Here is a 55,315-nt window from a genome sequence, read left to right as displayed (position 1 = left end):
CGTCAGGGTGCCCGAACGGCTGACGATGCCGATGCGGCCCTTGCGATGGATGTGACCGGGCATGATGCCGATCTTGATTTCGTCGGGGGTGATCAGACCCGGGCAGTTCGGGCCCAGCAGCAGGGTCTTGCTGCCCTTGGCCTTCATGCGGTTCTTGACTTCCAGCATGTCACGGACCGGGATGCCTTCGGTAATGCAGATCACCAGATCCAGTTCGGCCTCGACGGCTTCCCAGATGGCGGCGGCGGCGCCGGCCGGCGGCACGTAAATGACGGAAACGGTCGCGCCGGTGTCAGCCTTGGCGTCTTTCACGGAGGCGAAAATCGGCACGCCTTCGAAGTCTTCACCGGCCTTCTTGGGGTTCACGCCGGCCACGAAGGCGGCTTTGCCGTTCGCGTACTCACGGCACATGCGGGTGTGGAACTGGCCCGTCTTACCCGTGATGCCCTGGGTGATGACCTTGGTGTCCTTGTTGATCAGAATCGACATTTGTGAATCCTTGGATTTTCTTTGTACCGCCAGGCCGCCCCGAGGTGGAAAGCGCCCCCGTGGGGGACGGCAAGCCGAAGGGCGCGGCGTGGGGGCATATTTACTTGACGGCGGCTACGACGCGGGTGGCGGCTTCAGCCATCGTGTCGGCGCTGATGATCGGCAGACCGGAGTCAGCCAGCATCTTCTTGCCGAGTTCTTCGTTGGTGCCCTTCATGCGGACGACCAGCGGCACGTTCAGGTTGACGGCCTTGCAAGCGGCGATCACGCCTTCGGCGATGACGTCGCAGCGCATGATGCCGCCGAAGATGTTGACCAGGATGGCCTTCACGCTCTTGTTCGCGAGCATGATCTTGAAGGCTTCCGTGACCTTCTCGGCCGTGGCGCCGCCGCCGACGTCCAGGAAGTTGGCCGGCTCGCCGCCGAACAGCTTGATGGTGTCCATGGTGGCCATGGCCAGGCCGGCGCCGTTCACCAGGCAGCCGATGTTGCCGTCGAGCTGGATATAGGCCAGGTCGAACTTGCTGGCTTCGATTTCGGCGGGATCTTCTTCGTCCAGGTCACGATAGGCGACGATTTCCGGATGACGGAAGAGCGCGTTGGAGTCGAAGTTGAACTTGGCGTCCAGGGCGATGATGTTGCCCTTGCTGTCGCGGTTCAGCGGGTTGATTTCGACCAGCGAGGCATCGGTTTCCATGTAGCAGCGATACAGCTTCTGGAACACGTCCACGGCCTGGGCGGTGGAGTCGGCGGGCAGGCCGATCGCGTTGGCGATCTTGGTGGCTTGCTCGGCCGACAGGCCGGTCAGCGGATCGATGTACTCGGTGATGATCTTCTCGGGAGCGGAGTGCGCCACTTCCTCGATGTCCATGCCGCCTTCGCTGGAAGCGATGAAAGCGACCTTCTGGGTGGCGCGGTCGGTGACCAGCGACACGTAGTATTCCTTCTGGATGTCGGCGCCGTCTTCAATGTACAGGCGGCGGACCTTCTGGCCTTCCGGGCCGGTCTGGTGCGTGACCAGCTGCATGCCCAGGATTTCCGAGGCCAGCTTGCGCACGTCGTCCAGCGAGCGGGCCAGCTTCACGCCGCCGCCCTTGCCGCGGCCGCCCGCGTGGATTTGTGCCTTGACGACCCAAACCGGTCCACCCAGCTTTTCAGCGGCAGCCACGGCCTCGTCGACGGAAAGAGCGGGAATCCCGCGCGGCACGGGGACGCCAAATTGCTTCAGCAGTTCCTTGCCTTGATACTCGTGGATTTTCATGTGTTACCTGTCAGGACGTATGAGAAAAAGAAGGTGAATCGGAGGACGAATCGGCCGATGCCTCAGCGCTACCCCCGGTGTACCACTTGGGATAGTGCTCAGCCACCACCGGGCCGCGGGTGCTCAGCGCATGGCAGCCGTCCAATTGGAATGGACGCCGGTTCGGGTTGTTTTCCTGCCGCCGGCGATTGGCCATGGTCTGGACCGCCGCGGTGGGAAGCACCTGCGACAGCTCGGTCATGTGCGTACAGCCCTCCACGTGCCCGAACCGCTCTTTGACCTGCCGGCGGAACCCTTTGAGCAGGTTCATTCCGATCAGATCAGTGTAAGCCGGTTCGATGGCCATGCAATGCTCGCCATAAGGAGCGGCGTCATAGACGGCCTGCGCCGCCACGATCGAGAAATTCTCGTCGATGGTGATGCGCAGATGCATGTGATGGATAGGTTGTCCGGCCTTGAACATCTCGCCGTCGCGCTTGGGAAAATCGTACGCCTTGACGTCGATCAGCTCGGCTTCCAGGTCCCAGAGCCCGTCTTCGCGCGCATACGACTGCACGCGTATGGAACGCGTGTGCAATGGTTGGCGAGGATAGTCCGGCGGTGGCAAGGGCATGCTGGGGGCCTGCGGGGCGAAGATGCCTGCGCATGGTGCGCGGCAACAAAACCTTCAAAGTATAGCGCAGGCAGCTCTCGATCAAGCGCCTTGTCCGCCGCCTGACGCATCGCCGCAGGGCCCGGCCCGCACGCGGGAAAATATGGGGCCATAGCTGGAAAACCCCATGATCCCGCCCCCGCCCAGTCTGGCCCCGCCGCCACGCCGGAACTACCGCTGCGTCCAGGGAGTGGCCGGACTGCCTATCCAGGCCTGGCCCGCCGGGATGGCCTCGCCCTTGAGCACCAGCGTCAACGGACCGAGACGCGCGCCCGGCTCGACCCGGGTGTCGTAGAGAATGGTGCTGCGCGGCCCCACATTGACGGCTGCGCCGATGCGGACCATGCCGATCTTCATGACCCGGTCTTCGAACAGGTGGGTTTGCGGCCCGGACCAGGCGTGCAGCACCGCGTCGTCGCCGACCGACACGCAGTCGTATTCGGTGATGTCGGTGGTGTCCATGAAGACGCGCTTGCCGATACGCGCGCCCATGCAGCGCAGGGCCAGCGGCAGCCACGGCGTCGCCCGCAGGAAGTTGAAGAAGTTGGGAACTGCGATGGATTCGTACAGGCTGGTGACCGCTTCGCTCTTCCACACGAACGGCGTCCACATGGGCTCGGCACGAGGCTTGTAGCGTCCGATCAGCGCCCATTTCAACGCCACCAGGAACAGAAAGGCCCCCACGCCGTACAGCACGCCGGCCAGCATCAGCTCGTCAAAGGCGGAGATAAACCCTTCGCGCGCGGCCATGGGGATGACCCTCATCACGGTCAGGTAACCCACGGCGATCACCACGGCCAGGGGCAGGATCATCCGCAGGCCTTCGACACTGCCCCGCAGGACCTTGCGGCCCAGGCTGGGCCGGAACGTCAGATGCGCCGGAAAACCAGCCGTCTGCTCACGCGCGGGCAGCGCCAGCGGTGGATTGCCTAGCCAGGTCTGCCCGCTGGCCATGCGGGCATTGGCAGGCGCGCGGCTCTGCACGCCGATCAGCACGTCATCGGGCAACACCGATCCGTCGGGCACGTAGGCGCCGTTGCCGACGAAACTGCGGTTGCCGATGACAGTGGGACGCATCGTCATCCAGCCGCCGTCGATTTCCTCGTCGCCCAGCATCACGCCGTCGGCGATGAAGCTGTCGCGCCCCAGGGTCAACATGTCCGGCACCACGCCCATGGCGGTGGAGATTTCCGTCCCGCGCCCCACTTTCGCGCCCAGCAGCCGGTACCAGTTGCCGGCGTAGATCGACGCGTACAGGCCATGCAGCACGCTGAGGCTGGACTCCTGGATCTGGTTGGTGAGCCAGCGCCGCAGATAGATCTGCCCATAGACCGGCCACCGCCCGCTGGCCAGCCGGGGCAAGAGCGTCCAGCGCAGCAGCGCGGACACGAGCACGGTCAGGAGCAGCAGCAAGGCGCTGGCGGGCAAGGCCAGCAGCAAGTAGCTCAGGAACGCTTCAGGCCAGGGCACTCGCGCGCCCATCAGATCCAGCCAACGCGCATCGATCCAGTCGATCAGCACAAAGCTCGGGAACACGGGCATGAAGAACAAGGCGGCGATGAGCGTGCCCCCGCCCGCGTAGGCCACGCAGTCCAGCCGGCTCCAGATTCCCTGGCGCCGGGGCCGCGGCGGCAACTCGGGCGCACGGGCCTGCGGATCATGCCGCGCCGGGGCCCCGCTCCAGATCTGGCCTGCGGGAACCCGGGCGCCCTGCGGCAGCGAAGACAGTCCGTCCAGGCGAGCGCCCTCGCCCATTGCCACATCGCCCTGCAGTACCGAATACGAGCCGATGTAGGCGTTGTCCGCCAGCGTGATCGGCGCAACGGACCACTCTCCGCCACGCACCGAAAAGTTCTCCAGGTTCACCGCGGCGCCAATGCTGACGCCGTTCCCCACCGACAGCAGGTCTGGCGCGCGCACGGAGACGCGGCTGATGGAAGCGTCGCGGCCTATGCGCGCCCCCAGCGCCCGCAAGTACCAGACCTGCAAAGGCGATCCGGCCAGCAAATGCGCAGGCGGAATGTCCATCACCCTGTCAACCAGCCACCAGCGATAAAACAACCAGCCGTAAAGGGGGTAACGCCCGGGCTTGAGCCTGCCCAGGATGCCCCATTTGCAGGCGACGGCCACTCCGAAGCTCAGCAGATTGCAGGCCAGGTAGCTGGCGATGGACAGGACCACCGCGCGCCAGACCGAATCGCCCTCATCGCCGGTCCAATAGTGATAAGTGAAGAACGGCGTCAGCCAGATCAGCATTCGCACGCCGATCAGCAGCGGCAAGGCCGCCAGCTGCGCGAGCCCGCAGCTCCAGCGGCGCCATTCGGGCGCCGCCGCCGGATCGCGGTCGGTGCCGGGGACGCCCACAGACTCCGCCGCCATCGCCAGCGCGTCCAGCCGGGCCGCCAGCGCGCCCAGCCCGGGATGCTGATAAAGCTCGTGCATGGTCAGGGCGGAGAACTGCGGATGCTTGCGCAGCGACGACACCAGGCGCGCGGCCAACAGCGAATGGCCGCCCAGGTCGCGGAAAAAGTCGCTGGCCAGCCGCAGCGGCTGCCCCGGGAACAACGGCCTCAACGCTTCGAACAAGGCGTGCTCGCCCGGCGTAGCGGGTTCGTCATCCTCTACGCAAGGTTCGGACACGGCATCGAGCTCGCGTGCCTTCAGCGCCTTGCGGTCGATCTTGCCGGAGGTCAGCCGGGGAACATCGGCCACCAGCTCGAAGCGGGCCGGGATCATGTAGGCGGGCAAGTCCGCGCTCAACGCGGCGCGCAGGGCGTGCGAGTCCAGCCTCGCCTCGCCCTCGGGCTTGAGGAAAGCCACCAACTGCTCGATTCCCGCCAGATCGCGCAGGACTACCGCCGCGGCGCCCACGCCGGGCAAGCGATACAAGGCAGCCTCGATTTCCCCGAGCTCGACGCGGAATCCACGCACCTTCACCTGATCGTCGCTGCGGCCCAGGCAATGGATCTGCCCATGCTCATCAATGCGGGCCAAGTCTCCGCTGCGATACATGCGGGTGTCGTGATCCCCCGAAGGCCGCGGATTGGCCAGGAACTTCTCGGCAGTCAGTTCGGGCCTGCCCAGATAACCGCCAGCCACACCGGGACCGGTGATGCACAGCTCTCCGACCTGCCCCTGCGGCAGCACCGCGCCGTCTTCGCCGCGCACCAGCATGCCGTAGTTGGGCAGCGGCGTGCCTATGGTCACAGGCTGGCCGGGCAACAGTTCGGCCAGGCTCGCGGACACCGTCGTTTCTGTGGGACCGTAGGTGTTGAACAAGCGCCGGCCGGGCGTGGCCCAGCGCGGCACCAGGAAATCCGGACAGACCTCGCCGCCCAGGTTCACGATGCGCAGCCCGGGCACATCATGCGCAAACAACGCAAGCAAGGTTGGCACCGCGTGCAGCACGGTGACTCCTTCGCGCACCAGGGCGTCCGGCAAGCCTTCCGGATCCGTGGTCAGCATCTTGGGCGCGACCCACAACGACGCGCCGACCAGATAGCTGATCCAGATCTCTTCGAACGACATGTCGAAGGCCACCGAAAAGCCCTGGTAGACCTTGTCTTCCTGGCGCACGCCCAGCACTTCGTTCTCGCTGCGCAGGAAATGGCAAATGCTGGCGTGGCTGATGGGCACGCCCTTGGGCTTGCCGGTGGAGCCGGAGGTATAGATGACATAGGCGGGATGCTCGGGCAACAGCCCTTCGCGCCTGCGCAACACACCTTCCACGCGTTCCGACAACGCCCAGGTCGTCCAGGTTTGCATGCCGTCCAGCCTGACCTCCGCGCCCGCGATGAGGCCGCTCGCGCCTGCGTCCTGCAGGCAGGCCAGCATGCGGTCTGGTGGAGTGTCGGATTCGAACGGCAGCCACGCCGCCCCAGCCTTGGCGATGGCCGCCTGCATCACGAGCAGGTCGGCTCCGCGCGGCAGGCACAGGCCCACAATATGCCCGGGCCGCACACCGGCCGCGATCAGGTGATGCGCGGCCAGGTCGGCGCGGTGTCCGAGCATGTCATAAGTGAGGGTGTGATCCAGCCAATGAATGGCGACGGCGGCGGGACGCCGGCGGATCGTGGCTTCCAGAATATCGGGCAACGTCTCTGCACGCAGCAGGTCCGGCCGATAGAGGCCTTGGAGAATCATAGGAACGGCAAGGATCCAGCAATGGGATTTTTGCGTATTGACCCATGCCGCAAGATTTCGTTCAAGCAGGATTGAAAAAAAAGCCCGTTCCGCCTCCCATGTTGTGGCTTGCAGTCATCAGGCCGGCTCAGGCCGACTGGCGCAAAGCCCGGGCAGCCTGCACCATGCCGATCAGCGCGGCTTCGGTTTCAGGCCAGGCCCGCGTCTTCAGGCCGCAGTCAGGATTGACCCACAAACGCTCCTTGGGCAGCCGGGCAGCGGCCTTTTCCATCAGGCCAACCATCCACTCCACTTCAGGCACGTTGGGCGAATGGATGTCGTACACGCCAGGGCCGATATCGTTCGGGTAACGGAAGTCCTCGAACGCCTTGAGCAGATCCATGTTGGAACGCGACGTCTCGATCGTAATCACGTCGGCGTCCATGGCGGCGATGGATTCGATGATGTCATTGAACTCCGAATAGCACATATGCGTGTGGATCTGCGTCTCGTCGCGCACGCCGGCGGTCGACAGGCGGAAGCAATCCACGGCCCAGTCCAGGTACGCCTGCCATTCAGCGCGACGCAGCGGCAAGCCTTCGCGGATGGCAGGCTCATCGATCTGGATGACGCTGATGCCCGCAGCCTCCAGGTCCACCACTTCGTCACGCAGCGCCAGCGCCAACTGGCGGCAGGTCTGCTCGCGCGGCTGATCATCGCGCACGAACGACCATTGCAGGATGGTGACCGGGCCAGTCAGCATGCCCTTGACCGGCTTGTCGGTCAGAGACTGCGCATAGGACGACCAACCGACGGTCATCGGCGCGGGGCGGGCAACGTCGCCAAAAATGATGGGCGGCTTGACGCAACGCGAACCGTAGCTCTGCACCCAACCATTCTTGGTAAAGGCAAAGCCGGCCAGCAATTCGCCAAAGTATTCCACCATGTCGTTGCGTTCGGGTTCGCCGTGCACCAGTACGTCCAGCCCAACCTTTTCCTGGAAGCGGATGACTTCCTCGATTTCCTTGCGGATGGCGGTCTCGTAGGCGGAGTCCGTCAACGCGCCTGATTTCCAGTCGCGACGCAAGGCCCGTATCTCGGCGGTCTGGGGGAACGACCCGATCGTGGTGGTCGGATAGGCGGGCAGCCCCAGTTGTTCCTGCTGACGCGCGATACGGCCGGCGAACGGCGCGCGGTCACGCGATACATCGGCGGCGGCAGCCATGCGCTGGGCGACGGCAGGATTATGGATGCGGGCGGACGAACGGCGGGCGGCCAGCGCCGCGCGCTGCCTGCTCAGCCCTTCCTGCGCCCCCGCTTGCGTCGCGCCATCCAGGGCACGGCCCAACAGACTCAGTTCTTCCAGCTTTTGTGCAGCGAACGACAGCCAGCTCTTGAGTTCGGCGTCCAGATCGGTTTCATAGGCCAGGTCCACCGGCACATGCAGCAGCGAGCACGAGGGCGCCAGCCACAGGCGATCGCCCAGTTGCTGCTTGATCGGGGTCAGCGTGGCGATGGCGGCGTCCAGATCGGTGCGCCAGATGTTGCGGCCGTTGATGACGCCGGCCGACAGCACCTGTTCGGCGCCCAGGCCGGAAACCACTTCGGCCAACTGCTCGGGCGCGCGCACCAGGTCTACGTGCAGCCCCGCCACGGGCAGGCCCAGCGCAGTGGGCAGGTTGTCCTTCAGACCGTCGAAATAGGTCGCCACCAGCAATTTGACCGGGCTGGCGGACAGTTGCTCATAAACCTGTTTGAATGCGTCGCGCCAGGCTTGCGGCAAATCCAGCGCCAGGATGGGTTCGTCGATCTGCACCCACTGCACGCCGAGTTTGGCAAAGCGCGCCAGCACTTCTTCGTATACCGGCAGCAGCGCCGCCAGCAGTTGCAGCTTGCCCGCGTCGGCGGCGCCAGCGGCAAAGGCGTCGCCTTTGCCCAGATACAGCCAGGTCAGCGGGCCCGGCACCACAGGCTTGACGGCGTAGCCTTGTTCCTGCGCTTCCTGGACCTGTTCGAACAGCGATTCGCGCGCAATGCGGAAAGTCTGGCCCGGCACCAGTTCGGGCACGATGTAGTGGTAGTTGGTGTCGAACCACTTGGTCATTTCGCAGGCGGCGGCCGGCTTGCCGGACGGGGCGCGGCCACGGCCCATGCGAAACAGCGTGTCCAACGTGACGGGCTCACTATCCTTCTGGCCGAAGCGGGCCGGAACAGCACCCAGCAGCGCGGTCCATTCGAGGATCTGGTCATACCAGGCAAAGTCGCCCACCGGCACGAACTTCAAACCTGCGGCAGCCTGAAGCTTCCAGTGCTTGGCGCGCAGCTCGCGCCCGGTCCGTTCGAGTTCTTCAGCGGTCCGCTGGCCGGCCCAATAGGCTTCGACTGCGCGCTTCAGTTCGCGCTGGGCGCCTATGCGGGGAAAACCCAAATTATGAATAGCAGTCATGATTTACCACCATTAGACGAAATTTGTTCAAGTGAAAGCTATTCTGAGGCCAAATCAAAATGAATCAAAATCAATGTCTACATTCATAAAATGAGTAAATCTCATACAATATGAGCTTATTCCCAATCGGCCGCGTCCTCCATGCTTGAAATCCGTCACCTTGAAACGCTTACCGCCATCCGCGACGGCGGCAGCCTGCAGGAAGCGGCGGAACGCCTGCACCTTACGCAGTCGGCCCTTTCACACCAATTGCGCGACCTGGAAACCCGGCTGGGCACTCCTTTACTGAACCGGCGCACGCGGCCTGCGCGGTTGACCACGGCGGGCCTACGGGTGCTGGCGCTGGCGGATGAGGTGCTGCCGCGCATCCGCGCTACCGAACGAGATCTACAAAGACTGGCCGCGGGCCGCACGGGCCGGCTGCATCTGGCCATCGACTGCCACTCCTGCTTTCAGTGGCTGATGCCGGCACTGGATGCCTTCCGCGCCCAGTGGCCGGACGTGGCGCTGGACCTGTCCGCCGCTTTTTCTTTTGCTCCGCTGCCCGCTCTGGTGCGTGGCGACCTGGACCTGGTCATCACGTCCGACCCGCAGCCCCTGGACGCAGTGGAGTACCTGCCGCTGTTCAAGTACGAGCTGGTGTTGGCCGTCTCGGAATCCAACCCGCTTGCGGGCAACAAATTCATCATGCCGGACCAATTGGCCGACCAGACGCTCATCACCTACCCGGTGGACAATCAGCGCCTGGACGTTTTCACGGCGTTTCTCGATCCGGCCGACGTGGAACCGGCCGCGATCCGTCGCGCGGAGCTCACGCCCATCATTGCGCAGCTGGTCGCCAGCAACCGCGGCGTAGCCGCGCTGCCTAATTGGGCACTGACGGAATATATGAACCAGGGATGGCTGCGCCAGTGCCGGCTGGGGCCACAAGGCGTATGGCGCACGCTGTACGCGACGGTGCGCAGCGAGGACACGGATGCCTCGTATATCGACGAATTCCTGACCATCACCCGCGACGTCTGCTTCAAGACGCTTTCCGGGATCAAGTCGGCAAAGTAAGACACGAGGCCTCCGCTGCGGAGGCGTTCAGTCGTCGTCGCTTTCGCCCAGGATGCGGCGGATCACGTCGTGCGCAAAACCGCGACTGGCCAGAAAGCGTGCCTGCTTTGCGTAGGCCGCGCGGTCTTCCGGCTTGGCGCTGAAGCGCTTTTTCCATACTTCGAGCGCGCGATCGTATTCAGTGGCCCGCAACTGTTCGCGCAATTCCGCGACCTGGTTGTCGTCCACGCCGTGCTGGCGTAGCTCCTGCACGATACGGGCCGCCCCCTGGCGCGAGGCGCGCCGATGGACCAGGCTTTGCGCAAAGCGCTCGGTGGACAACCAGCCTTCTTTTTCCAGGGCGTCGAGCACGGCCTCGACCTCGGCCGGATCCTCGGCGTGGGCGGCAAGCTTGCGCGCCAATTCCTCGCGGGCATGTTCGCGCCGCGACAGATAGCCCACGGCCCGCATCTTCAACGAAGGCCCCTTGCGGGCTTGTCCATCGGCATCCGGACCGTCCTCGGCCGCAGCGGCGCGGCGCACGCGCCGCGCACTGCCCGCTTCCGAGCTGCGGCTCCATGAATCCGGCGCATCGCCGGATTCCGCTTCCTGCTCGCGGCGCACATCCGACGTGCGGCGCAAGCCCTGGGGCTTGGCCACGGTTTCGAATTCATCGTCCAGCTTGGCGCGTAGGCGTTCGGCTGAAGCGGGCGGCGGTTTCCAGCTCATGCGTATCCTGCTTGCTATGCATAACGGCAGGCCCGTCCTGGCGCCTGCCGCACATGTTCGGGCTGCCCCGACAAGATATGCGGGCCGGTAGCGGCGGATCTGAATCCGCCGCGCCAGGCCCGCCACCGATCCGATTACTCTTCGGCAGTATCTTCCGCGGTGGGCACGAATTCGGCCGCGCGGCTGACGATGCCCTGGTTTTCGCGGACGCGGTTTTCGATTTCGATGGCCAGGTCTTTGTGCTCTTTCAGGTATTCGCGGACATTGTCCTTGCCCTGCCCGATGCGGTTGCCGTTGTAGCTGTACCAGGCACCGGACTTGTCCACGACGTTTGCGGCCACGCCCAGGTCGATGATTTCGCCTTCGCGCGAAATACCGGCGCCGTACATGATGTCGAACTCAGCCTGCTTGAACGGCGGCGCAACCTTGTTCTTCACGACCTTGACGCGGGTTTCGTTGCCGACGACCTCGTCACCCTTCTTGATCGAACCAATGCGGCGGATATCCAGGCGCACGGAGGCGTAGAACTTGAGCGCGTTGCCGCCGGTGGTGGTTTCGGGGTTGCCGAACATCACGCCGATCTTCATGCGGATCTGGTTGATGAAGATGACCATGCAATTGGTCTTCTTGATGGTGGCGGTGAGCTTGCGCAGCGCCTGGCTCATCAGACGGGCCTGCAGGCCGGGCAGCGAGTCGCCCATTTCGCCTTCGATTTCAGCCTTGGGCACCAGCGCGGCTACCGAGTCGACGACGATCAGGTCAACCGAACCGGAGCGCACCAGAGCGTCGGTGATTTCCAGGGCTTGCTCGCCCGTGTCCGGTTGGGAGATCAGCAGGTCGGACAGGTTGACACCCAGCTTGGAAGCGTACTGCACGTCCAGCGCGTGTTCGGCGTCGACGAAGGCGCAGGTGCCGCCCAGTTTTTGCATTTCAGCGACCACTTGCAGCGTCAGCGTGGTCTTCCCCGAGGATTCCGGACCGTAGATTTCGACCACGCGGCCACGCGGCAGGCCGCCAACGCCCAGCGCGATGTCCAGGCCCAAAGAGCCCGTGGAAACCACCTGGATGTCGTGCGAAACCTCGTTGTCGCCGTAGCGCATGATCGAGCCCTTGCCGAACTGCTTTTCGATCTGCGAAAGCGCGGCGGCAAGCGCCTTGGCCTTTTCCGATGCGGCGGCCTTGGTGGTTTTGTCGTCCATGTAGAGTCCTGTCTGTAACGTATCTGGTGTCGAGGGGGATTGCGGGTCTGGCGGTGCTTTGAGCTACGGATCAGATTATGGCATCGGATTGTACTGTACAAAAATACAGTGTGCCAGTATTTTGCACGTATACCCTGAGTGGCAAGCTTGGCGCCATATGCCAGAATGCCCGACGAACCCGGCGTTTCGTCCCCTTTGCGCCGCGGGGTCTTATTTCACTGTAGCCCATGCGTATCCTGATCGCCGAAGACGACAGCATCCTGGCCGACGGCCTGTCCCGTTCGTTGCGCCATAACGGTTACGCCGTGGATGCGGTGCGCGACGGCCTGGCGGCCGATTCCGCACTGGCGGCCCAGGCCTTCGACCTGCTCATCCTGGACCTCGGCCTGCCGCAACTGGCCGGGCTGGAGGTGCTGCGCCGCCTGCGCGCGCGCAATTCCGCCCTGCCCGTGCTCATTCTGACCGCCGCCGACAGCATCGAACAGCGCGTCAAGGGCCTGGACCTCGGCGCCGACGACTACATGGCCAAGCCCTTTGCGCTATCCGAGCTCGAGGCCCGCGTGCGGGCCCTGACCCGGCGCGGCGCGGGCGGCGGCGCCACCATGATCAAGCACGGCCGCCTGTTGTTCGACCAGACGGGCCGCGTGGCCATGGTCGACGACCAGACCCTGGACCTGTCGGCGCGCGAAGTCAGCCTGCTCGAAATCCTCCTGACCCGCAGCGGCCGCATGGTCAGCAAGACCCAGCTCGTCGACCACCTGTGCGAATGGGGCGAGGAAGTCAGCACCAACGCCATCGAGGTCTACGTCCACCGCCTGCGCAAGAAGCTGGAGCCCAGCGGCGTGAAGATCGTGACCGTGCGCGGCCTGGGCTACTGTCTTGAGCGGGACCAGGGTGCGGCGTACCTCGCAAGCTGAAGCGGCGCCGCCGGAAGCGCTGAACCAGGAAGCACTGGATGTGATGCGGGCCGGGGCCAAGGGCCCGAGCTTCGCACCGCCGCAACGTTCCCTGCTGGGCGAAATCCTGGACTGGATGCTGGCGCCGCTATTCCTGTTGTGGCCCATGAGCGTCGCCATTACCTATGTGGTGGCGCAGAACATTGCCAACGTGCCTTATGACCGGGCGCTGGCCAACAATCTCCACGTGCTGACCCTGCAGGTCCACGCGCAGGACGGCCGGGCGGTGCTGAAGATGACCGACACCGCGCGCGAGGTGCTGCACGCCGACGAGACCGACAGCGTGTTCTGGCTGGCGCTGGGCAGCCGGGGCGAATACCTGGGCGGCGACCGCGCCCTGCCCCTGCCTTCCACCGTGGGCCAGCCCCGCCCCGGCGAAGTGCAGTACGAAGACGCGACCTTGCGCGGGTTCGGGATCCGGCTCGCGTTCACCTGGGTGGATCTGCACCTGCCCGATACGCAACCGGCCCTGCTGATTGCTGCGGAGACTGTCGAAAAACGCACGCAACTGGCCAACGACATCATCAAAGGCGTGATCATCCCGCAGTTCGTGGTGCTGCCCGTCGCCGTGCTCCTGGTGTGGTTCGGGCTGTCGCGGGGCGTCGCACCGCTGAACGCGCTGCAGCAGCGCCTGCGGGCACGCCGTCCGGACGATCTCTCGCCGATCGACGAACGCGCCGCGCCCACGGAAATCGCGCCCCTGGTGGCCGCGATGAACGATTTGCTGGACCGGCTCTCGTCCAACGTGCAGGCGCAACGCCGCTTCGTCGCGGACGCCGCGCACCAGCTTAAAACGCCGCTGGCCGGCCTACGCACCCAAGCCGAGCTGGCGCTGCGCGACGCCAGCCCCGAGGAAATGCAATCCAGCCTGCGCCAGCTCGTGACCGGCTCGGAACGCGCCACGCGCCTGGTAAACCAGCTGCTGTTGCTCGCGCGGGCTGAAAACCCAAGCGCCATCGGCCTGACCCGCACGGACCTCAACACCATTGCCTATGAACAGGCCATGCACTGGGTGCCGCAGGCGCTATCGCTGAATACCGACCTGGGCTTCGAGGGTTCGGACCACCCGGTGGAGATCAACGGCAATCCGCTGCTGCTGGCCGAGCTGCTCAACAACCTGGTCGACAACGCGCTGCGCTACACGCCGCGCGGCGGCCACATCACGGTGCGCGTGCAAAGCCTCGGCGGGCATGCGGTGCTGGAGGTCGAGGATTCCGGCCCCGGGATCCCGCCCGAAGAACGGGAACGCGTATTCGACCGTTTCTACCGTGTGCTGGGTACCGCGTCCGACGGCAGTGGCCTGGGCCTGGCAATCGTGCGGGAAATCGCCCAGAAGCATCAGGCCAGCGTCGAAATCAGCGATCACCCCACGGCGCACTCAGACCTGCCCGGCATGCGGGTGCGCGTGGTTTTTCCGCTGTATGCCGAGGCCCCGGACTCCCCGACCGCCCCCTAGGACTATCCCTAGCGTCCCGGGCTAAAGTTACTCGTTGTTTCAATTTTAAGATTCAAGTAAGGATCTCGTCAGAACCTCGTCAGCCTCGCCCCCCAATGTTGCGTATAGCTCAATGTCGGCTCACCGGCGGCGGGCGGAGCACGGCGGACCACCGCCGGCCACAAAAACCGAGGAGACATCATGAGCACAACAACCATGGCAGGCCGCGGTCCATCCGCGGATCCGCGCCCGATGACCAAGGATGAGCGCCGCGTCATCTTTGCGTCGTCGCTAGGCACGGTTTTCGAGTGGTACGACTTTTACCTCTACGGCTCGCTCGCAGCCATCATCGCGCAACACTTCTTCTCGGGCGTGAATCCCACCGCGGGCTTCATCTTCGCCCTGTTGGCGTTCGCCGCCGGTTTCGCCGTGCGTCCGTTCGGCGCGCTGGTGTTCGGCCGCCTCGGCGACCTGGTCGGACGTAAGTACACCTTCCTGGTCACGATCGTGATCATGGGCCTCTCCACGTTCCTTGTGGGCGTGCTCCCCAGCTATGCCAGCATCGGCCTCGCGGCTCCCGCCATCCTGATCGTCCTGCGCCTGTTGCAAGGCCTGGCGCTGGGCGGCGAGTACGGCGGCGCCGCGACCTACGTCGCGGAACACGCGCCCCATGGCCGCCGCGGCTTCTACACGTCCTGGATCCAGACCACCGCGACCCTGGGCCTGTTCCTGTCGCTGCTGGTCATCCTCGGCATCCGCACGTTCATGGGCGAAGACGACTTCAAGGCCTGGGGCTGGCGCATTCCGTTCCTGATCTCGGTCGTCCTGCTGGGCATCTCGGTGTGGATCCGCCTGCAACTGAACGAATCGCCGACCTTCCAGCGCATGAAGGATGAAGGCAAGGGTTCGAAAGCGCCCATCGCCGAATCGTTCGGCCAATGGAAAAACCTGAAGGTCGTGATCCTGGCGCTGCTGGGCCTGACCGCCGGCCAGGCCGTGGTCTGGTACACGGGCCAGTTCTATGCCCTGTTCTTCCTGACGCAGACGCTGAAGGTCGACGCCAATACCGCCAACATCATGATCGCCATCGCGCTCCTGATCGGCACTCCGTTCTTCGTGGTCTTTGGCGCCCTGTCGGACAAGATCGGCCGCAAGCCCATCATCATGGCAGGCTGCCTGATCGCCGCGGTGACCTACTTCCCGATCTTCCAGGGCATCACGCACTTCGCCAATCCGGCGCTGGAAAAGGCCCAGGCTTCGGCTCCGGTCACCGTGATCGCGGATCCTGCCACCTGCTCGTTCCAGTTCAACCCCGTAGGCACCGCCTCGTTCACCAGCTCTTGCGACGTGGTCAAGTCGTTCATGGCGCGCAACTCGGTGAACTACAAGAACGAAGCGGCGCCTGCCGGCTCGGTCGCCAAGGTCAAGATCGGCAACGACGAGTTCGCCTCGTTCGACGGCAAGGCCCTGGCCCCCGCTGACTTCAAGGCCAAGGCCGCCGAACTGGACAAGTCGCTGACCTCCGCCATCCGCAGCCACGGTTATCCCGCCAAGGCTGATCCGGCCCAAAGCAACAACGTCATGGTCGTGGTGCTGCTGACCATCCTGGTGATCTACGTGACCATGGTGTACGGCCCGATCGCCGCCATGCTGGTGGAAATGTTCCCGACGCGCATCCGCTACACGTCGATGAGCCTGCCCTACCACATCGGCAACGGCTGGTTCGGCGGCTTCCTGCCCCCGGTCGCTTTCGCCGTGGTTGCCGCAACCGGCAACATCTACGACGGCCTGTGGTATCCGATCATCATTGCAGTCATGACCCTGGTCATCGGCACGCTGTTCGTGCGCGAATCCAAGGACAACGACATCAACGCCTAATCGACCATCCCCCGCCGGACGGGACTGCTGCGCCCGCCCGGCCTTTCAAAAGCTCCGCATGGAGCTTTTTTTTTTGCGCCGGATCAAGGCAGTTGCAGCCCCTGGCTTCCCAGGGCAACAAAGAAGTCCGGACTTTCAGGACCATGTCAGACCCGCGCCATTAGACTGAGCGCTCAGATTACGGCCTTGCGCCAGATCGACCGACGATTGATCCCCCTGTCGGACGATTGCAGGGCCAGTGTTCTGACACCGATACCGCGTTCCCCGCGAGCCTTTTATGACGCGGTATTGCGTGCTCCCGTACCGGCCCGGCCCTCATTGAGCCGGGCCGCTTTTTTTGTCCAGGCACAAGCAAATGGCGGCCGCATAGCGGCCGCCATCGTCAGATCGCGCAAGCGGCCCTTCGGGGGCCGTTGGCGCTTAGCGGCGCATGCCTACGCCGATGGCCACCACGCCGGCCACGATGGCCGCAATCCCCGCCCACGCGGGAATCGCCACCGACTTTTCGGTCTCGGCCGTGGCCTTTACCGAGCCGATCTGCAGCACGGTCTCCTCGGACTTGTAATTGAAGCCCTTGTAAGCCAGGGCGGCAACGCCCAGGACAATCAGGATGGCGCCGATGATCTTCATTTTTTATCTCCAGTTCGACATTGCTGCCGCGGACATTAGCGCATAGCCCTGCCGCTGTCAGTGACAGAAGGTGTCGCGTCGCGCTGCGGTATTGCCGCACTTCGGCAAAGCGCCCGCGTCGTATAGAATCAACCCTTTTGGCCGACGCTCATGTGGTTCAAGAATCTCAAGATTTATCGCCTCTCCTCGCCGTGGACGCTGGTCGGCGACCAGCTTGAAGAAACGCTCGCGCGGCATGCCTACCAAACTGGCAACAACCTCGAAATGCAAAGCCTGGGCTGGGTTCCTCCGCGCGAGAACGGGGGTCTGGCCCATGTGGTCAACGGCCAGATCCTGCTGAGCCTGCGGGCCGAAAAGAAGCTGCTGCCCGGTACCGTGGTGAACCAGGTCGCCAAGGCCCGCGCCCAGGAAATCGAAGAGCAGCAAGGCTACAAGCCGGGCCGCAAGCAGATGAAGGAAATCAAGGAACGCGTCACCGACGAGCTCCTGCCGCGCGCTTTCAGCGTGTACCGCGATACCCGCGTCTGGATCGACCCGCAAAACCACTGGCTGGTCATCGATGCCGCCGCCTCGGCCAAGGCCGACGAAGTCATCGGCCTGCTGGCCAAGTGCGTGGATCCCTTCCCGCTCGAAAACCTGTACGTCGCGCAATCGCCGGCCTCCGCCATGACCGGCTGGTTGGCCGAGGACGAAGCTCCGGCCAACTTCTCCATTGACCAGGACACGGAGCTACGCTCCTCTGGTGAAAGCGGCGCGGCCATCCGCTACGTCAAGCATTCGATCGACGCCGATGATGTGCGCCGCCACATCCAGTCGGGCAAGCAGTGCACCCGCCTGGCCATGACCTGGGCAGACCGCATCTCCTTCGTGCTGACCGAAGGCCTGGACGTCAAGCGCGTCGCGCCCCTGGACGTGCTGAAGGAAGGCAACGAAGGCGTGGCTGCCAACGACGACGAAAAGTTCGACTCCGACATGATGCTGATGACGGGCGAACTGGCCAAGATGATGGCCGAGCTCGTCGAAGCCCTGGGCGGCGAAAAGAAAGTGTAAGACAGCCGGCGCCAGCGCGCCCGGCATGCAGGCCGCCCCCACCGGGCGGCCTTTCTTTTTGAAGCGGCGGTTTTCTCAGGCCGCCACGGCGCGGTCCCGGCCGGCCTGCTTGGCCTGGTAGAGCGCCTTGTCGGCCCGATCGATCAGGTAGGCATAGTCCGGATGGCCGTCGAACGTCGCCACGCCGATGCTGGCAGTAATGTGCAGCGGCCCAGCCTCAGGGATGTTGAAGACATGGCGGCGGATCTCCGCGCCCAGCTTCTCGGCCGCGGCCAACGCGGCTTCCTGCGCGGCGTCCACCAGCACCACCAGGAATTCTTCGCCCCCGTAACGGAAGACAAAGTCGCTGGACCGGCACGACTGGTGCAGAACCTCGGCAAACTGACGCAGCACCTGGTCGCCGCCAGAGTGGCCATGCTGGTCATTGATGGCCTTGAAATGGTCGATGTCCAGCAACAAAACGGAGAACTCGCTGCGCTGGCGCCGCGCAATCGAAATCTCACGGCCCACGACGGAGGGCAAGAAACGCCTGTTCAGCACGTTGGTGAGCGGGTCGCTACCGCTCTCGATCTCGGCCACCATGTCGAACAGGCCATTGAGCAGATGCTTGATACGCGCCACGAGCTCCTGCAATTCGCGCACGAGATCTGGCATCACCGCGGCCTGCCCCTGCTCCTCGCCCCGCATGAGCTGGGGCAGCACCACGCTATCCAGTTGCGCAACCGCGTCGGTGATTTGCTGCAGGCCCGGCGCGCTTTCGAACATCGCACCGCCTTTGTGCTGCAGCCATAATCCGAATTCCGAAGCTGCCAGCCGCGGCAGGCTTTGCCCAGGCGCTCGGTAATGCAGGCCGATCAACACGGCCTGGCTCCATTCCAGCAAAGCGGCGCGTTGCCGCTCGCGTTCCGTGGAAATGTTCTGGCCCAAGGCGAAAAGACGGTAGGCCTCGTCGTTGCGGGCGCCGCGATTGATGTCGCGCATGAAGGCGCGGCTCATCTGCTCGACCGCCAGGTCGAACAGATTGCATACGTATTGGGTCGCGATCGATGCGGCCATGCCGTCCAGATCGCTGGCGCGCAGCCGCAGCGCGATTTCGTTCTTCAGGATGCGGGCCCCGGCCATCACCAGGTGGATGGGGATATGGACGCGGGCATGCACTTCGCCGACCTTCTTCTGCGTCGCCATCAGGACGCCAATGTCGCCCTGGTCGCGCACGCACAGCAGTCCCTTGAGCCAGCGCGTCATGCCTGCATGCAGGCGGCTAGACACGATTTCATGCGACAGGCGCGGGCCTGCCTCGGCATCGGCCAGCAGCGTGGAATAAAAAGCGTCGACCAGTTCGGAAAGACTGTCGCCAACCACCGCGGCAACCTGCCCGCGCGTATAGGCGTCGACTGACTGGTACACCGCTACCCAGGCCTGCTCGTTGGAGGCGCTCAGGTAGCACGCCTGGCTGGATGCGCCCGGCCGCTGCCCGGAAAGTAACGGGACGTCGATACTGCTTGAAGACATAAGAAATCCGCCCAAAGGCTCCATGGAGTGTCCGGAAACGACACGCGACAGGAAAAGCCAGCGCGGATTATGCTTGAAAATACCGGGCCGGAACCGCCCCACGGCCGGCGCCATAGGGGTATTCGGCCCGACGCCGCCGCCCTTAGTCCAGGCCGTGGAAAGTGGAATCGTCCGGTCCGACGTGCGACGGATGCTGCCAGGTAACGTCACGCAGGGAATGCTGGACCAGCCCCTCGACACCCAGCAATACCGCGAAGATCGCCATGCGGATGGGGATGCCGTTATCGGTCTGGCGGAAGATGGCCAGGCGCGGATCGTGGTTCAAGTCCACGCTCAAGTCATTGGCGCCGGGGCGGCTGTCGCGCGGCAGCGGATGCATCACGATCGTGTCCGGACCGCAGTAGGCATCGATGATGGCGCGGTTGATCTGGAAGTCAGGCGTATAGCCTTCGTTTTCTTCATTGGCGAAACGCTCTTTCTGCACGCGCGTCGCGTAGATCACGTCGGCGCCGGCCAGGCCTTCGGCCAACGAGCTCTTCTGTTCAATGATGTTGCCGTTGCGGCTGGCCTGCTCGATGATGTAGGACGGCATTTCCAGTCCCTTGGGCGACACCAGCGAGAACTTCACGTTCTTGTACAGCGCCATCAACTTGATGAGGGAATGGACGGTGCGGCCGTACTTCAGGTCGCCGACCATGGCGATATGGGCGCCATCCAGCAGTTTGCCCAGGCGCGAGAACTCCGTCAGGATCGTGTACAGGTCCAGCAAGGCCTGGCTGGGGTGCTCGCCCGGGCCATCGCCGCCGTTGACCACGGGGATATTGGTGGCGCGCGCGAACTCGGCGACCGACCCCTGGTCTGGATGGCGGATGACCATGGCGTCGACGTAGCCGCTCATGACGCGACTAGTGTCATAGATCGACTCGCCCTTGGCCATGGACGAGAACGTGAAGCCGGTGGTGTCGCAGACCGATCCCCCCAGGCGGCAGAACGCGGAACCGAAACTGACGCGCGTGCGGGTACTGGCTTCGAAGAACAGGTTGCCCAGCACCGCACCTTCCAGCACGCGGGACACCTTCTGCCGGCGGGCGATGGGCTGCATCATGTCGGCCACGCGGAACAGATCCTCGACGGATTCTCGCGTGAATTGGTCCACCGACAGCAGCTGGTGCTTGCCCTCGACCGCGATACGGTCACGCAGCGGGCCTTCTTGTACGCTTTGCGTATATTTTTCCAGCAAGACGCCGTTCTGAACGATTTCGCTGACGAAACGCTGCACCACTTCCGGCATGGCGCGGAATTCCTGGGACCCCTCGGGCAACAACCAGGTATCCAGCGCGCGGCGTTTGACGCCGATGCGGGTCGCGAACACATCGCGGGTGAGATTCAGGCGCCGCATGGCGTCGCGCAGGAAGGCTTGCTGGGAAATGGTCATGACGGGCCCCGAACAGGAGATTTATATACGCACTGCGCATATTATTCTCAACACAAGTTCAAGTCCAACAATTTTGCGCACACGGGTTTACCCCGAATTACCGCCTGGCGTAGGCCGTAGTCGTCTGCGGGGTGTCCGTGACGGCCTGCCCGGCCGCGAGCCAGCAGGCGGCGCAGAAGGCCAGCGCGCTTACCAGGTAGCAGAACATGGCCAAAAGCTGGGCGGGCCAATGGCCGCGCGTCAGATGTCCGTTGTAGCCCTGGCGCAACAGGCTGACCTGCGCCAGGTAGGCAAACAGTAATCCCAGGCAGCCGACAAGGAGGCCGCCCAACAGCAAGGCCAGCGGCAATTGCAGGTCCGGCGCCGCGATATCGCCTCCCACCACGCCCAGGGAAAAGCCCGTCAGGAGCAGCGCCGCTCCCCCATTGAGCCATCCCAGAAAGCGGAACGCCCCCGCCAGCAGCGAGAACGACAGGCCGCTGGCTCGGATCTGCTGGGAGCGAGCGTCCATCGATCAGCCTTCGCTGCCCTTGCGGCAGACCGGCGTGGCACTCTGAATGGAGGTCTTGGCAGCGGCGATTTCGGCCGCGTCCCAGCGGCCTTCGCCCAACACCGTGACGGTTACCTTGGAGGTCGAGGGGCTGGCGCTTTCGGCGGATATCAGTTCCAGCACTTTGGCGGGTTCCGACACTTTATAAAGCTGCACCTCGTCAGGCGCGCCCTTTTCGCCCTTTACGTGGCGCCAGGCATAGGCGACGTTGTAGGCATGCTGCACCTGCACGTGGCAGGTGCGCACGTACTCGCCTGCACGGCGGAAAGCGGCTTCGTAGTTGGTGTTGACGGTGAATGTCTCCGTCACCACGGCATCGGACTCGTAGACCCCTTTGCTCGCGCAACCGGCCAGCAGAGCCGCAAACGCCATTCCCACCCACAAAGACTTGCGCATGACACTTCCCACGATCGAATTCAACTCCGGAATTATGCCAGTGGAGGGGCCCCCACGCTGCGCGCGCGACGCGCGCTTGCTGCCCCCGGGGGGGCGCGTTTTGCCTTGGGGCGGCCCGGCGGCAAAACGGGGTACCTGCCGCCCCGCCGTCTCTTGAATGGCAAAAAAAAGCCGCGGGAGCTGCTGGGCAGATCTCGCGGCCTTGGCCGGCGTGGCGGCGCATGGAATAAGGGCCTACTTGGTGGCAGCGCCCTCTATCTTCTCGCCGCCCCTCTGGATGTCCTTGCCTGCCCCCGCGACGGTGTTGCAACCCGCCGAGAGGGCGGCGATCGAAAGCAACATGACGAGAAAGACTTTGTTCTTCATAGACATCTCCTGTCTGGGCTTGGAAAGTAAAGCCAGCATACCGCAAAGACCCATATTTGGGCATAGCCGCACCCCAGCAACCGCAAGCGCTGCGCGCGAGTCCGGCAGCGATCAAACAGCGTTGAAAAGGCTTGCGTCCGCCTGTCGCGCAATTGCCGCTAATCGATTAGGATTCGCAAATGACCAAGAAACACGCATCGCAAAACACTGGTTCCGCCCCTCAGGGCTGGGGCTGGGAACAGCCGCAATGCCGCGGGCAGGCGGCTTTGGCGCTCTTTATCGACGATCTCCATCGGATTTTGCAGGCGCATGCTGCCGGCAAGCTGGCTGAAAGCAGCACGCTGGCCGACGCCCAGCGCAACGTCAACGAATTGCTGGCTCGCTACAACGAAATTGGCGCGGCGCCGGATATTTTCCTCGGACAATCGGTCGAACTCAAAGAGGGCGTCGACCGCGACGGGGTATCCCATACGGTACCTATTTTTTCAGCCCGTCTGAAACAATCCTTGGTATCAATGTTGGGCCAAGGCCCAGCCTGAATATCGACCGGCTTGGCATCACGCCCCAGGGCCATAACCAGAACAGACAGCAGGAGACCGCACCATGACGAATACCGACAATGTCGTAGAGTTTCTGCGATTGCTGTCGCTGGATGTCTCCCTGGGCGCCGCCGCCCAGCATGCCGCAAGCCAGGCGGACGCTCCCCTGGCGCTGGCCCGGCTGGCCACCGCGCATGGGTTGCCCTGCAATGCGTCTGACTGGTCTGCCTTTGCCCGCAGCTGCCTGGACAGTTCCGAGCAGATCGATCCGGACACCGTTCCCGCGGAGGCCACCATCTGGCAGTTGGTGCAAGACCCTGCGCACGGCACCGATATCCCCGCCAGCGCAATTACCCGCGTCATTGGCATCATCACGCAGCCCGATGGCGGCGCACCCGTAGTGGGCCATGTCGTCGGCGACCTCGCGCCGCGCGCCCCGCTGGGGCTGGCGCCCTATTCTTCGGGCTCCTGAGCCCGTGCGGGCTCAGGCTTCGGGCGATAAGCGCCCGGCCGACCGCAGGAACGCCATTACTCCCGAAGCCGCGGCCACGCCGCTGGCCATGCAGGCCGTCAGCAGGTAGCCGCCTGTCGGCGCTTCCCAATCCAGCATTTCCCCCGCGCAGAATACGCCGGGAATCCCGCGCAACATCAGGCGGGAATCCAGCGCATCGAACGACACGCCGCCCGCGGTGCTGATCGCCTCGTCGATGGGACGCGCGCGCGACAGGCGCAGCGGCAGGGCCTTGATGCGAACACCGAGGCGCTCGGCGTCCCGGAAGTCTTCCGCCGTGGCGCATTCACGCAGCAGCCCCGCCTTGACTCCGGTCAGTCCCAACCGGCTTTGCAGATGGCTGGACATCGAACGCGACCCGCGCGGATGCGTCACCGCCGCCATCACCTTTTCCTGCGGCCAATCCGGGGCCAGATCCAGCAGTGCGATGGCATGCCCATCGGCCTCGATCCGGTCGCGCAGGGGCGCCGACAAGGCGTAGACCAGGCTGCCTTCTATGCCACTTTCCGAAACGACGAATTCTCCCTGCCTGGCCAGCGCCTCTCCCGCAGCGGTCTTGCAAACCATGGCCACGGACTTTACGGGCTGCCCTGCATAACGCTCCCGGAAATGGTCCGACCACGCCACGTCAAACCCGCAATTGGCAGGACGCAGCGGCGCTACGGCAACGCCGTGCGCTTGCAGGCCGCCCACCCAGGCGCCATCCGACCCCAGCTTGGCCCAGCTGCCGCCACCCAAGGCCAGCACCACGGCGTCAGCCGCATAGACGCGTTCGCCCTCGGGTGTCTCAAAACGCAGCACCTCGGCGCTGGGTCGCGAATCCACAGACCACCCCAACCAGCGATGCCGCATATGCAGGCGCACACCGCCCGCACGCAGCCTGGCCAACCACGCCCGCAGCAAGGGCGCCGCCTTCATCTCCTGGGGAAACACCCGCCCGGAGGATCCCACGAAGGTCTGGATACCCAGGCCATGCGTCCATTCACGCAGGCGGGCCGCATCCAGCAGTTGTAGCCACGGGGCGACATGAAGCGAGCGGTCGCCATAACGCGCCAGGAACGGCTGGGCCGGTTCGCTGTGGGTCAGGTTCAAGCCGCCCCGTCCCGCCATCAGGAACTTGCGCCCTACCGAGGGCATTGCGTCAAACACGTCCACCTGCACGCCTTGCGCGCTCAGGCGTTCGGCGGCCATCAAGCCGGCAGGGCCTCCGCCGATGACGGCAACGCGCAGCGGAAGCCGACTCATGGCGCCGGCGCCTTCAGGCCGAGGGAGGGGATAGGCGAAGCACTAGACATGGAAAACAGATCGGGCGGGGATGGCGGACAAGGCGCGAGCGCGCCCAGGAGGGAAAAGATTGTCGCATAGCCGGCTGCGCACCCCGAACGCAATAAACGCCCCGATGGGGCGTTTATTGACCGACAGTTCCAAGTCCTTGTTCTACCAGGGAAAACCCGACATGCGCAAAGGCTATCCCAAGGCTTGTCCACAGTAGCTGTGGGTAATTTGGCCCGAATTAGCGTGCAGTCGGCCAGGCGGCTGCGCAACGTCAGGCGTTTACCGCGGACTGCATCGGGCCAGACCAGGGTTCGGCGTCCATCTGGAAGCGCAGCTCCTGGTATTCGCCATCCACCGAGACGGAAGGCAACAGGCCGGCCCCGAGCGCTTGGCCGAGCGCGCGGCGGCATAGGGTTTCAGGGTCATCGGGCAGGGACTGGAACACCCCGTCCGGTATCCGCAGGCGCAGCAGCGCCTGGGGATCGCCGCGTTCCGCTGGCCGGCCGATGTGGATATGGGCAGGATAGCCATGGGGGCACCAGATGCCCACGTGGTATTTGCCGTCAGCGCCAGTATCGGCAACATAGCCGGGATGATCGTATTTTGCAGTTCCCATGGCCCCTCCTCGAGTGCGGCAACCTAGCGCGCGTGCCCCATGGTAGCGCAGGGCCGCAGGCCTGTGCGGCCGCGAACACCCGGGAAAGTCCGGACTGGAACAAAGGTTTGACGCAGAGCAAGCGGCGCAGGCAATCCCACAGCCAGGACGGGTCATGGCCGAAAAAAAAGCCGCGATAGGAATCGCGGCTTTTTTCTGCAAGGGATTATCCAGGACAGCATTTTCATCATGCTGCGGACTATCCGGGTCCTGCTTGAAACTGGTTGCGGGGGCAGGATTTGAACCTACGACCTTCGGGTTATGAGCCCGACGAGCTGCCAGACTGCTCCACCCCGCGTCTGATGTGTGAATCATACATCATTTTGAAATCTTGTGCAGCGCACCCAGCGAGTTTTTCCTGCTTTTGGCTGAATTCAACTGAAAAAATGCGGCGGCTCCGCGCAAGAACCGGGCGAACGCGCCAGTTCGTTCCAGGCAGATGACTTCCGCGGGCCCTAGGGCCGTAACCTGCGCCACGGCGCCGTAACCCAGCCCGTGCCCTTCACCCGCATTGATGCGCACCGATACCGCGCCAGGCAGTCCGCCCGCGGCTTCCGGACCAGTTGCCGGCTCCTCTATCCGCACGCTTCCGCTCACGCACACTAGCGTCGCGCCGGCGCTCAAGACCAATTTCCGGCTGGCGCCGGCGGCAAGTTCCAGGCGGCGGGCCTGGGTATCGGGAGCGTAAGTCGCCATCATCGTCATCTCCTGTCGGACAACTACAGGCTACGCCCGCGCTGCTATGCGCAACAGTCACACTATTCAGGTTTCTGTACCGATGCAGATCCTCGATTTTCATGCTGTTATGGTGTACTTTGCTTGAATCTGTGCCTAGCCTCATTCCAACCTCAGGGAGCATGATCGGCGCATGGATCCGCAACCGCTCTATCTACGCTTGGCCAACCACTACCGGCGCGCCATCCAGACGGGCGTGCTCGCGCCCGCGCAACGCATGCCATCGGTCCGCAACCTGGTACGTACCCACCACGTCAGCTTGTCGACGGCGCTGCAGGCCTGCCGTCAGTTGGAAGACGACGGCTTGATCGAAGCGCGTCCCCGCTCGGGCTACTTCGTGCTCAAGCCCCGGCGCAACAGCATCCCCCCCGTAGACGAACCGGACATCCGCCAGACACTCGGCGCCGCGCAGTACGTCGGCATCCACGACCGGGTCTCGGACTTCGTGGCCAAGTGCGAAGCGCACCCGGTCAGCGCCAATTTCGCGCTGGCCGCCGCGGTGCCAGAAGCCTACCCACTAGAAGAACTGAAGCAGGCCATGACGCGCGCGCTGCGCCAGTCACCGCAGGTGCTGGTCAACCCGGTCCCGCCGCAAGGACATCCGGACCTGCGCGCCGTGCTCGCTCGCCGGGCCTTGGCCAACGGCATCAACGCCACGCCCGACGACGTCATCGTCACGCACGGCTGCATCGAGGCGCTGAACCTGGCCCTGCGCGCGGTGGCGCGGCCCGGCGACACGATCGCGGTTGAGTCGCCCGCCTACTTCGGCCTGCTGCAGATCCTCGAAAGCCTGGGCATGCGGGCGCTGGAGATCCCCACCAGCCCGCAACACGGGCTGTCGATCGAAGCGCTGGACCTGGCGTTCCAGACTCACGGCAACATCCGCGCCGTGGTGGTGGTGCCCAATTTCCAGAATCCCCTGGGCTGCGTCATGCCCGACGCGGAAAAGGCCAGGCTCGTCGCCCTGTGTGAACGCCAGCAAGTGCCGCTGATCGAAGACGACACCTACGGCGCGCTGACCGATGACGACTTGCCGCTGGCTGCGGCCAAATCCTGGGACGCGACCGGCAACGTCATCTATTGCTCGTCCATGCACAAGACCCTGGCCCCTGGCATGCGGCTGGGCTGGCTGCTGGGCGGCCGCTGGAAGGCCCGCATTGCCATGCTGAAGTTCGCGCAAAGCCGCCCCAATGAACCGCTCGCGCAGATCGCCGTGGCGGAGTACATGGGCTCGCGCGCCTATGATCGTCACCTATCGCGCCTACGCCGATATCTGAAGATGCAGCGGGACCAGACCGCCGAGACCATCGCCGCGCACTTTCCTTCCGGCACCCGCCTGAGCATGCCGCGGGGCGGCATGCTGCTATGGGTGGAAATGCCCGACGGACGTTCCGGCATGGATGTGTTCGAAGCCGCCCTGCGCCAGGGCATCCGGGTTGCGCCGGGCGCCATGTTTTCCAATGGCACGCGCTACAACCATTTCCTGCGCATCAGTTGCGGACAACGCACCACGCCCGAGATTACCGGCGCCCTGCTGACGCTGGCACGCATCGTGGGTGAACGGCCCCGATGAATCCCACCCTGCATCATTTCATCGTCGACTACGGGCTGTGGGCGGTGCTGGCCGGCACGTTGCTCGAAGGCGAGAGCGTGGTGGTGTTCGCGGGATTCCTGGCGCACCAGCACTTGTTGCACTTGCCCTATGTGATGCTGTGTGCCTTCGCCGGTTCGTTCTTCGCGGACCAGGCTTTGTTCTTCCTGGGACGCCGTTATCGCGACCATCGCTTTGTCCGGCGGATCCGCGAGAAACCCGCATTCGAAAAAGCCCTGGCTGCCATCGACCGCTATCCGCATGGCTTCATCCTGAGCCTGCGCTTCCTTTATGGCTTGCGTACCGTCGGCCCGGTGGCGTTGGGCGTGTCGAACGTGCCGCCCCTGCGCTTCCTCGTGCTCAACGCCATCGCTGCCGCCATCTGGGCCATATGCTTCAGCGCCCTGGGCTATCTATTCGGACAAACGATCGAATCCATGCTGGGACGCTTGCACGGCGTGGAGACCAAACTGGCGATGGCGATTGCGATCGGCGCGGCAATCTGGGTTGCCTATCACCTGCTGGGCCGGCGCCGGAAATAGTCGCGGCCTCAGACCACCAGTTTGCCGCTGGCCCGAAGCACGTAGCGGCGGCGGGCATTGCGGTACCAGCGGCCCAGCAGAGGCAAGCGCGCCAGGCGGCGCAGGATGGGATGGCGCTGATCGAAGTCGTGCCAGGCCTTGAAGCCATGACCCATTCGCTCCCAGCTCTGGCGTGCCTCGGGGGAGAGTTTGCCGGGGTCGAACGCCGCCAGCTTTGCCGCTTCCGAGACGCGAACCGCGATCGATCCGCCCCGGCATTCCAATGAATACTGATTCCGCATGGGGCCGCATATTACCCGGCTTGAAGACGCTGTGTCGGCCCGCGAAAACCGATGCCGGCGCGAACAGTTGGAGCCAGCTTTGACCGCCCCATGCAAGTCTTTGTAATTAAAGGAAATTGAACATCTATGCCCGCGCTATCCCAAGGCTTGTCCACAGAAGTTGTGGGTAACTCTCGCCAACGACAGGCCGTACGGCGGATTACTTCAGGGCACCGAGAATCATGTCGCGCACACTCTCGAAGCCGGCCACATACTGCGGATTTTCCGAGCGGGCCAGCAGGCTGGAATAGTTCTGTTCCAGCTGGGCCTCTATGGCTTCGCGCAGGCCGGGCGAGGCCTTGGCCAGATGCAGCATCGACAGCAAGGTCGAATTCAGCGCATCGATACGGCCGCCCTGATGCGAAATGGTATGCACGATGACGGCGATTTGTTCCTGGATGTCCATGTGAAAGCCTCCTGGCATTGAAGTCGGCGCAAATCCTAGCACGGCGTCCCGGGCCCGGCGCCTTGCCAGCGCGTGCTAGGCAAGCCTTGCGCACCGCGCTAGCATGAAGCGTAGCCGCAGAGGCACGGCGGCGCACGTCACCGGCTCCCCGCCCCGGCGGACCCGGTGCAACCGGAGGCCGCTCATGAAGACGATCCAGAACTACGTCCCGCCGGATGCCCAATCCATGCGGCGCCTGCAGGACCGGCTGGGATACAGCGACGCGCGCATGGCTGAACTGGCCGGACTGGACGCTGCCATACCGTGGCACAGCTATATCGGCGGTCCCGAACCGCGCTCGCTGGGCCGCCAGCGCCTCTTTTACGTTGCCGCCCGCCTCACGCTGGACGAAGCGCAGTGGCAACGCGTGCTGGATGCCATGCACGAATTGGGCGCCCGCTTCAATTACCAGAACACTCAGCATCCCGATGCCTTGCCCACCCCCGAGCCCGTCGCGGACGAAGAGCGCAAGTTCGGCATGCTGCTGGTCAGCCGCAACGGCTCCTTCCACGAAATGGAACAACTGCGAGAGTTCGCGCACTTTGCGCACGAAGCCGACGTCAGCCGCTATGTGCATTCGGCCTTCTATGACAGCGACATCGATCTGTGCCGTTTCAGCTTCGCCGACCATGATGGACTAGACGATGCAAGCCGCGACCGCATCTTCGATGCCGCGCGCAAGACCATCACGCGCTTTGAATTCGACGGACGAATCTATCAGGGCGGCATCCCCCCCGAATCCGACGGCTAGCGCCAGCCCCGTGACAAGTCCGCAGGCCGCCCGCATTGACGCGGGCAGGCCGGGGCCTGTACCGTCGGCACTCGCGCCCATGCGCTCCCTGTCGCCCACCACCGTATGAACGAACGACTCGACGCCATCGACCGGCAACTGCTCAGCCTGCTGCAAGCCAATGCGCGCGAACCCGCAGCCATCCTGGCGCGCAAGCTGGGCCTGGCCCGCACCACGGTGGTGGCGCGCATCGCCCGGCTTGAGCGCGAGCACATCGTGGCGGGCTATGGCGTGCGCCTGGGACGGCTGCTGGAAGAAGCCGCGGTGCGGGCCTATTGCTTCATCAGCGTGCTGCCCAAGACCCCGGCCGCGGTCATCCGCGAGCTCGAGAAAATGCCCGAAGTCGAGGAGGTATCCTCGGTCAGCGGCCCCTACGACTATCTGATTTTCCTGCGCTGCGAGACCCACGAGCAACTGGACGAACTACTGGATCGCATTGGCCTGATCGACGGGGTCAAGCAGACCCAGACTTCCATCGTTCTCAGCCGCAAGCTCGACCGCCGCAGCGCGGTGGGCGCGCCCTGAAATGATGGTGTAATGGAGATCATCGCTATTTCAGGACGCCCCATGTTTGCACGCCTAGTCCCCGCCGCCGCATTGCTTGCCCTGCTTGCCGCCTGTTCCAGCATGAGCGAGGTCACGTCCGTCGGCAAGGATACCTACAGCGTCAGCTACAGCTCCGGCTCCCAGTTGCTGACCTGGGTGGAAATCAAGAACCAGGCGCTGCAGCGCGCCGACCAATATTGCCAATCCATCGACCGCAAGCTGGTCAAGCCTAAGATCACGTCCAATCATGCGACCGGCCTGGGCTCCAAGCGCGCCACGGTCACCTTCGAATGCGACGTCATCGAGCCGCCCAAGAAGCCTGCAAGCTGACGCAACGATCCGCCCGCGATCGGGTGTAGCATGATCCGCAACGCAACCTCCGTATCCAGCACCGTGAAGACCTCCCTGCCCGTGGGTATCACCATGGGCGATGCCGCCGGCATCGGCCCCGAAATCGTCGTCAAGGCTTGTGCGCAAGGCTTGAATGCCCCTTGCGTGGTTTACGGCGACGCGGTCCAACTGCGCCGCGCCGCCGCGCAATTGGGCGCCAGGCTCGAGATCGTCGAAATCACGGATGTCGGCCAGGCCTCGGCCGGCGCGGATCACATCAACGTCATCGGCTGCAGCCCCGCCCTGCCCTCCGATCTACCCCTGGGGCAGATCAGCGCGGCCGCCGGCCGCGGAGCCTACGATTACGTCTGCGCAGCCATCGACGACGCGCAGGCTGGTCTCATCCGCGCGATTGTCACCGCACCGCTGAACAAAAAGTCCATGCACGCGGCCGGCATCGACTATCCCGGCCACACCGAGATCCTGGCCGAACGGTCCGCCACGCGGGACTTCGCGATGATGCTCGCCAACGACGAACTGCGCGTATTGCTGGTGACCATCCACGTGGCGCTGGCCGAGGTAATCGCGCGCATTACCCCGGAGGCCGAGCTGACCGCCATGCAACTGGCCGACCGGGCCTGCCGGCAGATGGGCATCGCCCAGCCACGCGTCGCCGTCGCAGGCCTGAACCCGCATGCCGGCGAAGGCGGTAAGTTCGGCCGCGAAGACATCGACATTATCGAACCCGCGATCGCCGCCGCCCGCGCCCAAGGCATAGACGCCAGCGGTCCCTGGCCCGGCGACACCATCTTCATGCGCGCTCGGCGCGGCGAATTCGACATCGTCGTGGCGCAATACCACGACCAGGGCCTCATTCCGGTCAAGTACCTGGGCCTGGACCATGGCGTGAACGTGACGGTGGGCCTGCCTTTCGTGCGCACCAGCGTCGACCATGGCACCGCCTTCGACATCGCGGGCAAGGGTGTGGCCGACCATGCCTCGCTCGTCGCCGCCTTCGACCTCGCGCTGGCCATGACGCCCTGAGCGCCACCCAGGGACTGTCTCGCTGACAACTGCCCGTCAGGAAACAGGGCGTCCCCGGGGACTACAATACGCCCCGTTTACGGCGCCCACGGCGCTTTTCGTTCGCCCTCCCTCCCCGTCCCCCATGTCACGCCTTGCCCGTCTTCTTCCCGACCGCTTCACCCTCTACCTGATCTGCACCGTCATCATTGCCAGCATCGTGCCTGCCCACGGCCAAGGCGTGGTCGTATTCGGCTGGATCACCAACATCGCGGTCGGCCTGCTTTTCTTCCTGCACGGCGCGCGCCTGTCGCGCGAGGCCATCATCGCCGGCCTGACGCACTGGAAGCTGCATCTCACGATCTTTTCCGCGACCTTCCTGATGTTCCCGCTGCTGGGCCTGGCGCTCAAGCCGGTGCTGGAGCCACTGGTCACGCCGGAGCTTTATCTGGGGATCCTGTTCCTGTGCTGCCTGCCCGCCACGGTGCAGTCGGCCATTGCCTTTACCTCGATGGCGCGCGGCAACGTGCCTGCCGCCGTGTGCAGCGCCTCCGCCTCCAGCCTGCTGGGCATCTTCATCACGCCGCTCCTGGTGGGCACCGTGGTCGCCAATGCCGGCAGCGCGCCGATTTCGTTCGACGCCGTCGGCAAGATCATGCTGCAACTGCTGCTGCCCTTTGTGCTGGGCCAGTTCGCCCGCCGCTGGATCGGCGCCTGGGTACACAAGCGCAAGGCCATGCTGAAGTTCGTCGACCAGGGTTCCATCCTGCTGGTCGTCTACACCGCTTTTTCGGAAGCCATCAACGAAGGCCTGTGGAGCTCGACCCCGATTCCCGCGCTGGCCGGCCTGGTGGTAGCTTGCGCCGTCATCCTGGCGCTGGCGCTGGGCCTGTCGGCATTGGCCGGCAGAATGCTGGGGTTCAATGGCGAAGACCGCATCACGCTGCTGTTCTGCGGATCGAAGAAGAGCCTGGCCAGCGGCATTCCAATGGCCCAGGTGCTGTTTGCCGGCCATGCGGTCGGCGCAATCGTCCTGCCCCTGATGCTGTTCCACCAGATCCAGCTGATGGTGTGCGGGGTGTTGGCGGCGCGCTTCGGCAAACGTCCCGAAGCACAGGCCTGAAGCTCCTTCCTGGCCAAGAAAAAACCGCGCCTGGGCGCGGTTTTTTTCTTGAGGCGGGAACGGCTCAGTACATATCGCGCGGCTGCGCGCCCGAGAAATTCAAGAAGCGAGTGCTGGAGCCCTGGAAGGTCAGGCGCACGGTGCCGATGGGACCGTTACGCTGCTTGCCGATGATGATCTCGGCGGTGCCCTTGTCCGGCGAATCCGGGTTGTAGACCTCGTCGCGATAGATGAACAGGATCACGTCCGCGTCCTGTTCAATAGCGCCGGATTCGCGCAGGTCGCTCATCACGGGACGCTTGTTGGGCCGCTGTTCCAGGCTTCGATTCAGCTGCGACAGCGCAATCAAGGGGCAATTGAGCTCTTTGGCCAGGCCCTTGAGCGAGCGGCTGATTTCCGACACTTCGGTTGCCCGGTTTTCGCCGGAACCATTGCCGGACATGAGCTGCAGGTAGTCGATGATGATCAGGCCGAGCTGACCGCACTGGCGCGCCAGGCGGCGGGCACGGGCCCGCACTTCCATCGGACTGAGCGCCGGCGATTCGTCAATATAAACCTGCGCATCCTGCATCAACTGCACCGCGTGGGTCACGCGCGGCCAGTCCTCGGCGATCAGCTTGCCGGTACGCATGCGATGCTGATCCAGCAGGCCGACCGAACCCAGCATACGCATGGCCAGCTGGACGGCGCCCATTTCCATGGAGAACACCGCCACCGGCAGCCCCTCCTCGATGGCGACGTGCTCGCCGATGTTCATCGAGAACGAGGTCTTGCCCATCGACGGGCGGCCGGCCACGATGATCAAGTCGCCGCCCTGCATGCCCGAGGTCATCTTGTCCAGGTCCGTGAAACCGGTGGGCACGCCGGTCACGTCGGAGGTGCTTTCACGGTGATAGAGCTCGTCGATGCGCTCCACCACCTGCGTCAGCAGCGGCTGGATTTCCTGGAAGCCCGCGGCGCCGCGCGCGCCTTCCTGGGCAATCTGGAAAACCTTGGACTCGGCCTCGTCCAATAGCTGGCGGGCTTCCTTGCCCTGCGGGCTCATGGCGGCCGAGGATATCTCGTCGGCAATCGCGACCAGCTTGCGCAGCATGGCGCGCTCGCGCACGATTTCACCATACCGGCGGATGTTGGCGGCCGACGGGGTGTTGTGGGCCAGCGCGTTCAGATAGGCCAGGCCGCCGGCATCCTCGGCCTTGCCGGCGCTGACCAGCGATTCGTGTACGGTGATGACGTCGGCTGGGCGCGCCAGCCCGATCAGCCGGGCGATATGGTGCCAAATCAGCCGGTGATCATGCCGGTAGAAGTCCTCTTCGACCAGCACGTCGGCAATGCGGTCCCAGGCTGCGTTGTCCAGCAGCAGGCCGCCCAGCACCGATTGCTCCGCCTCGATGGAATGGGGGGGAACGCGCAAGTATTCGAGCTGGGAGTCGGCAGGTGTGTTCATGACTTCAATAGTAACGGCTGCAGGATATCCGCGACGCGGAAGAATCCCTGGATATCGCGCGAGGGCAGACGGCCCAGCACCACGCGCAGGGGCGCCGCGATGCCGCAGAGCACGCGCGCCAGGCGCGTCAGGCGGGCTCGGACCTCGGCATCGGGATTGCTTTCGAAATAGACTTCGAGCGCCAGTTTACCCAGCGTACGGGCTACGTCGTCGGGCAATTTACGCAAAGACACCAGAGAGGCCAGCATCTGGAACAGGTCATACGCCTGGGCCAGCGGGCGCGACAGGGTCGAACCGATGTTCTCTTCGAAATCGATGCGCCAGAGTTCGCCATCCTGCAGCGTGATGTTGCGAATTTGCGCGCCGCCGTGCCACAGGCCGCGGGCATGGAAGGCAGCAAGATCGGCCGCGGCCGCGCGCGCCAGCCACAGACGGGACGTCGCGTCCTCGTTGCGGATCAGGTCCGCCAGGTCCTCGCCCACGTACTCCAGCACCAGCAGCCCTTGCTCCTGCCACCAGACTTCGGGCACACGGCAGCCCGCCTTCAGCAGTTGCGCGAGGCGTTGCGACTCGTGCGCCAACCCATTGCGCAACAACACGCCCGGTCGCGGAAACTCGCCCAGGAAAATCTTGCACCCCACCCCCAGGAACAGGGCGCGCACATAGCGCAGCGCATAGCTCACTCCCCGAGCGATGCTGGGCCGCCGCCGCTTGATGATGCAGCGCACGCCATCGATCGTCACATCCCGCACTGAAGGTTCACGCGACGCATCCACGCTGTCCAGCCAGGCTCTCAGACCGGGTGGCGCGTTATGGTGAACGGGGGGCTGAGTCAAGACGTCCTCTGGGAAATGCGGCGCAGGGCCTGAGTCGCGGAGTCCGAAGACTACACGCAATACGCGAAGGGCAAAAAGAAAAAAAGCCGGCGCGCGGGCCGGCTTCTTTTTACTGCGGGTACCGGCTTAGGACAGTTCGCCTTCGACCAGGACCGTCACGTCGACCAGAACGTCGGCGTGCAGGGCAACCTGGATCGGGAACTCGCCGATCGACTTCAGTTGGCCGTTGGGCAGGCGGACTTGCGCCTTTTCGACGGCTTCGAAGCCAGCCTTGCGCAGGCCTTCAGCGATGTCGGCGTTGGTGACCGAACCGAACAGACGGCCATCGACACCAGCCTTCTGAACGATCTTCAGCTGGAAGCCGGCAACGCGCTCGCCCAGAGCTTGGGCGGCGGCCAGCTTTTCAGCCTGAGCCTTTTCCAGTTCGGCGCGGCGCGCTTCGAATTCCTTCAGGGCGGCGTCGGTTGCACGACGGGCCTTGCGCTGGGGGATCAGGAAGTTGCGGGCGTAGCCATCACGCACGCGAACGACTTCACCGAGGTTACCCAGGTTGACGACTTTTTCGAGCAGAATAACTTGCATTTCAGTGCCCCGGATTAGTTGTGGTTGTCGGTGTAAGGCAACAGGGCCAGGAAGCGCGCGCGCTTGATGGCGGTGTCCAGCTGGCGCTGATAGATTGCCTTGGTGCCGGTCAGACGAGCCGGGATGATCTTGCCGTTTTCTTGCACGAAGTCGCGCAGGGTGTCCAGATCCTTGTAGTCGATCTCTTCCACGCCGGCAGCGGTGAAGCGGCAGAACTTACGACGCTTGAAGAGCGGGTTCTGCTGCGTGAATTTGCGTTTTTCCTTGCGTTTTCCGAAGAAAGCCATGATATGTGCCTCTTTGTTTGAGGGGGCTGGTTTTACCCTTGATGGGCCCTGACCCCCATAACCTATCCGTATTCAGAAGGCGCTCATCGCGCCCTTTGCCCAATTCCCTTCAAGCCACCAGCGGATCGCGTCCTGCGCTGCCGCTGACCTTGCGTGCCTGCTGCAAATGCAGCTTGACCTTTACGGAATCCTTGCGGGTGGGAGCCAAAAACCCCTGCACCAGCAATTCGGACCCCAAGGCCGTGTCCTTCAGCAGCAACGCCAGGTCGCCCAGTGCCACGGCCGCGATAGTCAGTTCGACGCGGCGCGGGTGGCCAGCTTCGATGACTTCCGACTCGTGCGCCAGCACCATTTCCAGTGCGGGCAATCCGGCGGGAGTGTGGCGCAGAGGCTCGCATTCGAGAACGCGGGCGCTGAGTTCCAGCTTGTTCATCCTGCCAGGCACCAAGGGGACTTCATGGGATGGGCTCTGCGTGAGCCCTGCTTACTCGGCCTGAGCCGCGACCGCTTCCGCCGAAGCCTTGCGGGCTTCTTCGCGCTCGACCGACTTCATCATGATCGAGGGCGTGGTCTGGGCTTTCTTGGTCTTGATGACCAGGTGGCGCAGAACGGCGTCGTTGTAGCGGAACGAGTGTTCCAGCTCATCCAGCGTGGCTTGGCCGCACTCGATGTTCAGGCAGACGTAGTGAGCCTTGACGAGCTTCTGGATCGGGTAGGCCAGTTGACGGCGACCCCAGTCTTCCAGGCGGTGAACCGAGCCGCCTTGGCCCGTGACCAGCGCTTGGTAACGCTCGACCATGGCGGGCACTTGCTCGCTTTGGTCGGGGTGAACGATAAACACCACTTCGTAGTGACGCATGAGTAAAACTCCTTGAGGATGTCTCGCCGGCCGACCGTCTTGCACCCGCGCTTTCCATCAGGGGTGGATTTGCATCATTGATTTGCATCACTAATGCATCGTAGACGTGGCCCGCAAGGGGCAGCCCGCTACCCAAAAACCATGGGCGGTCGAGCAAGAAAGCTCTCGATTATCACCGATTGAGCGGCCAGGTGCAAGCCGAAAAGGGCTTCAAGGAATAAGGGACAGGCCGTTTCCACCGTCCCGGCCTGCCGGCCGCGGCAAATCGGCAACATCGATTTCCTGCGGACGGTTGACCACGCTGACCATGACATAGCTGATGATCATCAGCAAGAACCAAGAGCCCAGCTTGGCAATGGACACCAGCTCCCAGCCCTGCGACTGGTTGGGATAGCGCCACGCATTGGCGAAGGTGCCGATGTTCTCGGCGAACCAGATGAACAGGGCCACCAGCACGAAGCCCAACAGCAGAGGCATGCGGCGGTAGACGCGCCAGATCCGAAAGTACACCCAGGTGCGCGCGAACAGGACGGCGGTCAGCGCGAACAGGACCCACCGGAAATCCATGACGTAGTGATGCGCGAAGAAATTCACGTAGATCAGCACGGAAAGCACCACCGTGGCCGCCACGCGAGGGTGGGCGCGGAAGCGGAAGTCGAACAGGCGCCAGACCCGCGCCAGGTAGCTGCCCACCGCCGCATACATGAAGCCCGTAAACAGGGGCACGCCGCCGATGCGCAGCATGCTGGCCTCGGGATAGAGCCACGAGCCGGCGGCCGTCTTGAACACTTCCATGCCGGTGCCCACCACATGAAACAGCAGGATCACGCGGGCTTCGCTCCAGGTTTCCATGCGCAGCGCCAGGAGCAAGGCCTGTATGCCCAGCGCCGCCAGCGTCAGGAAGTCATAGCGGGCCAGCCAGGCGTCCTTGGGATACCACCAGTGGGTGCCCAGCAGCAGCGCGCACATCAGGCCGCCGAACAGGCAAGCCCAGGCCTGCTTCACGCCGAAACGAAAGAACTCGTAGAGCGCGACGCCAAAACGGCCGCGGCTGGCCAGATTGCTGGCCAGCCGCGATTCCCAATCCTGCAGCCCCGCGATGAGCGGCCAGTCATTGGCCGCCGGATGGCTCACGGCAAGCTCAACCTTCGACGACGGCGTAGGCCGAGTGGTTGTGGATGGATTCAAAGTTCTCGGCTTCCACGCGATAGCGGGCGATGCCAGGATGCGCGTTCAGGCGGGCAGCCACGTCGCGGACCAGGTCCTCGACAAACTTGGGGTTGTCGTAGGCGCGCTCGGTGACGTACTTTTCGTCCGGGCGCTTGAGCAGGCCCCACAGCTCGCAGGAACCCTCTTCTTCGATCAGGCGGATGACGCCGTCCATGCCGATGTCGGCGTTCAGGATGGCGGACACCGTAACGTGTGAGCGCTGGTTGTGCGCACCGTACTCGGAGATGGCCTTGGAGCAGGGACAGAGGCTGGTGACGGGCACCTGCACAATGAGTTCGAACTCGACCTCGTCGCCGTGGGCGCGGGCGATCCACTGCACTTCGTAGTCCAGCAGGCTTTGCACGCCGGAAATCGGGGCAGACTTGTTGATGAAGTACGGGAAGGCGGCGGTGATGTCACCGCGCTCGGCGTGAAGCAGCGGCAGCATGTCGGCAGCCATGGCGCGGAACAGGGTCGGCGTCATGGGAATGCTGCGGTACTTTTCCAGCAAGGCCACGAAGCGGGACATGTGCGTCCCCTTTTCTTCGGGCGGCAGCGCCACGGTCAGCGTCCAATTGGCCACGGTGCCCTGGGGCGAGCCGTCGCCGCTTTCAATCAACATGGGGTGGCGCACGCCACGGATGCCCACGCGCTGGATCGGGATGTGCCGCGTGTCCGCCGAGCTCTGGACGTCGGGCATCACGATGGCGGGGTCGATCGGAGAATTCATTTCGGCTTACCTGTCTAGGCGGTCAGTCGCGAATACGCACGGCCTAGGAATCTGATGAGAGGGGGCCATTATCGCCCATAGTCCGCCAACCGCCAGGGAAAACCCTTCTATTCGTAGGTTAGCGGGGCCGGAACAGTGTGTTTCATTCCCGCGGTGCCGGGCCAGGCCCGGCACCGCGGGATGGGACCGGAATCAGCCCAGCAGGTCGGCGTAGCGGGCGCGGATCGAACGCTCGATGCCGGCCGCATCCAGGCCGATACCCGCCCACAGGGCGGACTGCTCGCCATGATCGATGAATTCGTCGGGCAGGCCCAACTGCAGCACCGGGATCGCGACGCCGGCCGCGCTCAGCGTTTCCAGCACGGCACTGCCCGCCCCGCCCATGATGGAGGCGTCTTCCAGCGTAACCAGCGCGTCGTGGCGGCTGGCAAGGTCCAGGATCAGCTCCCGGTCGATGGGTTTCACGAAGCGCATGTCGGCCACCGTGGCGTCGAGCTGGGAGGCGGCGCCAAGCGCGGCCTGGACCAGGGTGCCAAAGCCCAGGATAGCGATCTTGCGGCCTTCGCGGCGCACCACGCCGCGGCCGAGTTCGACCGTGCCCAGGCCTGCCTCTTCGGCCGCGCCGCAACCCGCACCGCGCGGATAGCGCACCGATGCCGGACCGGGAAACTGATAACAGGTCGACAGGAGCAGCCGCGTTTCGTTTTCGTCCGAGGGCGTGGCCACGACCATGTTGGGTACGCAGCGCAGGAAGGCGATGTCGTAGTTGCCGGCATGGGTGGCGCCGTCCGCCCCTACCAGACCGGCACGATCCAACGCGAAAGTCACGTCCAGGTTCTGCAAGGCCACGTCATGGATGAACTGGTCGTAACCGCGCTGCATGAAGGTGGAGTAGATCGCGACCACCGGTTTCTGGCCTTCGCAGGCGATGCCGGCGGCAAAGGTCACGGCGTGCTGCTCGGCGATGCCCACGTCGAAATAGCGTTGCGGAAAGCGTTTTTCGAATTCCACCAGCCCGCTGCCTTCACGCATGGCGGGCGTAATGGCGACCAGGCGCGAATCCTGTTCGGCCATGTCGCACAGCCACTGGCCGAACACCTGCGTAAAACTGCGCTTGCCCGGCGCCTTCGATTGCTGGATACCGACCGCCGGATCGAACTTGCCGGGCCCGTGATACAGCACCGGGTCAGCCTCGGCCAGCTTGTAGCCCTGGCCCTTGCGGGTCACGACATGCAGGAACTGCAGGCCTTCCAGCGCCTTGAGGTTCTGCAGGGTGGGCACCAGCGCGTCCAGGTCGTGCCCGTCTATCGGGCCGACGTAGTTGAAGCCGAATTCCTCGAACAGCGTGGCCGGCGTGACCATGCCCTTGGCGTGTTCCTCGAAGCGGCGCGCCAGTTCCAGCACCGGCGGCACGTGCTGCAACACCGCCCGCCCCACATTCTTGGCGGCCGCGTAGAAGCGGCCCGACATCAGGCGCGCCAGATAACGGTTCAGCGCCCCCACCGGCGGCGAGATCGACATGTCGTTGTCGTTCAGGATCACCAGCAGGTTGATATTGGGAGTGACGCCGGCATTGTTCATGGCTTCGAAGGCCATGCCCGCGGACATCGCGCCGTCGCCGATGACGGCGATGTGCTGGCGCTGCACGCCGGCATTGCGCGACGCCACCGCCATGCCCAGCGCCGCCGAGATCGATGTGGACGAATGCGCGGTGCCGAAGGCGTCGTATTCGGACTCGCTGCGTTTGGGAAAGCCGGAAATTCCGCCTTGCTGGCGCAACTTGGCCATGCCGGCGCGACGCCCCGTCAGGATCTTGTGCGGGTAGGACTGGTGGCCCACGTCCCAGACGATACGGTCATGCGGCGTGTCGAATACCTGATGCAGGGCCAGCGTGAGTTCGACGGTGCCCAGGTTGGACGACAGGTGCCCGCCCGTTTTGGATACCGACTCCAGCACGAAGCCGCGCAGCTCGTCCGCCAGTTTCTTCAGCTCGCGGCGATCCAGGCGCTTGAGGTCAGCCGGGGATTGAATGCGGTCCAGTAAATCTGTCGTCATGCTTTTATGTGGTTCGTTGGCCCGGCCTGCCTCCAGCCCGGGCTGGTCCCGGTTCAGCGGTCTCGTAGGACGATGAAGTCGGCCAGTTCAGCCAGGCGCGATCCAGCCTCGCCCAGCGGAGCCAGGGCGGCCAGCGCGTCCTCTCGCAGTTCCTGGGCGAACGCGCGCGCGCCGTCCAGCCCCAGAAGCGATACATACGTGGGCTTGTTCTCGGCGGCGTCCTTGCCGGGCGTCTTGCCCAGGCTGGCGCTATCCGCGGTCACGTCCAGGATGTCGTCGACGACCTGGAAAGCCAGCCCCACCGCCTGCGCATAGGCGTCCAGCGCCTGGCGCGAGGCGGAGCTTGCGCCCGCCACGATGCCGCCCAACGCCACGCTGCACGCCAGCATGGCGCCCGTCTTCATGCTGTGCATGGTTTGCAGTTCGTCGCGCGACAGCGCGTGGCCGACGCTGAACAGGTCGATGGCCTGCCCGCCCGCCATGCCCTGGCTGCCCGCGGCGCGCGCCAGCGACTGGGTCGCCTGCACGATCAGGGCCGGCGCGATCGGCATCGAGGCGAGCAGATCGAAGGCCAGCGGCTGCAGCGCGTCGCCGGCCAGCATGGCAGTGGCTTCGTCGAATTGCACGTGGGTAGTGGGCCGTCCGCGGCGCAGCGTGTCGTCGTCCATGCAGGGCAGATCGTCGTGCACCAGCGAATAGGCGTGGATCAGTTCCACCGCGGCCGCGGCGCGGTCCAGCGATGCCTGCACAGCCAGCACGCTACCGCTGACGGGACATGCCTGCCCCGCGGCGTAGACCAGCGCGGCGCGCACCCGCTTGCCGCCGCCGAGCACGGCGTAACGCATGGCTTCGTGCAACCGGGAGGGCAACGCGTCAGCCGGGGGCAAGAGATCGTCCAGAACGTCCTCGACGTGCTGCACGCGGCCCTGCAACCATTCCGGGAAGGCGAGTTGAATTTGCTTCATCGGGTTCTTATTCGTCATCCAGCGCCGCCGGGTCCAGCGGACGCAGCAAGTCGCCCTCCAGGACCTTGACCTGCTGTTCGGCCTGCGCCAAGCGTTCCTGGCAGACCCGCGTGAGCGCCACGCCGCGCCGGTAGGCGGCAAGCGACTGCTCAAGGGGCAACGAGCCGTCTTCCATGGCCGCTACCAGCGATTCGAGTTCGGCCAACGCCGTTTCGAAATCCTGGGGCATGGGACGGTCATCGATCTGCGGATCGGCTTGTGAAGGCTTGGCCAAACGGGTCTCCGAGGGCGCTAGGGGTGGATCAATCCGTGAATTGTACGAGATACCCGCAAGAGCGTCGGGCTTGCCGCCATGCGCCGCGCGTCTCAGCTCGCGGCGCCCGCCAACCCCACGATGGCGGCTCGCAACAAGGGCGCCACGCGCGTGCGCAGGTCCGCCTCCGGCAACAGGCTTGCGGGTCCGCCACAGCTCATGACGAAGACCCCTTCGCCGGTGATGGACGAGAACGGCACGGCGACGGCGTTGATCCCCGACTGCCATTCGCCGATCGCGTAGCAGCAGCCCGTATCGCGCAGTTCCGCGCGGGCGCGCTCGATGGCCTCTGCGGCCGGCGCCGCCTCGCCCAGGCGGGTCAGCGCGTCGGCGCAAGCCTGGGGCGGCAGGCTGGCCAGATAGGCCCGGCCCATGGCGCTGTCCAGGCTGGCGCGATAACCGACCGGCAAACGCAGGTACAGCGCCGAAGAGCCGTGGATGGCTTCGACGTAGGTCATGGCGTCGCCGTCGAAGGCACCGAGCGCCACTGCGCCGCCGGTAGCCCGCGCCAGCTCGGTCATTGAGGCCTTGGCCAGCTCCCTCACCTCCAGCCCCGCCAACAGGCCGAAACCCAGGGCCAGGACGCCGTAGCCGGGCGAATACTTGCCGGTGTCCGGGTGATAGCGCAGGTAGCCCAATTCGGTAAGGGTGTAGGTAATACGACTGATCGTGGGCTTGGGCAAGCCGGTCAGGCGCGCCAGGTCCAGGTTGCCCAGAGCCGCCACGCCATGGCGGAAGCAGCGCAGCACATCGAGTCCGCGCGCCAGCGCTGTAATGAAGTCGGGGGAGTTGGCGCCCTCGCCCGAGCCGGCAACGCGCTTACGGCGCGCGGGCAGGCTGAGCTCGACCTTGCTGTCCGGTTTGGCGGCGGGATGCGCGATGCGCTTGGAGTCAGAAAAAGATTGCATTTCTATTCGCTTCGTTTTTATAGTTTATTTCGAATAACAAAATTAAATTTCATTTTACGGAATTTAAAGCAAGGCGCGAGACCTGGCAAGCGTTGCCCGCAACGCCAAGCCCGGCCCGACCCTCCACTCATGCACGCGATTTCAAGGGGAAAACATGATTCGCACTAGCTTCAAATTGCTGGCCACCCTGTTGCTCAGCGCGGCGGCCCTGGGCGCCCAGGCCGAGACCTATCCGGCCCGCCCGATCAAGGTCGTCTCGCCCTTCCCGGCCGGCGGCGCCACCGACGTGCTGACCCGGATACTGGCCGAACGCATGGCCAAGACGCTGGGCCAGCCCATGATCGTCGAGAACAAGGCGGGCGCAGGCACCTCGATCGGGGCGGCCTTTGTTTCGCGGGAAGCGCCGGACGGCTACACCATCCTGATGGCGACCAACTCCACCCTGGTCACGAACCGCTACCTATACAAGGAACTGCCCTACGACCCCGACGGCTTCGCCCGCATCGGCATGGTCGGCGTGGGGCCGCTGGTGCTGCTGTCCAGCCCCAAGCGGCCGTTCAACAGCACCCAGGACGTGGTGGCCTACGCCAAGCAGAATCCCGGCAAGCTGACCTTCGCCACCTTCGGCCCCGGCACGTCCTCGCACCTGGCGGGCGAACTCTTCAAGGAGCGCGCCGGCATCGACATCCTGCACGTGCCGTTCAAAGGCGCGACCCAGGCCCTGCCGGCCCTGGTCAGCGGCGACGTGGACCTGTTCTTCGACATGGTGGCCACGGGCATGCCGCAGGCCGATGCCGGCAAGGTCAAGGTCTTCGCCATTACCAGCCCCGGGCGCCTGCCCACGCAGCCGAAGCTGGCGACGCTTGCCGAACAAGGTTATCCGGCCTTCGACATGACCGCCTGGTTCAGCTTCGTGGCCCCCAAGGGCACCCCCGCCCCAGTCATGGAAAAACTGCAGCAAGCGCTTGTCGAAACGCTGCAGGATGAAACGATCAAAAAGCGCATGCTGGACATGGGCATCGATCCGCGCTCGGGCACGGCGGCCGAACTGGACAAGCAGATCCAGACCGAACAGCCCATCGTGGCGCAGCTGATCAAGCAGGCCAATATCGTTTTGCAATGACGATGCCGGCCGTTTCGTGACAAAACGTTGGCGGGCCCCGGCCCGTCGACGAATGCGCCGAGCCGCAAGGCTCCCGCCGGCAGCGGCCCCAGTGGCCCCTGCCGGTTTTTCGTGCGCAGCCGATATGCCCTCTAACCCCTGGATACAGAACCGGGGCGCTCCCCGCTGCTATGGTGAAAAGGCAAACACCGCAACGGGAGCCCGATGCCGTACATCGAAGAGAAATATGCGCGCCTGGACGCCGCCCGCTGGCTGGCGGCGGTGGCCGTCGTGCTGCTGCACAGCGCGGCCATGATCGTCAGCAACCCCGCCGTCTACGGTGGCGGAGCCTGGCTGGCCGCCAACCTGTACGACTCGGCGGCGCGTTGGTGCGTGCCTGTGTTCGTCATGGTCAGCGGCGCCCTGCTGCTGGATCCCGACAAGCCGCAAGATGCGCGCCAGTTCTACAGCCGGCGCATGGCTCGAATCTGCGCGCCGCTGCTGTTCTGGACGTTCTTCTACCTGGCGTGGCGCACGGCGCTGGATTGGTGGGACGACGGCCGCATCGATTTTTCGTTCTGGCCGCGCAAGCTGGTACAAGGCGAGCCCTACTATCACTTGTGGTACCTGTACATGATCGTGGGCCTGTATCTGTTCGCGCCGCTGGTGCGGATCCTGTATGCGCGCAGCACGCCGCGCGCCCGCGCGCTGTGGGTGGTGGGCATCCTGGGGGTGGCGATCCTGGACGCACTGTACCGTCGCGCTTTGGGCGCGCCCGCGGGCTTTTTCCTGACCTGGTTCCTGCCCTACCTGGGCTACTTCGTGGCGGGCCGCCTGATCTTCGACGGCCAGATGCGCATCCCGCGTCCCGGTCTGATGCTGGCAGCCAGCGTCGCGGCCACCGCGCTGGGCGTCTATGCGATGTCCAGCAATCGCGCACTCGACACCTACTTCTACGACTACTTCAGCCTCACCGTGCCGTTCATGTCGCTGGCCGCGTTCCAGTGGATCGTCTCGTCGCCGCGCTTGCCGCGGATGGCCTCGCTCGCCCCGCTGACTTTCGGCATCTACCTGATCCATCCACTGTTCCTGGACGTGGCGCGCCGCGCCGGCGCGCTTACCGGCGCGCGCGCGGACGCCTGGACGCTGCCCTTGCAGGCCGCAGTCGTGTTCGCGCTGTCGGCGGCCAGCTGCTGGCTGCTGAGGCGGCATCCCGCGACGCGCAGATTCGTCTGAAAGGCCTACATCTTCAAGGGGTTATGCCGCGCACCGCATGGTTAAGCCGGCCTCGGCATAACTTCACCAAGCTTCGCAGTTCTTCACGGGCGCAGGGTAAGGGCTTGGGGTACAATTCACGGCTTACTTGATCGGCCAGACACCGATTTTTCTTCGCGCCAGCACGGAACGCAGCCAGCGGATTTCAAAGCCGCCCGGCAAAAGCTCCTCCGTCCTGGCTTTTTTATCCGAGCGGGGGGAATCATGACCGACATCGGTCGGATGGCACATGTAGTGCCAGCTCGCACCCAGCTACCCGTCAGCGCGTATTTTGACGAAGCCCTCTTTGCCCGCGAGCAAGAACTCATTTTCAAGCAATCCTCACAATACGTCGGCCACCAGAAAGTGGTGCCCGAAATTGGGGATTGGCGTACGTTGGTTCAGGAAGACGGAGGGCGCGTGCTGGTTCGCAACCAGCAAGGCGTCGAACTCATCTCAAATGTCTGCCGCCACCGTCAGGCATTGATGCTTGGCGGCGAGGCCGGCAATGTGGCCGGCAACTGCAATACGCATGGCAATCTGAAGGCAACGGGCGGCAATATTGTCTGCCCCTTGCACCGCTGGACGTACAACAACCAGGGCGAGTTGTTGGGCGCGCCCCAGTTCGCCACCACGCCCTGCATGAACCTGCAGAAGTTCCGCCTGCGTGACTGCCATGGCCTGCTGTTCGAAGGCCCGCGCGATCCGGCCTCCGACATGGCGCCGCTGTTCTCGCGTCCGGAATTCGACTTCGGCGATTACGTGCTGGATCACGTCGAAGTGCACCAGTGCAACTACAACTGGAAGACCTTCATCGAGGTCTACCTCGAGGACTATCACGTCGGTCCGTTCCATCCGGGCCTGGGCCGATTCGTCACCTGCGACGACCTGAGCTGGGAATTCAACGACTGGTACAGCCTGCAGAAGGTCGGCGTGCACAACGCCCTGGCGCAGCCGGGCTCCGACGTGTACAAGCAATGGCATGACCGCCTGCTGGCGTTCCGCGAAGGCGATGCGCCCGATTTCGGCGCGGTCTGGGTCACGTACTTCCCGACCCACATGATCGAGCTGTATCCGCACGTGCTGGTGCTCTCCACGCTGTATCCGAAGGGTCCCCAGGAAACGGTGAACGTGGTCGAGTTCTACTACCCCGAGGAAATCGCCGCCTTCGAGCGCGAATTCGTCGAGGCCCAGCGCGCCGCCTACATGGAAACGGCGATCGAAGACGATGAGATCGCCGAACGCATGGACGCGGGCCGCAAGGCGCTGATGCTGCGAGGCGTGAACGAAACCGGACCGTACCAGTCGCCCATGGAAGACGGCATGCAGCACTTCCACGAATGGTATCGCCGTATCATGCAGGAACGCGTCTGAAGCCCGCTTCGACGCCGCTCCCATGCAAAAGGCCTCGCGTACGCGAGGCCTTTTCTTTTGCCAACTGCCGGAATCAGCGGCCCAGCACGCCCGCGACCGTGCGCTCGCCGATGGCCAGGCCCACCGTCATGCCCACACCCGAGTGCATCACCGCCACCGTCGTGGCGGCATCGACCGGCATGACCGAGAACGGCGCCGGACCGTGCGCGCCATAGACTCCCTGCCAGCGCTCCAGCACCCGCAAGCGCGCGCCCAGGGCCTGGGTCGCCAGGTCCAGCATGGCATTGTCGACCGCCTCGTCATTGAACGGCGGCGCGTCCTGGCCGTAGCGGTGCGAATCGCCGATGATCAATTCGCCATAGGGAGTGGGACTGATCAGCAGGTGGATGCCGTTTTCCAGCAGCATGGGCGTTCGCGCCTGGATCAGGTCGCGCAGCGCCAGCGCCGACGGCAGGTCGGAGAACGCGCCGTAGTGCACGCAGGACAGGCCGGTCAACAAGGGTCGGTCCAGCGCGAGAGGCTGAGTCTCGAATGCCGCGCGCAACATCTGCAGGCGCGTGACCTCCAGATTCATCGGCGCAAAGCGCTCCGGCAACAGCGTCAGGTAGTCATGCCCGGGGCAGACGAACACGTGGCTGCCCTTGAATTCGCCCGCCGAGGTGCTCACCAATCCGCCTTCGACGGCCCGAGCCAGCGTGCCGGTGACGAACTCCACGCCCAGCGACTCCGCCAGATAGCGCGTAATGGCGGGCAGCGCCTCGCGCGAATAGATCTGCAGGTCGTCATGGCCTTGCAGGGCCGCGCAATGATGCGCCAATCGACCGCCATACAGCCCGGCCACCGCGCGGCCCGAGAGCAGTTCGGCGCGATACCCTTCCTGGCGCATGCGCGTCTCGGCGAACTCCTGCAGCACGTCCGCCTCGTCGGCATTGCGCGCCAGCACCAGGGCGCCATTGGCGCGCACATGAAAGCCCGCGCGGTCCGCCAGTTCCAGCCACAGCTCACGCGCCTGCTGGGCGTGAGACAGCATCATGCCGGGAGCCTGGCCCGTCACGATGACCTGGCCGAAGTTGCGGATGGTGGCGCCGTGAGCCTGGCGGCTGCGTTCGATGACGGCCACCGAGAGGCCGCGCTTGGCGGCGGCCCAGGCATGGGCGATGCCCAGCATACCGGCGCCCACCACGACTACGTCGAAATTTTTCATCTGTGGAACAGTGCAAGAGGAATGCGTTGAGGCTGCCCTCGCGGGTGCCCCCGAGGCGCGGCGGCCGAAGCCGCCGCGGTCAAACAGCCTTACTTCTTCTTCGGCTCGGACTTGCCGTCGTAGCGCTTGGTCCACTCGGCGATGATGCGGTCGCGATTGGTCGCGGCCCAGGTGAAGTCGTTCTTGATCATGCGTTGCATCAGGTCGGCCGGCAGGTTCGGATTGGACGTGGCGATCGACGGGATGGCCAGCACGGCAAAGTTGGCCTTGTACAGTTCATTGGCCTCGCGGCTGGCGGAGAAGTCGGCCAGCTTGCGCGCGGCTTCCAGATGCTTGGTGCCCTTCATGATGGCGGTGGCTTCCACTTCCCAGCCCAGGCCTTCCGAGGGGAACACGGCTTCGACGGGCGCGCCGTCGGCCTTCAGCTTGGCGGCGCGGTAATCGAACGACACGCCGATCGGGAACTCGCCCGCGGCGGCCATGTTGCAGGGCTTGGAACCCGAGTGCGTGTACGAGCCGATGTTCTTGTGCAGGGCGTCCATGTAGGCCCAGCCCTTTTCCTCACCGAAGATCTGCAGCCAGGCGCTGACGTCCAGGAAGCCCGTGCCCGACGAAGCCGGATTCGGCATCACGATCTTGCCCGCATACACAGGCTTGGTCAGGTCCTGCCACGAAGTGGGCTTGGGCAGCTTCTGCTTTTCGGCTTCGATGGTGTTGAAGCAGATCGCGGCGGCGAAGCCGTCCATGCCGACCCAGGTGGGTTCGGCCTTGGCGTCGCGCATATTGGCGGCGATCTGGTCCAGGCCCTTGGGAGCGTAGGGCTGCAGCATGCCTTCCTTGTCCATCAGGCCCAGCGAGGTGCCGGCCAGGCCCCAGATCGCGTCGGCCTTGGGGTTGTTCTTCTCGGCCAGCAGCTTGGCCGTAATGATGCCGGTGGAATCACGCACCCACTGGATCTTGATGTCGGGATTGGCCTTCTCGAAGGCGGCCTGATAGGCCTTGATCTGGTCGGCTTCGAGCGCGGTGTAGACCGTCAGGGTGGTCTCGGCGGAGGCGGCGCCCATCACGGCCGTCAGGGCGGCGGCCAGTGCAAGCAGCTTGTAGCGATTCATGAAGTGACTCCGTGGGTAAGCGGAAAAAATGGCTGAGGGAGGCCCCCGGGGCTGGTCGGAACCGGCCCCGGCAAGCGGTGCAATCAGGGAGAAGAACGGTTAGGGACGCTGGCCCGCGGACAGGCGGGATTCGATGTCGGCGATCACGGCGGGCAGGTCGGCAACGGTGTCAATCAGGTAATGCGGCGCGACGGGCGACAGTTCCTGGCTGGCGGCGGTGCGCGCTTGCTGGCGACCCGCTTCGTCCAGGCTCAGGTATTCCTCCAGTGTCAGGCCGGCGGCGTTACCCGACAGCAGCAGGCCCACCGTCCACATGCCGGCGCGGCGCCCTTCCTCGATGCCGGGCGCGGTGTCGTCGACCTTGACGCAGGCGGCCACGTCGGAGATACCCAGCTCGATCACATTCTTCAGGGCCATCGCGGGCGCCGGGCGCGCGCGCGGCACGTCATCGCTGGCGACGATGCAATCGGGCTCCAGCCCTCCGGAGGCGGCGCGCTCGACCACGCGGCGCATGACGCTGGCGGGATAGCCCGAGCACGAGCCGATCTTCAGGCCACGCTGGCGCAGGGCGCGCAGCAGCTCGGCCGCTCCGGGTATCGCCGCGGAGTATTGCGCGACCTTTTCCAGCTGCATCGGCAGGAAGCGCTCGTAGATGGCGGTCACATCGTCATCGCCAGGCAAGCGGCCGAACTGCGCCTGGTACTGGCTGGCGATCACGGGATCGTTGCAGAGCGTGCGGATGTGGTCCCACTTGCCCATGCCCATCGGGCCTCGCGCCTGGGCCAGCGACATTTCCACGCCGAACTGCGAGAACGCATCCACGAACACCTTGGTGGGCGCAAAGGAGCCGAAGTCGACCAGCGTGCCGGCCCAGTCGAAGATCACCGCTTCCAGGCGGACGGGCAAAGGCGAAACAGTCATGAGAGTCATCCTTCAATAAATTCGTTCAATGGGCCACGGGGCGGCGCCAGGCCTGGCTGCGCGCCACCAGCGCGCGGCTTGCCAGGTGCAGGACCAAGGCGGCGACGGCCGAACTGGCCATGATCACGGTGCACATGGCGGCGGCAGGGCCGATGAAGCCGGCGTCGTCCATGTTCAGCACCGCGACCGCGGCCAAGACCGTCGAAGGGCTGTACAGGAACACTACCGCGGAGACCGTCGTCATGGCGGAAACAAACAGATAGCGGGCCACATCCAGCGCGGCGGGCAGGCACATCGGCAGCGTCACGCGCAGGAAGGTCGTCAGGCGCGGCACCTTCAGCGAGGCGGAGGCAGCTTCGAACTCGGGGTCCAGCGCGTTGAGCGCCGTGGCCGCCGTGAGATGCGCACTGGTGTAGAAATGGACGATGGTGCACAGGACCAGCAGCGGCATGGTGCCGTACAGAACGTTCAGCGGGTTCGACAGGCTATTGAAGAAGAAGATATAGCCCAGGCCCAGCACCAGGCCCGGCACGGCCATGGGCATCAGCGCCAACATGCCGACCATGCCGCGCAGGCCCCGCGTGACCGAGCTGCGGGCCGGCACCTTTTCCATCATCCAGGCGCCCGTGAAAACCACGGCCGTGCCGGCCAGCGCGGTGCAGAACGCCAGTTTCAGGCTGTTGCGCCAGGCCAGCCAGCCGCCGCCGTCCATATTGTCGAAGTCATACGAACGCAGCGACATCGACAAGTTGTAGGGCCACATCTTCACGAACGAGGCCCACACCGCCACACCGATAATCAGCAGCAGGAATGCCGCCAGCACGCCGGCCAGCGCCAGGAAGGCAGCATCGCGGCGGCGGTGGACGCCTGCGGCATAGGGCTGGGCCCGGCCGCTCATCTGGGCGCCCTGGCGGGCGCGCAACCGCCGGTCCAGGGCGAAGGTCAGGATCGCGGGAAGCAGCAACAGGATGCCGATGGCAGCACCCTTGGGGAAGTTCTGCTGGCCGACCACGGCCTTGTAGGCCTCCATCGCCAACACGTTGTAATCGCCGCCAACCACCTTGGGCACGCCGAAGTCCGTCACGGTCAGCGTGAATACCACGCAGCAGGCCGAAAACACGGCATAGCGGGTACCCGGCAGCGTCACGGTCAGGAAAGTTCGCCAAGGGCCTGCGCCCATGGCGCGCGCCGCATCGTAGAGGCGGCCGTCGGCCAGGGCCAGGCCGGTCAACAGGATCATGAGCGCGTGCGGAAAGGTGTAGAACGCCTCGCCCACGACAATGCCCCAGAAACCGTAGATGGTCGCGCCGCCGGTCAGGCCCTTGAGCAGGCCCTGGTTGCCCAGCAGATACACCAGCGCGATGCCCGGCAGCAAGGACGGCGCCAGCAAAGGCAGCAAGGCGATGGTGCGCAGCAGCCCCTTGCCCGGCAGGCGCGTGCGCGTCAGGCCGTAGGCGAATCCGTAGGCGCACGGCACGACGAGCAGCGTGGTCACGACGCCCACCGCCAGGCTGCGCCCGACCATGCTCATGAATCCGTCGCCGCCGATGATGCCCGCAAGTACCGACAGGCCAGCCCAGGCGCCATCGCTGTCCGTCACGGACTTGATCAGGATCGCGGCCAGCGGCAGCGCCAGGAACAGCAGCTGGCCCAGCGCCAGGGCGCCCTGCCCCGCACTCAGGCCGAAGGCGCCGATCCATGCCGGCAGCGGACGGCGGCCCAACGCCGGCAGGGGCGCAGCGAAGCTGCCCGCAGCCGCGGGGCCCGGCTTGGAGGAATGGCTCATGGCGGGGTCAAGCGTAGGCGCGTATCGCATGGCGCGGCAGCTCCACCCAGCAGCGGCTGGCAGCGTGAGGGCCCAGCAGGGCGTCTCCAATTTCGGGGGGCACGATGGAATGCACCGTGCTGCCGGGCACGCCTTCCAGGCGGAGGGCCAGGCGGTAGCCACGGCCGAGGAACACGCCGTCCAGCACGTCGGCCAGCATAGCGTTGGCTTGGTCCGGACGCGCGGTGCTGACGCGCACCGCTTCCGGCCGCACGAACAACTTGCCGCTGGCGGCGCCCAGCGCCTCATCCACATCCAGCTCCTGCCGGCCCACGCGGGCACGGTGCGCATCGACGCGCTCGAACGGCAGCCAGTTCGCCTCGCCCACGAAATCGGCGATGAAGGCCGAGCCGGGCTGGCGATAGAGTTCTCGGGGCGTGCCGTATTGCTCGATGATTCCGCCATTCATCACGGCGATCCGATCGGCCATCACCATGGCCTCTTCCTGGTCGTGCGTGACCATCAGCGTGGTGATGGACAGGCGCTTCTGCAAGGCCCGCAGTTCGATGCGCAGATGCTCGCGCACGCGGGCGTCTAGGGCCGACATGGGTTCGTCCAGCAACAGCAGGGAGGGCGACGGCGCCAACGCGCGCGCCAGGGCCACGCGCTGCTGCTGCCCGCCCGAGATCTGTCCCGGATACTTTCCAGCCGCGCCGGCCAGCCCGACCAGCGTCAGCATTTCCTCGACGCGGTTGGCGACGTGGTTGCGGTGTGCGCGCTTGCCGCTCAGGCCGTAGGCCACGTTCTGGGCCACGGTCAGGTTGGGGAACAGCGCATAGGACTGGAACAGGATGCCGTAGTCGCGCGCCTGCGGTTCGGCGTGCGAGATATCGCGGCCGGACAGCACGATCGTGCCGCTGTCCTGGCGCTCCAGGCCCGCAATGGCGCGCAGCAAGGTGGTCTTGCCGCAGCCCGAGGGACCCAGCAGGCACACCAGTTCCCCGGCACGGATGTCGAGCGAGACGTCCGACAGCGCGGTATGGCTGCCGAAGCGCTTCACAAGATGCCTGACAGAGAGAAATGCGGTATCGCGTTCGGCCATGGGGCCTCCGGTTTGGGAACGAAGGCAGTATGGAAGACGCGTATTGAGTGTTTATGACACTTCGCGCAAATGCAGTAATAAAAACATCAAATTATTTTGGTGTACTGGCGGTCTTGCGCATTGCGCCCCTATTCCGCCCCCTGCACCGTGCTTGTCGCCGAACTCAAATCCTTCTACGCCGTGGCCCGCTGCGGCACCGTCACCAAGGCTGCCGCCCAATTGGGAGTCAGCCAGCCCACGGTGACGGGGCAATTGCGCCAGTTGGAGTCCCGCTACGGCGTCGAGCTGTTCCACCGCCAGGGCCGCGGCATGCGCCTGTCCGATGCCGGCCACAGCCTGATGCCGATGGTGGAAAAGCTGGTCCAGCAGGAAACCGAGATCGATTTCCGCCTGCGCGACGCCAGTGACTTGCGCGAGGGCAATCTGCGCATCGGCGCCACCGGCCCTTACTACATCATGGACACGGTGCGCGCCTACAACCAGCGCTACCCGGGTATCGATCTGACCCTGGCCATCGGCAACTCGCAGAGCATGCTGCAAGCGCTCCATGACTATCGGATCGAGATTGCCACGTCGTCTTTTCTGATGGATGACAAGCACCTGTACCGGCGCATGATCGCCGCCGACCCCATCCGTGTCGTAACGCACCGCGATCACCCTCTCGCGCGCCATGGTCGCCTCTGCCTGGCGGACCTGGCCGATCACGCGCTGCTGTTGCGCGAACCCGGCTCCATGACGCGGCAATTGACGGAGGACGCCTTGCTTGCGGCTGGCGTCAGCGTGCGCCGCACGCTGGAAATCGGCAGCCGCGAATCGATCCGCCAGGCCATTCTGTGCGGGCTGGGGATCAGCCTGATTCCCTCGCGCGAAATCCCGTCCCATCCCGATCTGGCGGCCCTGGACATCGAGGGCGCCGACATCGTGATGCACGAATACCTGTACTGCCTGCGCGAGCGCCAACCGGTGCAGCTTATCGCGCGCTTTCTGGAGATGGCGCCAGCCGCCGGCTGAGCGCCGCCCTCCCCTATGCGGCCACTCAGGAGACAACCATGGCCTTGACCTTGCAAGATATCGAGCAGATTTTCCTGGAGCGCGGGCACCGCTCCTATGACGGCGAATCCGTCAGCCATCTGCGACACGCGCTGCAGACCGCGGCGCTGGCCGAACGCCACGGCGCAAGCGCGCACTTGATCACCGCCAGCCTGCTGCATGACCTGGGCCACCTCATCGCCGACAGGCCGGGCACCCCTACGCTGCGCGGTATCGACGACAAACACCAGTATTTCGTGCTGCCCTTCCTGCGCGGCCTGTTCAGCTCGGCGGTGCTGGATCCGATCCGGCTGCATGTGGAGGCCAAGCGTTACCTCTGCTATGTGGAACCGCAATATGAAGCGTCGCTTTCGGAGGATTCGAAACGCAGCCTGGCGCTGCAGGGGGGCAGTTTCGATGCGAGCCAGGCGGTGGAATTCGCGAGCATGCCGGGCGCGCCGGATGCGATTCGCCTGAGGCGCTGGGACGACATGGCCAAGGTTCCCGGCCTGGCCACACCGCCCCTGGACCACTTCCTGGAGATCGCCGAGAGCGTCTCCGGGCGGGTCAAGCTGGCTGCCATTTGGTAGGGCTGGCGGGAAAGCCGTGCGTCCTGGCGGTCCAGACGACCGCCAGCGTCGCCGCCAGCAGAGCGAGCAGCGCCGGCACGAAAGCGGCCACTCCCACGCGTTCGAGCAATGCGCCACCGACCACGCCGCCCGCGGCAATCGCCGTATTCCACGCGGTCACCAGCATGGACTGCGCAACGTCCGCGGCCTCGCCCGCCGTCTTGGCCAACGCAGTCTGGAACAGCGTCGGCGAGCCGCCGAACGCCACGCCCCAAGCGCCAACCGACAAATAAAGCATGGCCGGCATGCCGCCAACGGTACCCAGCGCGAACGCGGCCAGGCCGAACAGCGCGATGCAGGCCAGGGTAAGCACCCGCAGATGGCGGTCGATCAGCGTCCCGACCACCCAAATGCCGACGAGGGAACTCAGTCCGAACACCAGCAGCACCAGCTCGGTGCTTGCGGCCATCCCTAGCGATGCCAGCAACGGCGCGATGTAGATATAGAGGATGTTGTGCGCCAGAACGAAAGCCAGCACCGCGAACAGCACCGGACGCACGCCGGGCAGCAGGAATACGCGTCGTAGCGGCAATTGCCGGCCCCGGGCTTGTCCCGCGAAATCCGGCACCCGCAGGCGCACCCAGACCATCAGCATCAACGCCAATCCGCTCATGATGCCGAAGCCCGCGCGCCAGCCCCAAAGCGCACCCAGGAAGGTTCCAGCCGGCACGCCCAGCGACAGCGCCAGCGGCGCCCCCAGCATCGCCACGGCAATCGCCCGCCCCTGCTGGTGCGCGGGCACCATGCGCGCGGCGTAACCGGCCAGCAGCGCCCACAACAGCCCCGCCGACACGCCCGCCAGGAAGCGTGCAGCCAGCGTCAGCACATAGGCGGATGACAGCGCGGTCACGGTATTGGCCAACACGAATCCGGCAATAGCCATCAGCAGCAACGGCCGCCGCCGCACGCCCCGGGTGGCGGCGACCAGCGGGATCGCCGCCACCAGCGAGCCGATCGCATAGATAGTCACGGTCTGGCCGATACTGGCCTGGGATACGGCCAGGCCCTGCGCCATCTGCGGCAGCAGTCCGGCAGGCAGCGCCTCGGTCAGGATGGTGATGAA

55 protein-coding genes and 1 tRNA gene (2 of these 56 running past the window's edge) are annotated in these 55,315 nt (G+C 64.8%); 19 read left to right on the top strand and 37 right to left on the bottom strand.

Translation table 11 applies throughout. The annotated features are described in order from the left end of the window. From sucD to metE, 5 genes are all read right to left on the bottom strand, one after another. Window positions 1-489, bottom strand: the 5' portion of a protein-coding gene (gene sucD, locus VCS63_RS11535) for a succinate--CoA ligase subunit alpha (protein WP_006388410.1). 393 nt of this gene lie to the left of the window's left edge; the window shows 489 of its 882 coding nt (coding positions 1-489); it begins with the start codon at window positions 487-489; the stop codon falls past the left edge of the window. Window positions 490-589: 100 nt separating this feature from the next. Beyond that, window positions 590-1,750, bottom strand: coding sequence for an ADP-forming succinate--CoA ligase subunit beta (sucC, locus tag VCS63_RS11530; protein ID WP_323879804.1), 1,161 nt, complete (start codon window positions 1,748-1,750; stop codon window positions 590-592). Between the two features lie 10 nt (window positions 1,751-1,760). After that, a complete protein-coding gene (locus tag VCS63_RS11525; protein WP_042792643.1) occupies window positions 1,761-2,363 on the bottom strand; it encodes a DUF2889 domain-containing protein in 603 nt (200 codons plus the stop codon). Between the two features lie 210 nt (window positions 2,364-2,573). Next, window positions 2,574-6,545, bottom strand: coding sequence for a Pls/PosA family non-ribosomal peptide synthetase (locus VCS63_RS11520; RefSeq protein ID WP_323879802.1), 3,972 nt, complete (start codon window positions 6,543-6,545; stop codon window positions 2,574-2,576). Between the two features lie 127 nt (window positions 6,546-6,672). Further along, window positions 6,673-8,970, bottom strand: coding sequence for a 5-methyltetrahydropteroyltriglutamate--homocysteine S-methyltransferase (metE, locus tag VCS63_RS11515; protein ID WP_076812097.1), 2,298 nt, complete (start codon window positions 8,968-8,970; stop codon window positions 6,673-6,675). 141 nt (window positions 8,971-9,111) lie between these two features. Between metE and VCS63_RS11510 the strand changes: the two genes are divergently transcribed. Then, window positions 9,112-10,029, top strand: coding sequence for a LysR family transcriptional regulator (locus tag VCS63_RS11510; protein ID WP_323879799.1), 918 nt, complete (start codon window positions 9,112-9,114; stop codon window positions 10,027-10,029). A gap of 27 nt (window positions 10,030-10,056) precedes the next feature. Here the strand turns inward: VCS63_RS11510 and recX are convergent, their stop codons facing one another. Further along, on the bottom strand, window positions 10,057-10,737 hold the full coding sequence (recX, locus tag VCS63_RS11505) for a recombination regulator RecX (protein WP_112966394.1): 681 nt from the start codon (window positions 10,735-10,737) through the stop codon (window positions 10,057-10,059). A gap of 134 nt (window positions 10,738-10,871) precedes the next feature. Next, a complete protein-coding gene (gene recA / locus VCS63_RS11500; RefSeq protein ID WP_042792639.1) occupies window positions 10,872-11,936 on the bottom strand; it encodes a recombinase RecA in 1,065 nt (354 codons plus the stop codon). 227 nt (window positions 11,937-12,163) lie between these two features. On the opposite strand from recA, the gene VCS63_RS11495 reads away from it, so the two are divergent. The 3 genes from VCS63_RS11495 (at window position 12,164) to VCS63_RS11485 (ending at window position 16,205) form a co-directional block, all read left to right on the top strand. Then, window positions 12,164-12,853 (top strand): response regulator transcription factor, encoded by a 690-nt coding sequence (locus VCS63_RS11495; RefSeq protein ID WP_013392535.1) that lies wholly within the window; start codon window positions 12,164-12,166, stop codon window positions 12,851-12,853. A gap of 115 nt (window positions 12,854-12,968) precedes the next feature. Further along, window positions 12,969-14,348, top strand: a complete 1,380-nt coding sequence (locus tag VCS63_RS11490; protein WP_108912863.1) for a sensor histidine kinase — start codon at window positions 12,969-12,971, stop codon at window positions 14,346-14,348. Window positions 14,349-14,543: 195 nt separating this feature from the next. Then, window positions 14,544-16,205, top strand: a complete 1,662-nt coding sequence (locus VCS63_RS11485) for an MFS transporter (protein ID WP_042792638.1) — start codon at window positions 14,544-14,546, stop codon at window positions 16,203-16,205. Between the two features lie 420 nt (window positions 16,206-16,625). Here VCS63_RS11485 and VCS63_RS11480 read toward each other — a convergent pair whose 3' ends face one another. Further along, entirely contained in the window at window positions 16,626-16,835 is a 210-nt protein-coding gene (locus tag VCS63_RS11480; protein ID WP_042792637.1) for a hypothetical protein, read from the bottom strand. 150 nt (window positions 16,836-16,985) lie between these two features. On the opposite strand from VCS63_RS11480, the gene VCS63_RS11475 reads away from it, so the two are divergent. Beyond that, entirely contained in the window at window positions 16,986-17,885 is a 900-nt protein-coding gene (locus tag VCS63_RS11475) for a recombination-associated protein RdgC (protein ID WP_063641651.1), read from the top strand. A gap of 75 nt (window positions 17,886-17,960) precedes the next feature. Here the strand turns inward: VCS63_RS11475 and VCS63_RS11470 are convergent, their stop codons facing one another. From VCS63_RS11470 to VCS63_RS11450, 5 genes are all read right to left on the bottom strand, one after another. Then, window positions 17,961-19,397: a diguanylate cyclase gene (locus VCS63_RS11470; RefSeq protein ID WP_042792636.1), complete on the bottom strand. Its 1,437-nt coding sequence runs from the start codon at window positions 19,395-19,397 to the stop codon at window positions 17,961-17,963. A gap of 142 nt (window positions 19,398-19,539) precedes the next feature. Then, a complete protein-coding gene (locus VCS63_RS11465) occupies window positions 19,540-20,832 on the bottom strand; it encodes an aspartate carbamoyltransferase (protein WP_063641653.1) in 1,293 nt (430 codons plus the stop codon). Window positions 20,833-20,929: 97 nt separating this feature from the next. Next, window positions 20,930-21,343 carry a hypothetical protein gene (locus VCS63_RS11460; RefSeq protein WP_042792635.1) on the bottom strand — a complete coding sequence of 138 codons (414 nt, stop codon included), beginning with the start codon at window positions 21,341-21,343 and terminating at the stop codon, window positions 20,930-20,932. Window positions 21,344-21,346: 3 nt separating this feature from the next. Continuing rightward, window positions 21,347-21,778: a BPTD_2524 family lipoprotein gene (locus VCS63_RS11455; protein ID WP_323879795.1), complete on the bottom strand. Its 432-nt coding sequence runs from the start codon at window positions 21,776-21,778 to the stop codon at window positions 21,347-21,349. 234 nt (window positions 21,779-22,012) lie between these two features. Beyond that, the gene (locus tag VCS63_RS11450; protein WP_042792633.1) at window positions 22,013-22,144 is read right to left on the bottom strand and encodes an entericidin A/B family lipoprotein; all 132 of its coding nucleotides are present in this window, start codon (window positions 22,142-22,144) and stop codon (window positions 22,013-22,015) included. Window positions 22,145-22,323: 179 nt separating this feature from the next. On the opposite strand from VCS63_RS11450, the gene VCS63_RS11445 reads away from it, so the two are divergent. After that, a complete protein-coding gene (locus tag VCS63_RS11445) occupies window positions 22,324-22,683 on the top strand; it encodes a hypothetical protein (protein ID WP_042792632.1) in 360 nt (119 codons plus the stop codon). Between the two features lie 64 nt (window positions 22,684-22,747). Beyond that, window positions 22,748-23,155, top strand: a complete 408-nt coding sequence (locus VCS63_RS11440; RefSeq protein WP_042792631.1) for a hypothetical protein — start codon at window positions 22,748-22,750, stop codon at window positions 23,153-23,155. Window positions 23,156-23,167: 12 nt separating this feature from the next. Here VCS63_RS11440 and VCS63_RS11435 read toward each other — a convergent pair whose 3' ends face one another. From VCS63_RS11435 to VCS63_RS11420, 4 genes are all read right to left on the bottom strand, one after another. Continuing rightward, window positions 23,168-24,439 carry a TIGR03862 family flavoprotein gene (locus VCS63_RS11435; protein ID WP_238914371.1) on the bottom strand — a complete coding sequence of 424 codons (1,272 nt, stop codon included), beginning with the start codon at window positions 24,437-24,439 and terminating at the stop codon, window positions 23,168-23,170. A gap of 301 nt (window positions 24,440-24,740) precedes the next feature. Then, window positions 24,741-25,085: a hypothetical protein gene (locus VCS63_RS11430; protein ID WP_063961848.1), complete on the bottom strand. Its 345-nt coding sequence runs from the start codon at window positions 25,083-25,085 to the stop codon at window positions 24,741-24,743. Between the two features lie 260 nt (window positions 25,086-25,345). Then, window positions 25,346-25,422, bottom strand: a tRNA-Met gene (locus tag VCS63_RS11425). Between the two features lie 20 nt (window positions 25,423-25,442). After that, on the bottom strand, window positions 25,443-25,823 hold the full coding sequence (locus VCS63_RS11420) for a hypothetical protein (RefSeq protein ID WP_323879791.1): 381 nt from the start codon (window positions 25,821-25,823) through the stop codon (window positions 25,443-25,445). A gap of 169 nt (window positions 25,824-25,992) precedes the next feature. On the opposite strand from VCS63_RS11420, the gene VCS63_RS11415 reads away from it, so the two are divergent. Both VCS63_RS11415 and VCS63_RS11410 read left to right on the top strand, forming a co-directional pair. Continuing rightward, window positions 25,993-27,432 (top strand): PLP-dependent aminotransferase family protein, encoded by a 1,440-nt coding sequence (locus tag VCS63_RS11415; RefSeq protein ID WP_042792628.1) that lies wholly within the window; start codon window positions 25,993-25,995, stop codon window positions 27,430-27,432. After that, window positions 27,429-27,992 carry a DedA family protein gene (locus tag VCS63_RS11410; RefSeq protein WP_323879788.1) on the top strand — a complete coding sequence of 188 codons (564 nt, stop codon included), beginning with the start codon at window positions 27,429-27,431 and terminating at the stop codon, window positions 27,990-27,992. The genes VCS63_RS11415 and VCS63_RS11410 overlap by 4 nt, the downstream gene beginning before the upstream one ends. 8 nt (window positions 27,993-28,000) lie before the next feature. Here the strand turns inward: VCS63_RS11410 and VCS63_RS11405 are convergent, their stop codons facing one another. Both VCS63_RS11405 and VCS63_RS11400 read right to left on the bottom strand, forming a co-directional pair. Continuing rightward, window positions 28,001-28,273, bottom strand: a complete 273-nt coding sequence (locus VCS63_RS11405) for a hypothetical protein (protein WP_063641659.1) — start codon at window positions 28,271-28,273, stop codon at window positions 28,001-28,003. A 199-nt stretch (window positions 28,274-28,472) separates the two neighbouring features. Next, the gene (locus VCS63_RS11400) at window positions 28,473-28,718 is read right to left on the bottom strand and encodes a hypothetical protein (RefSeq protein WP_042792626.1); all 246 of its coding nucleotides are present in this window, start codon (window positions 28,716-28,718) and stop codon (window positions 28,473-28,475) included. Between the two features lie 184 nt (window positions 28,719-28,902). On the opposite strand from VCS63_RS11400, the gene VCS63_RS11395 reads away from it, so the two are divergent. The 5 genes from VCS63_RS11395 (at window position 28,903) to VCS63_RS11375 (ending at window position 32,569) form a co-directional block, all read left to right on the top strand. Beyond that, complete coding sequence (locus VCS63_RS11395; protein ID WP_063641660.1) at window positions 28,903-29,508, top strand: hypothetical protein; 606 nt, start codon at window positions 28,903-28,905, stop codon at window positions 29,506-29,508. A gap of 105 nt (window positions 29,509-29,613) precedes the next feature. Beyond that, a complete protein-coding gene (locus VCS63_RS11390; RefSeq protein ID WP_042792624.1) occupies window positions 29,614-30,072 on the top strand; it encodes an Lrp/AsnC family transcriptional regulator in 459 nt (152 codons plus the stop codon). A gap of 42 nt (window positions 30,073-30,114) precedes the next feature. Further along, window positions 30,115-30,423 (top strand): hypothetical protein, encoded by a 309-nt coding sequence (locus VCS63_RS11385; RefSeq protein WP_063641661.1) that lies wholly within the window; start codon window positions 30,115-30,117, stop codon window positions 30,421-30,423. A gap of 63 nt (window positions 30,424-30,486) precedes the next feature. Beyond that, the gene (pdxA, locus tag VCS63_RS11380) at window positions 30,487-31,467 is read left to right on the top strand and encodes a 4-hydroxythreonine-4-phosphate dehydrogenase PdxA (RefSeq protein ID WP_323879903.1); all 981 of its coding nucleotides are present in this window, start codon (window positions 30,487-30,489) and stop codon (window positions 31,465-31,467) included. A gap of 124 nt (window positions 31,468-31,591) precedes the next feature. Beyond that, window positions 31,592-32,569 (top strand): bile acid:sodium symporter family protein, encoded by a 978-nt coding sequence (locus tag VCS63_RS11375; protein ID WP_323879785.1) that lies wholly within the window; start codon window positions 31,592-31,594, stop codon window positions 32,567-32,569. Between the two features lie 64 nt (window positions 32,570-32,633). On the opposite strand, the gene VCS63_RS11370 is transcribed toward VCS63_RS11375, so the two are convergent. The 12 genes from VCS63_RS11370 to VCS63_RS11315 form a co-directional block, all read right to left on the bottom strand. Next, a complete protein-coding gene (locus VCS63_RS11370) occupies window positions 32,634-34,016 on the bottom strand; it encodes a replicative DNA helicase (RefSeq protein ID WP_042792621.1) in 1,383 nt (460 codons plus the stop codon). Beyond that, window positions 34,013-34,852 carry an RIO1 family regulatory kinase/ATPase gene (locus VCS63_RS11365; RefSeq protein ID WP_323879782.1) on the bottom strand — a complete coding sequence of 280 codons (840 nt, stop codon included), beginning with the start codon at window positions 34,850-34,852 and terminating at the stop codon, window positions 34,013-34,015. The genes VCS63_RS11370 and VCS63_RS11365 overlap by 4 nt, the downstream gene beginning before the upstream one ends. A 126-nt stretch (window positions 34,853-34,978) precedes the next feature. After that, window positions 34,979-35,434 (bottom strand): 50S ribosomal protein L9, encoded by a 456-nt coding sequence (rplI, locus tag VCS63_RS11360; protein WP_042792619.1) that lies wholly within the window; start codon window positions 35,432-35,434, stop codon window positions 34,979-34,981. 14 nt (window positions 35,435-35,448) lie between these two features. Then, complete coding sequence (gene rpsR, locus VCS63_RS11355; RefSeq protein WP_006218308.1) at window positions 35,449-35,721, bottom strand: 30S ribosomal protein S18; 273 nt, start codon at window positions 35,719-35,721, stop codon at window positions 35,449-35,451. 109 nt (window positions 35,722-35,830) lie between these two features. Further along, on the bottom strand, window positions 35,831-36,154 hold the full coding sequence (gene priB / locus VCS63_RS11350) for a primosomal replication protein N (RefSeq protein ID WP_042792618.1): 324 nt from the start codon (window positions 36,152-36,154) through the stop codon (window positions 35,831-35,833). A gap of 51 nt (window positions 36,155-36,205) precedes the next feature. Then, the gene (gene rpsF, locus VCS63_RS11345) at window positions 36,206-36,580 is read right to left on the bottom strand and encodes a 30S ribosomal protein S6 (protein ID WP_006393715.1); all 375 of its coding nucleotides are present in this window, start codon (window positions 36,578-36,580) and stop codon (window positions 36,206-36,208) included. Between the two features lie 210 nt (window positions 36,581-36,790). Next, window positions 36,791-37,714, bottom strand: coding sequence for a DUF817 domain-containing protein (locus VCS63_RS11340; RefSeq protein WP_042792617.1), 924 nt, complete (start codon window positions 37,712-37,714; stop codon window positions 36,791-36,793). Window positions 37,715-37,721: 7 nt separating this feature from the next. Beyond that, window positions 37,722-38,519, bottom strand: a complete 798-nt coding sequence (folE2, locus tag VCS63_RS11335; RefSeq protein ID WP_063641665.1) for a GTP cyclohydrolase FolE2 — start codon at window positions 38,517-38,519, stop codon at window positions 37,722-37,724. Between the two features lie 192 nt (window positions 38,520-38,711). Continuing rightward, entirely contained in the window at window positions 38,712-40,574 is a 1,863-nt protein-coding gene (dxs, locus tag VCS63_RS11330; protein ID WP_164794419.1) for a 1-deoxy-D-xylulose-5-phosphate synthase, read from the bottom strand. Between the two features lie 53 nt (window positions 40,575-40,627). Next, window positions 40,628-41,539 (bottom strand): polyprenyl synthetase family protein, encoded by a 912-nt coding sequence (locus tag VCS63_RS11325; RefSeq protein ID WP_042792614.1) that lies wholly within the window; start codon window positions 41,537-41,539, stop codon window positions 40,628-40,630. A gap of 7 nt (window positions 41,540-41,546) precedes the next feature. Next, window positions 41,547-41,813, bottom strand: a complete 267-nt coding sequence (locus tag VCS63_RS11320) for an exodeoxyribonuclease VII small subunit (protein WP_042792612.1) — start codon at window positions 41,811-41,813, stop codon at window positions 41,547-41,549. Window positions 41,814-41,905: 92 nt separating this feature from the next. Beyond that, window positions 41,906-42,760, bottom strand: coding sequence for an IclR family transcriptional regulator (locus VCS63_RS11315; protein ID WP_323879775.1), 855 nt, complete (start codon window positions 42,758-42,760; stop codon window positions 41,906-41,908). A gap of 154 nt (window positions 42,761-42,914) precedes the next feature. Here VCS63_RS11315 and VCS63_RS11310 point away from each other — a divergent pair, with 154 nt between their 5' ends. The 3 genes from VCS63_RS11310 (at window position 42,915) to VCS63_RS11300 (ending at window position 46,490) form a co-directional block, all read left to right on the top strand. Further along, window positions 42,915-43,883, top strand: coding sequence for a Bug family tripartite tricarboxylate transporter substrate binding protein (locus VCS63_RS11310; RefSeq protein WP_063641667.1), 969 nt, complete (start codon window positions 42,915-42,917; stop codon window positions 43,881-43,883). 204 nt (window positions 43,884-44,087) lie between these two features. Next, a complete protein-coding gene (locus VCS63_RS11305; RefSeq protein ID WP_042792609.1) occupies window positions 44,088-45,098 on the top strand; it encodes an acyltransferase in 1,011 nt (336 codons plus the stop codon). A 243-nt stretch (window positions 45,099-45,341) separates the two neighbouring features. Then, a complete protein-coding gene (locus tag VCS63_RS11300) occupies window positions 45,342-46,490 on the top strand; it encodes an aromatic ring-hydroxylating oxygenase subunit alpha (RefSeq protein WP_063641668.1) in 1,149 nt (382 codons plus the stop codon). A 73-nt stretch (window positions 46,491-46,563) separates the two neighbouring features. Here VCS63_RS11300 and VCS63_RS11295 read toward each other — a convergent pair whose 3' ends face one another. The 5 genes from VCS63_RS11295 to VCS63_RS11275 form a co-directional block, all read right to left on the bottom strand. Beyond that, window positions 46,564-47,694, bottom strand: coding sequence for a TIGR03364 family FAD-dependent oxidoreductase (locus VCS63_RS11295; RefSeq protein ID WP_323879770.1), 1,131 nt, complete (start codon window positions 47,692-47,694; stop codon window positions 46,564-46,566). An 89-nt stretch (window positions 47,695-47,783) separates the two neighbouring features. Further along, entirely contained in the window at window positions 47,784-48,806 is a 1,023-nt protein-coding gene (locus VCS63_RS11290; protein ID WP_238914367.1) for a putative 2-aminoethylphosphonate ABC transporter substrate-binding protein, read from the bottom strand. 99 nt (window positions 48,807-48,905) lie between these two features. Next, window positions 48,906-49,727: a phosphonoacetaldehyde hydrolase gene (gene phnX / locus VCS63_RS11285; protein ID WP_416379187.1), complete on the bottom strand. Its 822-nt coding sequence runs from the start codon at window positions 49,725-49,727 to the stop codon at window positions 48,906-48,908. 25 nt (window positions 49,728-49,752) lie between these two features. Further along, the gene (locus tag VCS63_RS11280; RefSeq protein WP_323879767.1) at window positions 49,753-51,513 is read right to left on the bottom strand and encodes a putative 2-aminoethylphosphonate ABC transporter permease subunit; all 1,761 of its coding nucleotides are present in this window, start codon (window positions 51,511-51,513) and stop codon (window positions 49,753-49,755) included. A gap of 7 nt (window positions 51,514-51,520) precedes the next feature. After that, window positions 51,521-52,594: a putative 2-aminoethylphosphonate ABC transporter ATP-binding protein gene (locus tag VCS63_RS11275; RefSeq protein ID WP_063641671.1), complete on the bottom strand. Its 1,074-nt coding sequence runs from the start codon at window positions 52,592-52,594 to the stop codon at window positions 51,521-51,523. A 147-nt stretch (window positions 52,595-52,741) separates the two neighbouring features. Between VCS63_RS11275 and VCS63_RS11270 the strand changes: the two genes are divergently transcribed. Continuing rightward, window positions 52,742-53,605 carry a LysR family transcriptional regulator gene (locus VCS63_RS11270; RefSeq protein ID WP_042796856.1) on the top strand — a complete coding sequence of 288 codons (864 nt, stop codon included), beginning with the start codon at window positions 52,742-52,744 and terminating at the stop codon, window positions 53,603-53,605. A 38-nt stretch (window positions 53,606-53,643) separates the two neighbouring features. Further along, window positions 53,644-54,213 carry a phosphonate degradation HD-domain oxygenase gene (locus tag VCS63_RS11265; protein WP_063961840.1) on the top strand — a complete coding sequence of 190 codons (570 nt, stop codon included), beginning with the start codon at window positions 53,644-53,646 and terminating at the stop codon, window positions 54,211-54,213. Here VCS63_RS11265 and VCS63_RS11260 read toward each other — a convergent pair. Then, on the bottom strand, window positions 54,191-55,315 hold the 3' portion of the coding sequence (locus tag VCS63_RS11260) for an MFS transporter (RefSeq protein ID WP_323879763.1). 108 nt of this gene lie beyond the right edge of the window; 1,125 of the gene's 1,233 nt are visible here — the last part of the coding sequence; the start codon falls outside the window, past its right edge; it ends in the stop codon at window positions 54,191-54,193. The two genes, VCS63_RS11265 and VCS63_RS11260, sit on opposite strands and share 23 nt — an antisense overlap.

Origin of the sequence: Achromobacter sp. D10 (assembly GCF_035282245.1) — a bacterium.
Classification (GTDB): domain Bacteria; phylum Pseudomonadota; class Gammaproteobacteria; order Burkholderiales; family Burkholderiaceae_B; genus Achromobacter; species Achromobacter insolitus.
The sequence above is the reverse complement of the archived record's forward strand: the minus strand, read 5'-3'. Positions and strand labels throughout refer to the sequence as shown.

Excerpts from the sequence above, each read along its gene's own strand:
- sucC (WP_323879804.1), bottom strand. The coding sequence starts at position 1,750 with ATGAAAATCCACGAGTATCAAGGCAAGGAACTGCTGAAGCAATTTGGC.
- VCS63_RS11525 (WP_042792643.1), bottom strand. The coding sequence starts at position 2,363 with ATGCCCTTGCCACCGCCGGACTATCCTCGCCAACCATTGCACACGCGT.
- VCS63_RS11520 (WP_323879802.1), bottom strand. The coding sequence starts at position 6,545 with ATGATTCTCCAAGGCCTCTATCGGCCGGACCTGCTGCGTGCAGAGACG.
- metE (WP_076812097.1), bottom strand. The coding sequence starts at position 8,970 with ATGACTGCTATTCATAATTTGGGTTTTCCCCGCATAGGCGCCCAGCGC.
- VCS63_RS11510 (WP_323879799.1), top strand. The coding sequence starts at position 9,112 with ATGCTTGAAATCCGTCACCTTGAAACGCTTACCGCCATCCGCGACGGC.
- recX (WP_112966394.1), bottom strand. The coding sequence starts at position 10,737 with ATGAGCTGGAAACCGCCGCCCGCTTCAGCCGAACGCCTACGCGCCAAG.
- recA (WP_042792639.1), bottom strand. The coding sequence starts at position 11,936 with ATGGACGACAAAACCACCAAGGCCGCCGCATCGGAAAAGGCCAAGGCG.
- VCS63_RS11495 (WP_013392535.1), top strand. The coding sequence starts at position 12,164 with ATGCGTATCCTGATCGCCGAAGACGACAGCATCCTGGCCGACGGCCTG.
- VCS63_RS11490 (WP_108912863.1), top strand. The coding sequence starts at position 12,969 with ATGCTGGCGCCGCTATTCCTGTTGTGGCCCATGAGCGTCGCCATTACC.
- VCS63_RS11485 (WP_042792638.1), top strand. The coding sequence starts at position 14,544 with ATGGCAGGCCGCGGTCCATCCGCGGATCCGCGCCCGATGACCAAGGAT.
- VCS63_RS11480 (WP_042792637.1), bottom strand. The coding sequence starts at position 16,835 with ATGAAGATCATCGGCGCCATCCTGATTGTCCTGGGCGTTGCCGCCCTG.
- VCS63_RS11475 (WP_063641651.1), top strand. The coding sequence starts at position 16,986 with ATGTGGTTCAAGAATCTCAAGATTTATCGCCTCTCCTCGCCGTGGACG.
- VCS63_RS11470 (WP_042792636.1), bottom strand. The coding sequence starts at position 19,397 with ATGTCTTCAAGCAGTATCGACGTCCCGTTACTTTCCGGGCAGCGGCCG.
- VCS63_RS11465 (WP_063641653.1), bottom strand. The coding sequence starts at position 20,832 with ATGACCATTTCCCAGCAAGCCTTCCTGCGCGACGCCATGCGGCGCCTG.
- VCS63_RS11460 (WP_042792635.1), bottom strand. The coding sequence starts at position 21,343 with ATGGACGCTCGCTCCCAGCAGATCCGAGCCAGCGGCCTGTCGTTCTCG.
- VCS63_RS11455 (WP_323879795.1), bottom strand. The coding sequence starts at position 21,778 with ATGCGCAAGTCTTTGTGGGTGGGAATGGCGTTTGCGGCTCTGCTGGCC.
- VCS63_RS11450 (WP_042792633.1), bottom strand. The coding sequence starts at position 22,144 with ATGAAGAACAAAGTCTTTCTCGTCATGTTGCTTTCGATCGCCGCCCTC.
- VCS63_RS11445 (WP_042792632.1), top strand. The coding sequence starts at position 22,324 with ATGACCAAGAAACACGCATCGCAAAACACTGGTTCCGCCCCTCAGGGC.
- VCS63_RS11440 (WP_042792631.1), top strand. The coding sequence starts at position 22,748 with ATGACGAATACCGACAATGTCGTAGAGTTTCTGCGATTGCTGTCGCTG.
- VCS63_RS11435 (WP_238914371.1), bottom strand. The coding sequence starts at position 24,439 with ATGAGTCGGCTTCCGCTGCGCGTTGCCGTCATCGGCGGAGGCCCTGCC.
- VCS63_RS11430 (WP_063961848.1), bottom strand. The coding sequence starts at position 25,085 with ATGGGAACTGCAAAATACGATCATCCCGGCTATGTTGCCGATACTGGC.
- VCS63_RS11420 (WP_323879791.1), bottom strand. The coding sequence starts at position 25,823 with ATGATGGCGACTTACGCTCCCGATACCCAGGCCCGCCGCCTGGAACTT.
- VCS63_RS11415 (WP_042792628.1), top strand. The coding sequence starts at position 25,993 with ATGGATCCGCAACCGCTCTATCTACGCTTGGCCAACCACTACCGGCGC.
- VCS63_RS11410 (WP_323879788.1), top strand. The coding sequence starts at position 27,429 with ATGAATCCCACCCTGCATCATTTCATCGTCGACTACGGGCTGTGGGCG.
- VCS63_RS11405 (WP_063641659.1), bottom strand. The coding sequence starts at position 28,273 with ATGCGGAATCAGTATTCATTGGAATGCCGGGGCGGATCGATCGCGGTT.
- VCS63_RS11400 (WP_042792626.1), bottom strand. The coding sequence starts at position 28,718 with ATGGACATCCAGGAACAAATCGCCGTCATCGTGCATACCATTTCGCAT.
- VCS63_RS11395 (WP_063641660.1), top strand. The coding sequence starts at position 28,903 with ATGAAGACGATCCAGAACTACGTCCCGCCGGATGCCCAATCCATGCGG.
- VCS63_RS11390 (WP_042792624.1), top strand. The coding sequence starts at position 29,614 with ATGAACGAACGACTCGACGCCATCGACCGGCAACTGCTCAGCCTGCTG.
- VCS63_RS11385 (WP_063641661.1), top strand. The coding sequence starts at position 30,115 with ATGTTTGCACGCCTAGTCCCCGCCGCCGCATTGCTTGCCCTGCTTGCC.
- VCS63_RS11375 (WP_323879785.1), top strand. The coding sequence starts at position 31,592 with ATGTCACGCCTTGCCCGTCTTCTTCCCGACCGCTTCACCCTCTACCTG.
- VCS63_RS11370 (WP_042792621.1), bottom strand. The coding sequence starts at position 34,016 with ATGAACACACCTGCCGACTCCCAGCTCGAATACTTGCGCGTTCCCCCC.
- rplI (WP_042792619.1), bottom strand. The coding sequence starts at position 35,434 with ATGCAAGTTATTCTGCTCGAAAAAGTCGTCAACCTGGGTAACCTCGGT.
- rpsR (WP_006218308.1), bottom strand. The coding sequence starts at position 35,721 with ATGGCTTTCTTCGGAAAACGCAAGGAAAAACGCAAATTCACGCAGCAG.
- priB (WP_042792618.1), bottom strand. The coding sequence starts at position 36,154 with ATGAACAAGCTGGAACTCAGCGCCCGCGTTCTCGAATGCGAGCCTCTG.
- rpsF (WP_006393715.1), bottom strand. The coding sequence starts at position 36,580 with ATGCGTCACTACGAAGTGGTGTTTATCGTTCACCCCGACCAAAGCGAG.
- folE2 (WP_063641665.1), bottom strand. The coding sequence starts at position 38,519 with ATGAATTCTCCGATCGACCCCGCCATCGTGATGCCCGACGTCCAGAGC.
- dxs (WP_164794419.1), bottom strand. The coding sequence starts at position 40,574 with ATGACGACAGATTTACTGGACCGCATTCAATCCCCGGCTGACCTCAAG.
- VCS63_RS11325 (WP_042792614.1), bottom strand. The coding sequence starts at position 41,539 with ATGAAGCAAATTCAACTCGCCTTCCCGGAATGGTTGCAGGGCCGCGTG.
- VCS63_RS11315 (WP_323879775.1), bottom strand. The coding sequence starts at position 42,760 with ATGCAATCTTTTTCTGACTCCAAGCGCATCGCGCATCCCGCCGCCAAA.
- VCS63_RS11310 (WP_063641667.1), top strand. The coding sequence starts at position 42,915 with ATGATTCGCACTAGCTTCAAATTGCTGGCCACCCTGTTGCTCAGCGCG.
- VCS63_RS11305 (WP_042792609.1), top strand. The coding sequence starts at position 44,088 with ATGCCGTACATCGAAGAGAAATATGCGCGCCTGGACGCCGCCCGCTGG.
- VCS63_RS11300 (WP_063641668.1), top strand. The coding sequence starts at position 45,342 with ATGACCGACATCGGTCGGATGGCACATGTAGTGCCAGCTCGCACCCAG.
- VCS63_RS11295 (WP_323879770.1), bottom strand. The coding sequence starts at position 47,694 with ATGAAAAATTTCGACGTAGTCGTGGTGGGCGCCGGTATGCTGGGCATC.
- VCS63_RS11290 (WP_238914367.1), bottom strand. The coding sequence starts at position 48,806 with ATGAATCGCTACAAGCTGCTTGCACTGGCCGCCGCCCTGACGGCCGTG.
- phnX (WP_416379187.1), bottom strand. The coding sequence starts at position 49,727 with ATGACTGTTTCGCCTTTGCCCGTCCGCCTGGAAGCGGTGATCTTCGAC.
- VCS63_RS11280 (WP_323879767.1), bottom strand. The coding sequence starts at position 51,513 with ATGAGCCATTCCTCCAAGCCGGGCCCCGCGGCTGCGGGCAGCTTCGCT.
- VCS63_RS11275 (WP_063641671.1), bottom strand. The coding sequence starts at position 52,594 with ATGGCCGAACGCGATACCGCATTTCTCTCTGTCAGGCATCTTGTGAAG.
- VCS63_RS11265 (WP_063961840.1), top strand. The coding sequence starts at position 53,644 with ATGGCCTTGACCTTGCAAGATATCGAGCAGATTTTCCTGGAGCGCGGG.